The sequence below is a fragment of the Streptomyces sp. genome, assembly GCF_036524955.1.
Lineage (GTDB): Bacteria > Actinomycetota > Actinomycetes > Streptomycetales > Streptomycetaceae > Actinacidiphila.
This window is the reverse complement of record NZ_DATDBG010000329.1, coordinates 1-45,271: the sequence shown is the minus strand read 5'-3', so window position 1 is coordinate 45,271 and position 45,271 is coordinate 1. Positions and strand designations below refer to the sequence as shown.

The window sequence follows — 45,271 nt, the reverse complement described above, 5'->3', positions numbered from 1 at the left end:
ACACCGCCCCCACCCGGCGCCGGCAACTGATCGGGGGCTGCGGACCGATGCGGACCCTTCGCCGATGTTCCACGTGAAACCGAACTTCATCCGGTACCGCCCGCTCGCCGGTGTTCCACGTGGAACACCGCCCCCTCGCTCCGCCGGCTCACCCCGCCCGCTGTGTTCCACGTGAAACATTGCGCACCCGTGCCATCGCCACGGCTGTGGCCGCGTAGAGGACGGCGAGGGCGAGGATCAGTCCCGATGATCGCCCGTCGGTGGGCAGTGTAAGCGCGGCGACGGCTGCCGCGCCCACGAACGCCACGTTGAAGGCGACGTCGTAGAGCGAGAAGACCCGCCCCCGGTAGGCGTCGTCCACCTGTGTCTGCACGACGGTGTCCGTGGCGATCTTGGCGCCCTGCGTGGTGACTCCGAGCGCGAAGGCCGCCAGCATCATCGGCCCGACGGTGAAAGGCAGCGCGAGCGGCGGCAGCAGCAGCGCGGAGGCGGCCGAGCAGCCGGCGATCCAGCCCGTAGTGCCGAACCGGTTGGTGGCCCACGGGGTGACGACCGCAGCCGCGAAGAACCCGGCCGCTGACAGTCCGACTGCGAGCCCCAGCAGCGCCAGACCGTCGTCGCCCGCCGTTGGCCGGTCCGATCGGTGCGGTGCGTCGGCCCAGGCGTAGCGGCAGAGCATCAGTACGGTCACGGTCAGGGCGCCGTAGCAGAAGCGCATCGCGGTCATCGCGGTCATCGCCTGCGGGGCGGCGGGCCGCTGCCGCAGGTGACGCAGCCCCTCGTGGAGCCCCCGCGCCGTCGAGGCGATCGCCGCACCGATCCGTACCGCGCCGCTCACCGGCAGGTCAGGTCCGAGCAGGTCGCGTCCGAGGGCGAGCGCGGACAGGCCGGCGCAGAGATACAGGAGTGCGGCAAGCAGTACGGTGGCCGCCTCGGCGCCCGAGCCCTCGGCCACGACGAGGTGGACGAGGAACGCGGCGCTGCCGCCCGCGGCAGCGGCGACCGTGCCCGCGGTAGGCGAGAGGGAGTTCGCCATCACCAGGCGCTCCTCGTCCACCACCCGGGGAAGCGCGGCGGACAGCCCGGCCAGCACGAAGCGGTTGACGGCGGTCACCGACAGCGCGGACAGATAGAACAGCCAGTCCGGCGCGTGCAGCAGGATCAGCCCGGCGGTGCCGCAGGAGAGCACGCCCCGCAGCAGGTTGCAGTACAGCAGCACCTGCCGGCGCCGCCACCGGTCGAGCAGCACTCCGGTGAACGGGCCGAGCAGCGAGTACGGCAGCAACAGGACGGCCATCGCCGAGGCGATGGCCGCCGGTGACGTCTGCTTCTCCGGGGAGAAGACCACATAGGCGGCGAGCGCGACCTGGAAGACGCCGTCGGAGAGCTGGGACAGCACGCGCACCACCAACAGCCGCCGGAAGCCGGTCAGCCGCAGCAGTACGCGAAGATCGCGTACGACAGCCATGGACGCCATGCAGACAGCCTCACATGACGCACGAGGCCCCGGGTACGGGACCCGGGCCCTCGTGCGGTGTCGCGGTCAGATCAGTGCGGTCAGCTCAGGTGCGTCAGACCGGTTTGTCGGACCAGGACGGTCGGACGACATCGACGTGACCCGCCGATCGGCCGACCACGCTCAGCGTTCGACCTCGCCACGGATGAACTTCTCCACGTTCTCCCGCGCCTCGTCGTCGAAGTACTGCACCGGCGGGGACTTCATGAAGTACGAGGACGCCGACAGAATCGGGCCGCCGATGCCGCGGTCCTTGGCGATCTTCGCGGCACGCAGCGCGTCGATGATGACACCCGCGGAGTTCGGGGAGTCCCAGACCTCCAGCTTGTACTCCAGGTTCAGCGGAACGTCGCCGAAGGCGCGGCCCTCCAGACGGACGTACGCCCACTTGCGGTCGTCCAGCCAGGCCACGTAGTCCGAGGGGCCGATGTGGACGTTCTTGGCACCCAGGTCGCGGTCCGGGATCTGCGAGGTGACGGCCTGCGTCTTGGAGATCTTCTTGGACTCCAGGCGCTCGCGCTCCAGCATGTTCTTGAAGTCCATGTTGCCGCCGACGTTCAACTGCATGGTGCGCTCCAGGACGACACCGCGGTCCTCGAAGAGCTTGGCCAGCACGCGGTGCGTGATGGTCGCGCCCACCTGCGACTTGATGTCGTCGCCGACGATCGGCACACCGGCCTCAACGAACTTGTCCGCCCACTCCTTGGTGCCGGCGATGAAGACCGGGAGGGCGTTGACGAAGGCGACCTTGGCGTCGATCGCGCACTGCGCGTAGAACTTCGCCGCGTCCTCGGAGCCGACCGGCAGATAGCAGACGAGCACGTCGACCTGGCGGTCCTTGAGGATCTCGACGATGTCGACCGGGTCCTCGGCGGACTCCTCGATCGTCTCGCGGTAGTACTTGCCCAGACCGTCCAGGGTGTGGCCGCGCTCCACGGTCACCCCGGTCTGCGGCACATCGGTGATCTTGATGGTGTTGTTCTCGCTGGCGCCGATGGCGTCCGCGAGGTCGAGGCCCACCTTCTTCGCGTCGACATCGAAGGCGGCGACGAACTCGACGTCACGCACGTGGTAGTCGCCGAACTGCACGTGCATCAGACCAGGCACCTTGCTGTCCGGGTCGGCGTCCTTGTAGTACTCGACACCCTGCACCAGCGACGTGGCGCAGTTGCCTACGCCAACGATGGCTACGCGAACCGAACCCATACCGGTTGCTCCCTGTGTAATCGTCACGCGGTTCCCCGGTTCTCGGGTCGGCCGCCGTGCCCTTGGTTGTTGTCGTTGTCGTCCCGCTCGGCGGCCGGACGCTCCACGCGCCCGGCCCGTTCGGTCTCGATCAGCTCGTTGAGCCACCGGACCTCGCGCTCCACCGATTCCATGCCGTGGCGCTGCAGTTCGAGCGTGTAGTCGTCGAGCCGTTCGCGGGTGCGTGCCAGTGAGGCACGCATCTTCTCCAGGCGTTCCTCGAGGCGGCTGCGCCGCCCTTCGAGGACGCGCATCCGGACGTCCTTCGACGTCTGGCCGAAGAAGGCGAAACGGGCGGCGAAGTGCTCGTCCTCCCAGGCGTCCGGGCCGGAGTGGGCGAGCAGCTCCTCGAAGTGCTCCTTGCCCGCGGCTGTCAGCCGGTAGACGATCTTCGCCCGGCGGCCGGCGAGGGGCGTGGCCAGCGGTTCGCTGTCCGGTGCCGTCTCCTCGATCAGCCACCCCTGGGCGACCAGCGTCTTCAGGCAGGGATACAGGCTCCCGTAGCTGAAGGCGCGGAACACCCCGAGCGAGGTGTTGAGCCGCTTGCGCAGCTCGTAGCCGTGCATCGGGGCCTCACGCAGCAGACCGAGAATCGCGAACTCGAGGATTCCGGAGCGCTTGCTCAATCCCTCGTCCCCTCGTTCGCGTACTGGCCTGGCTGCCTGCTCGTCCCGGCGGCCCGGCTACCTTGTTCCGCGGTGTCGCAGTGCCTCGGCTCGATGTATCGAGTCGATACATCGTGACGATAGAACGGCGCGAGATATGGCGCAAGGCGTGGCGTGGTGACCGGCGTCACATCCCAAAATCCATGAACGCCAGCCGTCCGTTATGTGTGAGATATGCACGTAGAGCATCTTTCGACCGTGCGTACTCTGTTCGCCATGCGTAGCACCGGGAACCCTGTGACGTCGGGGTGCGTCTTGGTCCTCGGCGCAGTGCGGCCTGATCCAGCCGCACGCAGGGGGACCGACCGGAATGTCATCGATGCCTGCAGGCGATCCCGCCTGTCGAGGAGTAGCTGTTCATGAGCGAGCACCGTCGCAAGCCGCCGCAGCCACCGCAGCCGCCGTCCGGCGGCCGTGCTGCCGCCAGGCGCGGAGGGCAGCAGCCGACGACGCCCCCCGCGTCCGCCGACGAGCAGCGACCGTACGAAGGCCGCGCGGCAGCCCGCCGGGCGGCGCAGGGACGTGGCGGCCGACGCAGGATCGGCGGGAGCGGCCCCGGAGCCGGCGGAACCAGCGGACTCGGGGCGACGAACGGCACCGGCGGCCCGGTGGGACGCGGCGGGCGAGGCCCCGGCCGCCGCCCAGCCAAGAAGCACTTCATCGACTACCCGCGCTTCGGCAAGGAGGGCTGGCGCCGCTGGATGCCGTCCTGGCGCCAGGTGACCGCGGTCTTCATCGGCTTCTTCGGCACGCTCATCGGCATCGCGGGCATCGCCTACGCCATGGTCGACATCCCGGACGAGAACAAGACCGCGACCGCTCAGAACAACGTCTACTACTGGGCCGACGGCACCCAGATGGTGGCCACCGGCGGTGACGTCAACCGGCAGAACATCACGTACGACAAGATCCCGAAGGCGATGCGCTACGCCGTCATCTCGGCGGAGAACAAGACCTTCGAGACCGACAAGGGCGTCGACCCGATGGGCATCACCCGCGCCCTGTTCAACATGGCCAAGGGCGGCGAGACGCAGGGCGGCTCGACCATCACCCAGCAGTACGTGAAGAACTCCATGCTCGACCAGTCGCAGACGGTCAGCCGCAAGTTCAAGGAGCTGTTCATCTCCATAAAGGTCGGCGCGAGTGTCAGCAAGCAGGACATCATCACGGGCTACCTGAACACCTCCTACTTCGGCCGCGGCGCGTACGGTCTGCAGGCGGCGGCGCAGACCTACTACGGCACTGACGCGGAGACGCTGAACCCCAGCCAGTGCGCGTTCCTCGCCGCGCTGCTCAAGGGCCCGACGTACTACGACCCGCTCGGGGCCACCAACATCGACCCCGCCGCGACCCCCGAACACAACCGGGCGCGCTCCGAGGGCCGCTGGTCGTGGATCCTGGACCAGGAGGTCAGATACGGCCACATGACCGCGGAGGAGCGGGCCAAGTGGACGAAGTACCCGATGCCGCAGGGGCTCAAGGTCCAGGCCGGGATGAGCGGTCAGATCAGCTATCTGGTGGACACCGCCAACAAGTACGTCAGCGCCCACTCCAAACCCGAGATCACCGCCGAGCAGCTCACCCGCGGCGGCTACCAGATCTACACGACCTTCGAGAAGAACAAGGTCGAAGCGCTGAAGAAGGCCGTCCAGAAGGTACGGAAGAAGAACATCAAACCGGGCGGCGGCCACAAGTACCTCGGTGACGACGTCAACCTCAAGGGTTCGGACGCCGACACCCACGTGCAGTTCGGCGCCGCCTCGGTGGTCCCCGGTGACGGCCGGATCGTGGCGATCTACGGCGGTGAGGGCTACGAGCACCACGAGTTCAACAACAACGCCAACACCAGCGGCGTCCCGGTGGGCTCGACCTTCAAGCCGTTCGTGCTGGCCGCGGCCATGCAGTACGGCACCAACCACAGCAACGGCAAGCCCATCACGCCGGACAGCAAGTACAACTCCGACGACCTGCTGGTGATCAAGGATTACGACGGCAATGTCGTCCTCGACAAGGAGAACAAGCCTTTCAAGCAGAAGAACGAGGACGAGTACGACCGCGGCTACATCACGCTCAACGAGGCGATGCAGCACTCCATCAACACCCCGTTCGTCCAGCTCGGCGAGGACGTGGGCCTGAAGAAGGTGCGCGACACCGCCGTGAGCACCGGGCTGCTGGAGAGCACCATGGCGGGACTCGTCCCGTCGTTCTCCATCGGTACCTCGACGCCGAGCGCGATCCGGATGGCGGACGCCTACGGCACCTTCGCCAAGTCCGGCGTGCAGGTGGACCCGTACTCGGTCACCAAGGTGCTGCGCAACGGTCAGGAGCTGGCCGGTTTCGACAAGCCCAAGCCGAAGCAGGCGATGGCGGCCAACGTCGCCAACAACGTCACCAAGGTGCTGGAGAACGTGGTCAAGAAGGGCACCGGCACCAAGGCCCTGGCGCTGGGCCGGACCACGGCGGGCAAGACCGGTACCACGGACAGCCCCGGCGGTACGCGGTCGGCCTGGTTCGTCGGCTACACCCAGCAGTACTCGACGGCCGTGGTGATGTTCCGGCAGGACTCCACGGCCAGGAAACTGCTGCCCATGGCGGGTACCGGTGGCTTCCCGTCCACGCACGGTGGTGACATGCCGGCCACCATCTGGACGGACTACATGAAGGCCGCGCTCGGCGGCAAGGAGGACCCCGGGTTCCCGGAGGCCACCAAGCTCGGCCCGGCGCAGAACGAGCCCGGGGCCCCGACGCCGAAGCCGTCGCCGACCGCGACGACGCCGACGCCCACCACGGCGCCGCCCACCACCGCGCCGCCGACGATGACGGCGCCGCCCACCAAGCCGGGCAAGAAGCCTCCCACCACGTCCCCGTCGCCGTCGCCGACGCCGACCGAGGTGTGCATGCCCTGGGACCCCACCTGCACCGCGACACCGACCCCGACGCAGACCTCGCCGACGCCGACCACTGATCCGACCGGAGGCGGCGGGACCAGGAAACCGGCGGGCACCTGATCCCGGCCCCGCCGGGCTGAGTGAGGTGACCGAAGAGTCCCCGTGGCCGCCCGGCCACGGGGACTCTTCGTGTCCTGGCCGGGTACGGCAGGATGTCGCCATGACGAGCGTGCGCGACCGCGAAGAGGACGGCCGGCGGGAGCTGCCGGTGCGTCCCACCGACGAGGACCCGCTGGCTGCGGCCGGCAGCGAGCTCATCGGCGGCCCGGCCGGCCGCCGGGCCCGGAGCGGTGGCCACCGCTGGTGGAACCCGCTGCGGGTGATGGCCCTGGCCGTCATAGGGCTGTTCGCGCTCGGTATGGCGCAGAAGGCGTCCTGCTATTCCGGCGGCTGGTTCACGACCGGTAACGAGCAGTACATCCACGCCTGCTACTCCGACATCCCGCACTTGTACGCGCAGCGCGGCTTCGCCACCGACCTGGTGCCGTACTTCGACCGCATCCCGGACGCCGTCTCCGGCGCGTCCACCATCCACTACCTCGAATACCCGGTGCTCACCGGGCTGTTCATGGAGGTCGCGTCCTGGCTGACCCCGCACGGCGGCAGCGGGCAGCACCGCGCGCAGATCTACTGGATCGTGAACTCCGGGATGCTGCTGATCTGCGCCGCCGTGCTCGTGGTGTGCGTGTCGCGCACCAACGGGCGGCGTCCCTGGGACGGGCTGTTCGTCGCCCTGTCCCCCGCGCTGGCGCTGACCGCGACCATCAACTGGGACCTGTTCGCGGTCGCCCTGGCCGCCGCCGGGATGCTGCTGTGGTCGCGCAGCCGCCCGCTGGCGGCCGGTGTGGTGATCGGTCTGGCGACCGCCGCCAAGCTCTATCCGGTGCTGTTGCTGGGTGCCCTGTTCATCCTCTGTCTGCGCGCGGGCAGGCTACGGGCCTTCGCCGCCGCGCTGGGCGGCAGCGCCGGGGCGTGGCTGGCCGTCAACCTCCCGGTGATCCTGCTGGCCCGGGACGGCTGGTCGCAGTTCTACGGTTTCAGCCGCACCCGGCCCACCGACTACGGCTCGCTGTGGCTGATCATCATGGAACGCAGTGGCAACCCGCTGCACGGCGTGAACGCGTACGCCACCGCGCTGATGCTGCTGTTGTGCGCGGGCATCGCCGCCCTCGCGCTCTACGCTCCCCGCCGCCCGCGGATCGGCCAGCTCGCCTTCCTGGTGGTGGCCGCGCTGCTGCTCAGCAACAAGGTCTACTCCCCGCAGTACGTGTTGTGGCTGCTGCCGCTCGCGGTGCTGGCCCGGCCGCGCTGGCGGGACCTGCTGATCTGGCAGGGCGCGGAGGTGCTGTACTTCCTCGGCATCTGGATGCGGCTCGCCTACGTCACCGGCACCAAGCACCACGGCTTGACCCCCGACGCGTACCACCTGGCGGTCGGGGCGCACCTGCTGGGCATCCTCTACCTGTGCGCCCTGGTGGTGCGTGACATCCTGCGCCCCGAGTACGACGTGCTGCGGCAGGGCGGCGAGGACGACCCGGCGGGCGGGGTACTGGACGGCGCGCAGGACGTGTTCGTACTGGGCCCGGTTCCGCACGAGCCGAAGCACGTGGCCTGACGTCCTTGGCAGGGCGTCCTTGTGCGGCCGGCCTTGCGGGAGTGCGCGGTACGGGGGCGCGCGGCGCTACGGTCCCCGCCGGACGGTCAGGCCGACTGCCGGTCGACGACCCGGTCGAACTGGGTCGTCGTGTGCCGCAGGTGCGCCACCAGTTCGTCGCCGACCGCGGGCGGTGCCACGTCGCCCGGCAGGAACAGGATCGACACCTGCATGTGCGGCGGCTCGGCGAACCAGCGCTGCTTGCCCGCCCACACGAAAGGGGACAGGTTGCGGTTGACGGTGGCGAGCCCGGCCCGCGCGACCCCCTTGGCCCGCGGCATCAGACCGTGCAGCGCCTTGGGCGCCTCCAGGCCGACGCCGTGCGAGGTACCACCCGCCACGACCACCAGATGGCCGTCGGCGGCCGACTTCTCCTGCCGGTAGCCGTACCGCTCGCCCTTCGCGATCCGGGTGACGTCCAGGACGGCCCCGCGGTACTCGGTCGCGTCGTGGTCGCCGAGCCACAGCCGGGTGCCGATCCGCGCCCGGAACCTGGTCTGCGGGAACTGCTGCTGGAGCGCGGCCAGTTCGGTTGCCCTGAGGTGGCTGACGAACATGGTGTGCAGCGGCAGGCGGGCCGCGCGCAGCCGCTCCATCCAGGCGAAGACCTCCTCCACCGCGTCCGTGCCGTCGGTACGGTCCAGCGGCAGATGGATGGCGAAGCCCTCCAGCCGTACATCGTCGATCGCGGTGTGCAGTTTGACCAGGTCCTCCTCGGCGACGCCGTGCCGTCGCATGGAGCTCATCACCTCGACGACGACCCGCGCGCCCACCAGGCCGCGTACGCCCTCCACCGAGGACACCGAGCGGATCGCCCGGTCCGGCAGGGGCACCGGTTCCTCGCCGAGGCGGTACGGGGTCAGCACCAGCAGGTCACCGCTGAAGAAGTCCTTGATCCTCGCTGCCTCGTACGTCGTGCCGACCGCGAGCATGTCGGCGCGCAGCCGGGTCGCCTCGTCGGCGAGGCGCTCATGGCCGAAGCCGTAGCCGTTTCCCTTGCAGACGGGCACTATTCCGGGGAACTGGTCCACCACGGAGTGCTGGTGCGCACGCCAGCGCGCGGTGTCGACGTACAAGGTGAGCGCCATGGTCTGGTGAGGACCTTTCTGCTGCGAGTCGGGCGGTCAGCGGCGCGACATGTAGATGTCGAGTGCCTTGTGGAGGAGCTTGTTGAGCGGGAAGTCCCACTCGCCCAAGTATTCGGCAGCTTGGCCGCCGGTACCCACCTTGAACTGGATCAGGCCGAACAGATGGTCGTTCTCGTCCAGGGAGTCGCTGATGCCGCGCAGGTCGTAGACGCTGGCGCCCATCGCGTACGCATCGCGCAGCATCCGCCACTGCATCGCGTTGGACGGCCGGACCTCGCGCTTGTGGTTGGCGGAGGCACCGTAGGAGTACCAGACGTGCCGGCCGACGGTGAGCATGGTGGCGGCGGCCACCGCCTCGCCCTCGTGCACCGCCAGATACAGCCGCATCCGGTTGGGGTCCTCCGCGTTGAGCTTGGTCCACATGCGCTGGAAGTACGACAGCGGGCGCGGGCGGAAGTGGTCGCGCTCGGCCGTGACCTCGTACAGTGCCTGCCAGACGGGCAGGTCGTCGTAGCCGCCCTGGACCACCTGGACGCCGGCCTTCTCGGCCTTCTTGATGTTGCGGCGCCACAACTGGTTGAAGTTCTTGAGGATGTCGTCGAGCGATCGGTTCTCCAGCGGGACCTGGTACACGTACCGCGGCTGGACGTCCCCGAAGCCCGCGCCGCCGTCCTCGCCCTGCTGCCAGCCCATCCGGCGCAGGCGATCGGACACCTCGAAGGCGCGTGGCTCGATGAAGGTCGCCTCCACGTCGCGCAGTCGCTTGACGTCGGGGTCGGCGATGCCGGCCTTGACCGCGCCCGCGTCCCAGCGGCGGATGATCACCGGGGGGCCCATTTTCACGGTGAACGCGCCCTGCTGCTTGAGGTGGTCGAGCATCGGCCGCAGCCACTCGTCCAGGTTCGGCGCGTACCAGTTGATGACCGGGCCCTCGGGAAGGTACGCCAGGTAGCGCTTCACCTTGGGGATCTGCCGGTAGAGGACGAGGCCGACTCCCACCATCTGCCCGGACGTGTCGTCGAACCAGCCGAGGTTCTCCGAGCGCCATTCCGCCTTGACATCAGCCCACGCGGGGACCTGGCAGTGGCTCGCCGAGGGCAGGCTCTGGATGTAGGCCAGGTGCTGCTCTCGGCTGATGGTCCGTAGGGTCAGGCTCATGCGGGGCGCTCCCCATGCTCACGACTGCGGGCTTCACTACTGGCCCGAAGCCTACTGCGCGGGGGATGCCGCCCCGCCAGCCCTGTGGATAACCACGCCGGGGGTCTCGGCGGGCCGCGACGAGGGGTCTCGGGAGGACCGGAACCGGCTGGACGAGGCCCGCTAGGCGAGCCCTCCGTTGGCCATGCCGATGTAGAAGCCGACCGCGGCCATGCCCAGGGTGATGACCAGCGCGAAACGCTCCGCCGTCGTCGCCGAGATGAACTGGCCGTAACCGCCGGTGAGGATTCCGGCCAGGCCGGTCCACGCACTGAGCACATGAAGGTTGTCGAACGCGCAGGTGACCACCGCGACCGCGCCGAGCACGGCGGTGAGGGCGACGAAGGTGTTCTCCAGCGGATGCGGCCGGCCGTCGGTGTTGAAGGTGAAGTGGTGGGTTCGTTCCGCGTCTTGTGCCATGGGGCACCTCCGTGACGGAGTCATGGCGCGCTGTAGCGCCCTACACACCCGATGTGTACAGATTGGGGTCATAAGGGGGCGGATTTCAACCCAGGGGGCAGGGGCGGGTAGTCTTTACGGTCTGCAACGGTGCCCGCGTTGGCCCACCGCCTCCGACCAGCCCCTGCCAGGGGCTCGGGGTCATTGTCAGTGGCCCGCGCTACCGTTGCGACGCAAGACAAACCCTCCTGCCACGGAAACGCCGTGGCCGCTGAGTCCAAAGGAGGTGGGTTCCCCTATGCGTCACTACGAGCTCATGCTCATTCTCGACCCCGATCTCGAGGAGCGCGCTGTCTCCCCGCTGATCGAGTCCTTCCTGTCCGTCGTCCGCAACGGCGGCGGCAGCGTGGAGAAGGTCGACACCTGGGGCCGCCGTCGTCTCGCCTACGAGATCAACAAGAAGCCCGAGGGCATCTACTCGGTCGTCGACCTCAAGGCCACGCCTGAGGTCGTCAAGGAGCTGGACCGTCAGCTCAACCTGAACGAGTCGGTGCTCAGGACCAAGGTCCTCCGCCCGGAACTGCACTGATCCGGGTTTCCGAGTAGCAGCACATACCGCCGAGAGGTCATCCCATGGCAGGCGAGACCGTCATCACGGTTGTCGGCAATCTTGTCGACGACCCCGAGCTGCGCTTCACCCCGTCCGGTGCGGCGGTCGCGAAGTTCCGCGTCGCGTCCACTCCCCGCACCTTCGACCGGCAGACCAATGAGTGGAAGGACGGCGAGAGCCTCTTCCTGACCTGCTCGGTCTGGCGGCAGGCGGCCGAGAACGTCGCCGAGTCGCTTCAGCGCGGCATGCGCGTCATCGTGCAGGGCCGCCTCAAGCAGCGGTCGTACGAGGACCGTGAAGGCGTCAAGCGGACGGTCTACGAACTGGACGTCGACGAGGTCGGCGCCAGCCTGAAGAACGCGACGGCCAAGGTCACCAAGACCAGTGGTGGCGGCCGTGGCGGTCAGGCCGGCGGTTACGGCGGCGGTGGCGGCCAGGGCGGTGGCTGGGGCGGCCAGCAGGGTGGCGGCGGTGCTCCCGCCGACGACCCGTGGGCGACCAGCGCGCCGGCCGGCGGCGGCCAAGGCGGGAGTGGCTGGGGCGGTGGCTCCGGTTCCTCCGGTGGCGGCTACTCGGACGAGCCGCCCTTCTAAGGGCGGATCCATCCACTTCTTGATCGCATAGGAGAAACACCATGGCGAAGCCGCCCCCGCGCAAGCCGAAGAAGAAGGTCTGCGCGTTCTGCAAGGACAAGACCGTGTACGTGGACTACAAGGACACGAACATGCTGCGGAAGTTCATTTCCGACCGTGGCAAGATCCGTGCCCGCCGCGTCACCGGCAACTGCACGCAGCACCAGCGTGACGTCGCCACGGCCGTGAAGAACAGCCGTGAGATGGCGCTGCTGCCGTACACCTCGACGGCTCGATAAGGAGAGGGTGACCGAAGTATGTCCAAGATCATCCTCACCAACGAAGTCAGTGGTCTCGGTGCCGCGGGCGACATCGTCGACGTCAAGCCGGGCTACGCCCGCAACTACCTGATCCCGCGGGGCTTCGCCATCGCGTGGACCAAGGGTGGCGAGAAGGATGTCGAGCAGATCCGCCGGGCCCGCCGCATCCGCGAGATCCACTCGCTGGAGGACGCGAACAGCGTCAAGGCGCAGCTCCAGAGTGTCAAGGTCAAGCTGAGCACCCGCGCCGGTGACACCGGTCGGCTCTTCGGCTCCATCACCCCCGCCGACATCGCCGCGGCGATCAAGGCCGCGGGCGGCCCCGCGGTGGACAAGCGCCGGGTCGAGGTCGGTGCGCCGATCAAGACGCTCGGCGCGCACAAGGTCTCGGTGCGCCTGCACCCCGAGGTCGAGGCTGTGCTCGACCTGGAGGTCGTGGCCGCGTAACGGCCTGATGTTCCACGTGGAACGGCATCATGTGTTCCACGTGGAACATGGAAGGGCCGGGCATCCCGTTTCGGGTGCCCGGCCCTTTTCGTCCTACGGCTCGTCCTACGGCCACGGCGGTCCTGATCCCTCCCTCGCTCGGGGTCATGCGGCCTGTCCGTACGAGGGGCCAGGGGGGGGCTCAGCGGGCCGCCCCCGTCACCACCCAGCGGCCGGAGCGGGCCCGTAGCCACAGGGTGGCGAGCCGGGTGAGCATCATCAGGGTCATCGCCCACCACAGCGCGGCCAGGCCCGCGCCGAGGGCAGGCACCGCGAGCGCGGCGGGAACGAAGACCAGCAGCGTGACCAGCATCGACCAGGCGAGATACGGTCCGTCGCTGGCGCCCATCAGTACCCCGTCGAGGACGAAGACCACCCCGGAGACCGGTTGTCCCACCGCTACCACGAGCAGTGCGGACGTCAGGGCGTCTTGTACGGCCGGGTCGGAGCTGAACATCGGTCCGATCAGCGGCCGGGTCAGTGCCACCAACAGCCCTAGGATGATTCCGCAGGTAACGCCCCACTGCGTCATTCGGCGGCAGACAGCCCGCGCGCCCTCCGGATCGTCGGCGCCGAGGTAGCGGCCGATGATGGCCTGCCCGGCGATGGCGATGGCGTCCAGCGCGAAGGCCAGCAGCGACCACACCGTGAGGGTGATCTGGTGTGCGGCGATCTCGGTGTCGCCGAGCCGGGCGGCGACGGCGGTGGCGATCATCAGGACGGCCCGCAGGCTGACGGTGCGGATCAGCAGCGGCGCACCGGCTCGCGCACAGGCCCGGATTCCGGCGGCGTCGGGGCGCAGTACGGACCGCCAGTCGCTGTTGCCGCCGGGGATTCGCGAGCGGGCGCCGCGTACTACCACCCACAGGTAGACGGCCGCCATGCCGTTCTGCACGATGACCGTCCCCCAGGCGGAGCCCGCGATGCCGAGACCGGCGCCGTAGACCAGGGTCACGTTCAGGCCCGCGTTGGCGGTGAAGCCGGCGACGGCGACGTAGAGCGGGGTGCGGGTGTCCTGGAGGCCGCGCAGGGCGCCGGTGGACGCGAGCACCACGAGCATCGCGGGGATGCCGAGCGCGCTGATCCGCAGGTACGTGGTCGCGTACGGGGCGGCCGTGCCGGAGGCGCCGAAGAGGTCCACCAGCGCGGGTGCGGTCGGCATGGTGCCCACGATGACGAGGGCGCCCAGCAGCAGAGCGAGCCAGATGCCGTCCATGCCCTGGCGCAGTGCCGCGGGCAGGTCACCCGCGCCGACCCGGCGAGCGACGGCGGCCGTGGTGGCGTATGCCAGGAACACGAAAATGTTGACGGCGGTGGTGAGCAGGGTGGCGGCCACACCGAGCCCGGCGAGCTGCGCGGTGCCCAGGTGTCCGACGACCGCGCTGTCGGCCATCACGAACAGGGGTTCCGCGACGAGCGCGCCGAACGCGGGCAGCGCGAGGGCGATGATCTCCCTGTCGTGGCGGCGTCGTACGGGTCCGGGGAGGCGGGTGGGGCGGTGCTGTTCGGAGGGCTTGACGGCCGGATTCACAAGCACAGCTTAATCGTCCACAAGTAAGCGGTGAGATGCGGGTCTGGTCATTACGGATGACTGCGCAGAGTGATCTCCTCCGCGTTGTTTGTGGCGATCTTGAGTGGACCGGAAAAGTTTTTCTCCTGCACAGGCTATGGATGAAGAAAGACCAGGTCAGCGCCGGTCGGCCTGGCTGGTGAAGAGCTTGTCCACAGCGCTGTCCCAAGGGCTGTACACAGGTTGGGGGCAGTTCTCCACAGGTATGGCGCGGCCGTCCACACCCCCTGTGGATAACCAGGTTGGTCCGGGCCGCCCGGGGGCCTACCGTTGAGCCTCCCCGACCTACCGTGGACCGCCCCTGTGCACGCGCCGCGAGTGGAGGCCGGGTGGCTCATATGTCAGCCGCGCGCCGTGAAAGAGTGGCACGCACGGGGGCCCGGTCGGGGACCGGTGTCGAACGGGGAGGAGGTGCCGGGGATGAGCCAGCCCGAACCCTCCGGCGACCACTGGGGAGACCTCCCACCGGACGACCGCCCCGCCGTCAGCCCCTTCCGCAAGAAGAACACCCCGGACGACAACCGTTTCTCCGAGGGCGGCGGGGGCTTCGAGCGGGTCCCGCCACAGGACCTCGACGCGGAACAGTCCGTGCTCGGCGGCATGCTGCTCTCCAAGGACGCCATCGCCGACGTAGTGGAGGTGCTCAAGGGCGCGGACTTCTACCGCCCGGCGCACGAGACGATCTTCACCGCGATCCTTGACCTCTACGCCCGCGGCGAGCCCGCCGACCCGATCACCACCGCAGCCGAGCTCACCAAACGCGGCGAGATCGCCCGCGTCGGCGGCGCCCCGTACCTTCACACCCTGGTCAACGCGGTGCCCACCGCCGCGAATGCCGAGTACTACGCCGAGATCGTGCACGAACGCGCGGTCTTGCGCCGACTCGTCGAAGCGGGCACCCGTATCACCCAGATGGGTTATGCGGCCGACGGTGACGTGGACGACATCGTCAACAACGCGCAGGCCGAGATCTACGCGGTGACCGAGCAGCGCACCTCCGAGGACTACCTGCCGCTCGGCGACATCATGGAGGGCGCGCTCGACGAGATCGAGGCGATCGGCTCCCGCAGCGGCCAGATGTCCGGCGTGCCCACCGGCTTCACCGATCTGGATTCCCTCACCAACGGCCTGCACCCGGGCCAGATGATCGTCATCGCCGCCCGCCCCGCCATGGGCAAGGCCCTGGCCCTCGACACGGTGCTCGCCACTCCCACCGGGTGGACCACCATGGGCGCGGTCCGGGCCGGAGACCACTTGATCGCCGCAAACGGGACACCGACGCGCGTGGTCGCCGCCACCGATGTCATGGTCGGGCGTCCCTGCTACGAAGTCACCTTCGACGACGGGACGACGGTCGTCGCCGACGCGGACCACGAATGGCTCACCGATACCAGGGCCTCACGGCGGGCGAACGGGAGGAGCGGTCCGGAGCGGCGGGGAAAGCGTGCTTCGGTCAAGACGACCAAGGAGATCGCGGCGACCTTGCGGTGCACGAACCTGGCCGACCGGCGGCTGAACCACTCCGTGAGCGATGCGGCTCCGCTCGATCTCCCACCTGCGGAGCTGCCGGTTCCTCCGTACACACTGGGTGTGCGGCTGGGCGGAGGCAGCGGCCACAGCGAAGGTCAGGGCGACGAACCCGCGCGCCCGGGATGCACGCACATCCCGCAGGACTATCTGCGTGGTTCACTCGCCCAGCGCCGGGCACTGCTCGCCGGACTGCTCGACGCCGGAGGAGCGGTCACGGCCACCGGTTCCGTTCGGTTCACGGCCGCCGACCCGGCGCTGACCGAGGGATTCCGTGAACTGCTGGCGAGTCTGGGCCATCGCTGCCGTACGACGACCAAGCGCGTCCACGGGCGCTCCGGAGAGTCGTCCCTCGCCCACGTCGTCCATTTCGCAACCGACGACGACGTCTTCCGGCTGGCGCGCAAGCGACGGCTGCATGCGGAGCGCAGGCGCCACGGCACCCCGAAGCCGGCCCGGCGCTTCATCACCGACGTGCGCGAGATCGAGAGCGTGCCGGTTCGCTGCGTGCAGGTGGACAACCCGGATCACCTGTACCTGGCCACTCGCGCGATGGTGCCCACGCACAACAGCACCCTCGCCCTGGACTTCGCCCGCACCTGCTCCATCGCGCACAAGATGCCCAGCGTCATCTTCTCCCTGGAGATGGGCCGCAACGAGATCGCGATGCGTCTGCTGTCCGCAGAGGCCCGCGTCGCCCTGCACCACATGCGCTCCGGCACGATGACCGACGACGACTGGACCAAGGTCGCACGCCGCATGTCCGACGTCACCGAGGCCCCGCTCTACATCGACGACTCCCCGAACCTGTCAATGATGGAGATCCGCGCCAAGTGCCGCCGCCTCAAACAACGCAACGACCTGCGCCTGGTCGTCATCGACTACCTCCAGCTCATGCAGTCCGGCGGCTCCCGCCGCCCCGAGAGCCGCCAGCAGGAGGTCTCGGACATGTCCCGCAACCTCAAACTCCTCGCCAAGGAGCTCGAGGTCCCGGTCATCGCCCTCTCCCAGCTGAACCGCGGCCCCGAACAGCGCACCGACAAGAAGCCGATGGTCTCCGACCTCCGCGAATCCGGCTCCATCGAGCAGGATGCCGACATGGTGATTCTCCTCCACCGCGAGGACGCCTACGAGAAGGAGTCCCCTCGCGCCGGCGAGGCAGACCTCATCGTCGCCAAACACCGCAACGGCCCCACCGCCACGATCACTGTGGCCTTCCAGGGCCACTACTCCCGCTTCGTGGACATGGCCCAGACCTGATGTGGGTCTCGGACTTCGTGGCACAGTCTCAGCCTGAGCTGTGGCACGCGCGTTGGGACGACGCGAGCCTGTGAGGCCGCATGAAACGTGCGGACCGCGCACCGTACCGGCAGAGAGGCGTACGACGAGTGACCGCTGACCCCGCACCCTCGGCGGCGCACGACGACGAACTGCTGTCGGCCACCCGGCGTGCGCTGCTGCGTCGCGTCGCCGTAGGACAGGCGGAAGGCCGGACGCCGTCGCTGGTGGGGGCGGTGGTACGGGACGGGCGGCTGGTGTGGACCGGGTCGCGGAGCATGATCGAGAGGCACGCGCCGGACGCGGACACGCAGTACCGGATCGGGTCGATCACCAAGACGTTCGTCGCCGTGCTGGTGATGCGGCTGCGTGACGAGGGCCTGCTGGAGCTGACCGATCCGCTGGCCAGGCACCTCCCGGGGACGACCGCCGGTGAGGTGACGGTGGGTCAACTGCTCGCGCACACCTCGGGACTGGCTTCCGAGACGCCGGGGCCCTGGTGGGAGCGCACGCCCGGCGAATTGCGGCCGGAGTTGGCCGATGTGCTGGGCGCGGAGCCCGGCAAGCATCCGGCCGGGCGCCGCTACCACTACTCCAACCCCGGGTACGCACTGCTCGGCGCCCTGGTCGAGAAGGTGCGGGGCATGCCATGGGGTGCCGCGCTGAGGGCGGAGGTACTCGAACCGCTGGGCTTGACGCGGACGACGCTGCTGCAGCAGTCCCCGGCCGCCGTGGGTTTCGCCGTCCACCCGTGGGCGGACGTGATGCGGCCCGAGGCCGTACAGGAGACCGGACGGATGGCGCCCGCGGGCCAGTTGTGGTCGACGGCCGCGGACCTCGCGCGGTGGGCGGCGTTCCTGGCGATGGGGCACGAGGACGTGCTGGGCGCGGAGACGGTGGCGCACATGCGCGAGCCGGCGGCGCCGCCCGAGGCCACAGACCCGGACGGCGGTTACGGCCTGGGTGTGCAGTTGCTGCGTCGGGACGGTCGTACGCTCGCCGGTCACACCGGTTCGATGCCAGGCTTCCTCGCCGCGCTGTGGGTGAGTGTCGAGGACGGTGTCGGCGCGCTCGCACTGGCCAACTGCACCTCCGGGCCCGCCGTGAGCGCGATCGCAGCCGATCTGCTGGCGATCACCGCGGACGCTGAGCCCGGCTTCCCGGCGGCCTGGCGGCCCGCCGAGCAGCTCGACAGCGGCCTGCTGGACCTCGCCGGACCCTGGTACTGGGGAACGTCGGCCTTCCTGCTGCGAGTGCGGGCCTCCGGTGAGCTGTACGTCGCGCCGATGAACGGCCAGGGCCGCGGTTCCCGGTTCCACGTGGAACATGACGGCACCTGGACCGGTCGTGAGGGTTACTACGCGGGCGAGACGTTGCGCGCGGTGCGCCGGGAGGACGGTTCAGTGAGCCATGTGGACCTGGGGTCCTTCGTGTTCACCCGTGAGCCGTACGATCCGGAGGCTCCGGTGCCGGGTGGCTTTCCGGGCTGGCACTGAGCGTATTGCCGTTCGCCCCGAACCGTCACGCTGAGTGTTTCACGTGAAACACCGGCACACGAGCCGCTGATCCTGTGCGACAACCCCACCGCGCAACCCGTCCTTCACGCAATTCGTCCAGCCCGGTCGCACACTGTGCCACCTTCGTGGCGCACCAGGCGTGACGCAAGTGACGAACTGAGCGAATACGGGCGGTGCCGGCGGGCTGGGTGAGCTATGCCTGGTCAACCGCGCCGCACCGGGTGATGTCATCCAGCGCGGTCCGCCCGCCGGGTCGATGGTGGTGGACCACACCACGGAAGACGGCCTGCTGTGCCTGAGCGGGTGGCGGCGGGCGACTCAGGTGCGTGACGCCGGCCGTCAGCCCAGGTCCGGGCCCAGCAACCCGCGCACTCCCTCGATGTTCGCGTCCAGGTAGTGCCGGAGGGTCAGCGGGACGATGCCGACTGAGGCGATGCCCATCCGGCTGAACGGCACCCGCACCACCTCGTACTCCCCGTCCGGCTCCTCGACTTCCGGGCCGTGTCGCAGGGTGAGGTCCATCGAGGCCAGTCGGCAGGCGAAGAAGTACTGCACCTTCACGCCGTGCGAGCCGTCGTCCGCGATGTGCTCGACCGTGTCCACGAAGGCCGGCACCGCTTCGGCGACCTTCGCGCCCAGTTCCTCGTCCATCTCGCGGTGCAGCGCGGCGACCACGGTGGCGTCGTCGTCCTCGACGCCGCCACCGGGCGTCAGCCAGTACGGCGCGAGGCCGGGCTTGGTGCGCTTGATGAGGACCAGTTGGTCGCCGTCGAACAGGATGGCGCGGGCGGTGCGTTTCACCACCGGGCGGGTGGTGGGACTGGAAGGCATGTCCGGGGGCATGCCAGACATCTGCCGCACCGGAGGCTGGGGCAAACGTGGCAGTCGCGGCGAATCGGAGCGTACGCTTCCCCTCCGCGTGCGCCCGGTCAAGCCGGGTCAGGCCGCGGCGGCTGCCTCGTCCAGTGCCCCCAGCACATCGTCGAGGATGTCCTCCGGGTCCTCGACACCCACTGAGAAACGGATGAAACCGGGCGGCACCGCGTCCCCGCCCCAGCGAGCCCGGCGCTCGGCCGTGCACTGGACGCTGCCGAAGCTCGTCGCCTCCGCGGTGAGCCGCAGCGCGGTCAGAAAGCGTTCGGCGTGCGCCTGGTCGGGCAGGGCGAACGACACCACGCTGCCGAAGCGCCGCATCTGCGCCACGGCCACCGGGTGCGCGGGATCGGACGGCAACCCGGGATGACGTACGCCCGTCACCTCGGGACGCTTCAGCAACTCACCCGCGAGAGCCAGCGCGTTCGCGGCCTGCCGGTCCACCCGCAGCGCGAGTGTGGCCAGCGAGCGGTGCGCCAGCCAGGCCTCCATCGGTCCGGGGATCGCGCCCGCCGTCTTGCGCCACTGCCGTACTCCGGTGGCCAGTTCGGCGGAGCGCGTGGTGACGTACCCGAGCAGCAGGTCGCCATGGCCGCTGAGCGCCTTGGTGCCGCTGGCCACGGAGAAGTCCGCGCCGAGGTCGAGCGGTCGCTGGCCGAGCGGGGTGGCCAGGGTGTTGTCGACTGCGACCAGCGCGCCCACCGCGTGCGCGGCGTCAGCCAGCCGGCGGATGTCGCACACGTCAAGACCGGGGTTCGACGGGGTCTCCAGCCACAGCAGCCGGGCGCCGTCCAGCGCCGCGAGCTGCGCGTCCCCCACGGTCGGCGCGAGCCGCACGCCGACGCCGTACGACTCCAGGCGCTCGCGCAGCGAACGCGTCGCCTGGTAACTGTCGGACGGCAGGACGACCGTCTGCCCGGCGCGTACCTGCGACAGCAGCACCGCTGCGACCGCGCCCATGCCGGAGGCGAACGTCAGGGTGGTGGCTGCCGGGTCGCCGGGCGCCTCAAGCTCCGAGAGGGCCGCCTCCAGACGGTCCCAGGTCGGGTTCTCGTCCCGGCCGTACGTGTACGGGCCGGTGGCCTCGCCCGGGAGGTGGTAGTGCGAGACGAAGACCGGGCCCGGCAGCGACGGTTCGTACGCGGTCGCCGGGGGCCGCCCCGCGTGCACGCTGCGGGTGCTGTCGCCCTGCAGCCCCGGACCGTACCCCGGATTCCCCCCGGCCGCCGCGCTCACTCGTCGTCCGGCAGCACGACGTGCAGCGCCCACGAGACGATGCTGACGATCAGACCGCCCACCACCGCGGTCCAGAAGCCCTCGACGTGGAACTGCAGGTCGAGCTTGCCGGCCAGCCAGGAGGTGAGCAGCAGCATCAGGGCGTTCACCACCAGGGTGATCAGACCCAGGGTGAGGATGAACAGCGGGAAGGACAACACCCGCACGATCGGCTTCACGAGCCAGTTCACCAGGCCGAAGACGAGTGCGACGAGGATCAGGGTGAGGGCCTTGTGGCCGCCTGAGTCACCTGTGAGGGTGATGTCCTTGACGATCCACACGGCCACACCGAGGGCACCGGCGTTGGCCAGGGTCTTGACGACGAAGTTCTTCATGATGTGATCGTCGCAGAACCGATGACCAGGGCGACAGGCCTGGCGGGACCGTGGCACGACAGCGGCAGAGGAGTGGCGATGAAGGTGTTCCGGCTGGACGACCTGGACGCGGAACGGGAGGCGAACCAGGGGGCGTACCTCCAGTTCCTGCGCGAGCGCACCATGTCGGCGGGGCTGTACGCGCTGAAGGCCGGGGACACCGATCCGCAGAAGCCGCACGGACAGGACGAGATCTACCTCGTGGTCAGCGGGCGGGCCGCGATCACCGTGGGGGAGGAGACCACCACCGTCGCCCGCGGCAGCGTCGTGTACGTACCGGCCGGGACGCCGCACCGCTTCCACCACATCACCGAGGACCTCAGGGTCATGGTGGTCTTCTCGCCGCCGGAAACCTAGGGGACGGTTCAGGGTCGGATCGGGACCGCGGGCCGTCCGCGGCGGGCACCGGTGGCCCTACAGTCGACAGTACGGGCGGAGAACCGCCAGGAAACGCGCCTTGGGGACAGTCCGGACGCGTCACGGCGAAGGAGTGGTGGACGGAGATGGACAAGCTGCTGAAGGGCCTGCCCTGGTGGGTGAAGTGGATCGGCATCCCGGTCATCGCCCTGGTGATCTTCGGCGGACTGGTCGCGAGCCTGATCAGCATCGTGGTGGGGCTGCTGTTCAAGGTGGTGGTGTTCGTGATTTTGGTCGGTGCGCTGGTCTTCGTGGTCAAGCGCGTCACCTCGTCCTCGTCCGGCGACAGGCGCGACTGGTGAGCCGGGTCCGGACGGCGTGACCGGTGCGGGCCGCCCCCCGAGGCGGCCCCGTTACTTCGCCCGGCGCCGGTGACTTCCGCCGCCGGACGTCACGGCCCGCTCGCCACCGGCCGCCACCGCCGGCCGCCGGTCGGCGCTGACGACCAGCGCCGCCAACACCGTGGTCAGCGGCACCGACGCGACCAGGCCGATACTGCCGATCAGGGTCCGGACGATCTCCTCCGCGACCAGTTCGCTGCCGGCCACGCGCAGTACGCTGCTGCGCGCGATGGAGAAGAGCAGCAGCAGCGGGAGCGCGGCGCCCGCGTACGCCAGTACCAGCGTGTTGACCACCGAGGCGATGTGATCGCGGCCGATCCGCATGCCGGTGCCGTACAGCTTGCGCCAGTTCGCGCCCGGTTCGGCCTCCTTCAGCTCCCACACGGCGGCGACCTGCGTGACCGTGACGTCGTCCAGGACGCCCAGCGAGCCGATGATGACGCCCGCCAGCAGGACACCCTTGATCTGGATGTCCGGGTAGAGGCTGTGGATCACGCCGGTCTCGTCCGAGGTGTTGCCTGTCAGGTGGGCCCACGAGATGAACGCCGAGCCCAGCACGCCGATCAGCACGAGTGAGCACAGGGTGCCGAGGACAGCCACGGACGTACGGGCGTTGACGCCGTGGCACAGATAGAGCGCGATCAGCATGATCGCGCTGCCGCCGACCACCGCGACCAGCAGTGGATCCTCGCCGTGCAGGATCGCCGGGAGGATGAAGAGCGTCAGGATCGTGAACGAGATGACCAGTGCGATCAGCGCCATCACACCGCGCAGCCGGCCGACGACGATCACCGCGACTGCGAAGATCCCGGCCAGCAGTGCGAGCGGGAGACCGCGCTCCACGTCGGTGACCGAATAGCGCAGGCCGAGCGGGGCATGGGGGGCGTACGCCAGGATCACTTCCTGGCCCGCGCTGTAGCGGCGGGTCTGGTCCGGCCGGACGATCTCGGTGAAGGTCATGCCCTTGTCCGGGCCCGAGGTCACCACGAGCGTCGCCTTCTGACAGGCGTCGCTGCCCTTGCCGGGCTCCTTGGGGGTGGACCGCGACTGGTCCAAGGCCGCACAGGACAGGTCGACCAGCTTGGTGACCTTGCCCTGCCGGGTCTGCTGGTCGAAGCCGACGCCGGTACGGGCGTGCTCGGGCGCGCCGCCCGGCCACAGCACGATCAGGCCGACGGCCACGGCCGCGGCGAACGGTACGAGGATGGCGGCGATGACCTTGCGCAGGTGCTTGGAGACAGGCGGCACCGGGCCGTGAGCGTGCGTGTGCGCCAGGCCGGTGCCGTGCCCGTGACCGGAGCCGGCGTCCTGACCGTGACCGTGCCCCGCGTCGTGACCTGAGTCACGGCCAGGTGCGTTCGGCTGAGCTTGGGGGGAGTCCATTGCCTCGATCATCGCAAGACCCGCTGGTCTGTGCCCGCGTCCAACCGTTACGGTGGGGCCACCTTTGCACACGCGGGAGCTCGGAGCACCGGGCTGAGAGGGCGCTGACACGCATCTGCGGAAGCTGCGCCGACCGCCGAACCTGTTACCGGGTAATGCCGGCGTAGGGAGTAGGTCTCATGACCATGCAGGACGCACGTACGCGTGAAATCGGCTGGCACAAGGCGTACCTGAGTGGATCACGGCCGGACCTGCGGGTGCCGGTCCGTCAGGTCCACCTCACCAACGGCCGCGACGTCACGCTGTACGACACCTCGGGCCCGTACACCGATCCGTCGGTGGACACCGACGTCCGGCGGGGACTCGCCCCGGTCCGGGCGAACTGGATCATCGGGCGCGGCGACACCGAGGAGTACCCCGGCCGCCCCATCCGCCCCGAGGACGACGGCATCAAGCACACCGCACCGCGCGGCGGGCTGCGCAACCTCGACGCGGTCTTCCCCGGCCGCCCGCGGCTGCCCCGCCGCCGGCGGAACGCAGAGCCCGTCACCCAGCTCGCGTACGCCCGGCGCGGCGAGATCACGCCGGAGATGGAGTACGTGGCGCTGCGCGAGAACGTCGCGCCCGACGTGGTACGCGACGAGATCGCCGCGGGCCGGGCCGTCCTCCCGGCCAACGTCAACCACCCCGAGACCGAGCCGATGATCATCGGCAAGCGGTTCCTGGTCAAGGTCAACGCGAACATCGGCAACTCCGCAGTCACCTCCTCCATCGAGGAGGAGGTCGAGAAGATGACCTGGGCGACCCGCTGGGGCGCCGACACCGTCATGGACCTGTCCACAGGCCGCAACATCCACACCACCCGCGAATGGGTGCTGCGCAACTCCCCCGTCCCCATCGGCACCGTCCCCCTCTACCAGGCCCTGGAGAAGGTGGACGGCCGCGCCGAGGAGCTGACCTGGGAGATCTACAAGGACACCGTCATCGAACAGGCCGAGCAGGGCGTCGACTACATGACCGTCCACGCCGGTGTCCTGCTCCGCTACGTCCCGCTGACCGCCCGCCGCAAGACCGGCATCGTCTCCCGCGGCGGCTCGATCATGGCCGCGTGGTGCCTCGCCCACCACCGGGAGAACTTCCTCTACGACAACTTCGAGGAGCTCTGCGACATCCTCGCGGCGTACGACGTCACGTACTCGCTCGGCGACGGCCTGCGCCCCGGCTCCATTGCCGACGCCAACGACGAGGCGCAGTTCGCCGAACTGCGCACCCTCGGTGAGCTCAACAGCATCGCCAAGCGCCACCATGTGCAGACGATGATCGAGGGCCCGGGTCACGTGCCCATGCACAAGATCAAGGAGAACGTCGACCTCCAGCAGGAGATCTGCGAGGAGGCCCCCTTCTACACCCTCGGTCCGCTGACCACCGACATCGCGCCCGCCTACGACCACATCACCTCGGGTATCGGCGCGGCGATGATCGCCTGGTGGGGCACCGCGATGCTCTGCTACGTCACTCCCAAGGAGCACCTCGGGCTTCCCGACCGCGACGACGTCAAGACGGGTGTCATCACGTACAAGATCGCCGCCCACGCGGCCGACCTGGCCAAGGGGCACCCGGACGCGCAGGCGTGGGACGACGCGCTGTCCGACGCCCGGTTCGAGTTCCGCTGGGAGGACCAGTTCAACCTGGCGCTCGACCCGGACACGGCCCGCGCCTTCCACGACGAGACGCTTCCGGCGGAGCCGGCCAAGACGGCGCACTTCTGCTCGATGTGCGGGCCGAGGTTCTGCTCGATGAAGATCTCGCAGGACATCCGCCGGACCCACGGCGGCACGGAGGCGGAGATCGAGGCCGGGATGGCCGAGAAGTCCCGCGAGTTCGCCGCGGCGGGGAACCGCGTCTACCTGCCGTTGACCGACTGACGGATCGTCCGGCTGATCGACTGACGGTTCGCCGACCGGCCGACGACTGGCGCCGAGGTCCTGCGGCGACCCGGCCGGCAGAGAACGGCGGCCGACCCGGGATACCGGGCCGGCCGCCGTTTCCGCGTTCGGGGGTGGGTAAGGCGTCATGGCGATGACCGTGTGAGCCGCCGGTCCGGTCAGTCCCTTCCGGGTCAGTCCCTTTCGCGCTCCGGGCCCCCGAATTCGGGGCTGGTGAAATCCGGACTGGAAAAGCGGTGCCCGGGCGCCGGGGACTCCTCGGGGCCCGGACTGGTGAAATCGGGGCGGGTGTAGCCGAGGTGGGGCATGCGGGGGACGGTTCGGGTCGGCAGGGGCGCGGGCGGCTCGGGGGTGAAGGCGGTCGTGGCCCGGGTGGCGGCCTCGTCGAGGAAGGGGAGCAGACCGCGGTTGAGCAGCGCCTCGTGCCACACCTGGCGGGCCTGGGCCACCTCCGGCGGCATCGCGTCGAGCGTGTCGTGGATCGCCGCGGAGCCGTTGCGCAGGGCGGTCAGCAGCAGGCCGACCGCGCCGAGCAGGATGGACGCCGCGGCGACGGCGGCGAAGAACCAGCCCACCGTACGCAGCGGGGCGGCGATCCCGGGCTCCGGCGACACCGCCTGCAGCGCGTAGCCGATCAGCAGGAATATCACCGCTGCGGCTCCGGCGAGCAGTGGCGTGAGGACGGCCAGCACGGCCAGCAGACCCGCCCCGGGCCCCGCCCCCTCGGCCACACCCATCGCCGCGTAGCCGAACGCCCGGTTCTCCCGGGACCGCGCCGCCTCGCGCGCCGCCTCTCGGGTCTCCGCGCGGAGTGTGCGGTACGACTCGTACTCCTCGGCCACGGCGGCGGTGATGGCATCGGCGGACACCAGCGCCCTGGTGCGCAACTGCTCGGTGTTGAGCGGCGCCCGGTCGTTGTCCTGGTTGTCCAGGACGATGCGCAGGGCGTCGTCGAGGACGTGGTCGAAGTCAGGGCGGTCTTCGCCCAGTAGATGTGGAGCGCTGTTCATGTGCTTCCCCCGATGCTCCGACTCGCCGTACGCGGCCGGTTGTTCCCTCCAGGTACCCTCTAGGTCCTCTCGGGGAACCGGCCCGGCCGGCCGTTGTGCGCGGAGAGCGGCGTGCCTACGGATACAGCCGATGGTAGGGCGGGACGCCAGGCCGTGACAGGGTGCGACCACGAAATGTGGCGGTCGGAGGGACTGAATCCGGCGGGGCGGCCGGGAGACGCGCCTGATCCGTGAGCCCCTAGGAGACCAGCGGGAGTTGGGCGACCAGCAGCCGCCCGTCCATGGTCACGCCGCCGTCCATGGCCACCGCGAGGTTCTCCGCGTACACCATCGGGCCGTTCACCGCGTGCCCGCCCTCCTCCGTGTCCACCGGGAACTCCCCGCCGATCTCGCCGAGCAGGTACGGGATCGGGCTGTGCCCGTGCACCACCTGGTTGCCGCCGTAGGTGCTGAGCAGTTCGCGAGCGGCCTTGGCGCCGCCCTCCCCGCGGAAGGCGAACCGCTTGGTGAACTTGCGGAACAGGTCCCAGCACTCGTCGGCGTCGCCGCGTTGCAGCACGCCCGTGACGGCGTCGTTCATCTCCTCGATGCTGCTGCCGTACTCCAGGTATGCGGTGGTGTCGGAGTGCAGCAGCAGGTGGCCGTCGGTGAGGTAGGCCGCGTCCAGCCGGGAGATCCAGGTCAGATGACGGTCCTCCAGCCGTTCCATGTCGGAGGGCTGGCCGCCGTTGAGCCGCCAGGCGGCGAGGAAGGAGGCGGTGCCGGCGGTGGAGTTGACCGGCGTGTCGCCGAAGCGGTGGGCGCCGAGCAGCAGCAGTTCGTGATTGCCCATCAGTGCCCGGCAGTAGCCGCCGGCCGCCGCGGCCTCCGCGGAGAGCTGCATGACGAGTTCGATGACGCCGATGCCGTCGGGGCCGCGATCGGTGAAGTCGCCGAGGAACCACAGCCGCGCACTGCCCGCCGACCAGTGCCCGTCCTCGTCCACCAGACCGCGCTCGTGCAGCGCGGCAAGCAGTTCGTCGAGGTAGCCGTGCACGTCACCCACGACGTACAGCGGTCCCGGCCGGCCGGCCCGCTCGGTGTCCGGGGTGAGCACGGGCAGGTCGCGGGCGGTCGGTGTGTAGTCCGGCGGGACCAGCGGGGTGTCGGGCCTGGTCGGTTCGTACGGGGCGGGCGGTGGGGCGGGGGCGGCGTCGTACGGGTCGGGCGTGGTGGTCTCGTACGCGGTCTGGTACCCGTAGCCGGGCGCGGGCTTGTACCCGGAACCGGGTTCGTACCCCTGACCTGCCCCCTGAGTCATCGACCCCTCCACGATCGCGCCGCCATCCGCCCATCATAGGAATGACGCTGTCGCGTTGTGACATACCCAGGCACCTGGTTTTCGCAAGGTCCTGACAAACAATCCGTTAGGTCCCGCTTGATCCCTCGCGTTACGCGTCCGCGGAGCGCGCGCGTCGGCCTACCGGACCGGGCGTTCACGCGCGTCGGCCTACCGGACCGGGCGTTCACGCGCATCGGCCGGCCGCACCGGTGAGTTCCCGGCCTGCGCCCCGCTAGTTCTCGCGCGTCGGCCCCCGCGGCGGGCTGACCGTCGTCCGGTGCGCCCGCCGTTGCGACGACGCGCGGACGATCAGCTCGGTGGGCATCACCTGCTGCACCGGGTGTCCTGGGCCGATTCCCTCGATCGCGTCGATGAGGAGCTGCACCACCGCTGTGCCGATCCGGCGCGGTTGGAGGGACAGCGTGGTGATCGGCGGGTCGGTGCCCGCGTATCCGCCGCTCTCGCTGCAGCACACCAGCAGCAGGTCGTCGGGGACGCGTAACCCGTAGCGCCGGGCTGCCGCGAGCAGGTCGGTGCCGTTGGGGTCGAACAGTCCGTAGACGGCGTCCGGGCGGTCCGGGCGAGCCAGCAGGCGGTCGGCGGCCACCGCGCCTGCGCAGGGGTCGTGGGCGGGGTACGACTCGTAGACCGGTTCCTGGCCCACGCGTTCGCACCACTCCAGGTACGCGGTGGTGGACAGCCGGGTGTACGTGTCGGTGCTGGTGCCGGTGAGCAGGCCGATCCGGCGGGCGCCGGCCGCGGCGAGGTGGTCGAGGATGCCGAGCACGGCCTCTTCGTGGTCGTTGTCGACCCAGGCGTGCACGGGAAGGCTGCCGGCCGGGCGGCCGTCGCTGACCACCGGTACGCCCTGACGGACCAGTTCGGTGACGACGGGGTCCTGGTCGGAGGGGTCGATCACCACGGTGCCGTCCAGCGCCACGTTCCCCCACACGTCGTGCCGGGAGGAGGCGGGCAGGATGACCAGCGCGTACCCGCGGGCGAGTGCGGCGGAGGTGGCGGCCCTGGCCATCTCCGCGAAGTACGCGAACTCGGTGAAGGTGAACGGTTCTTCGCCGTATGTCGTCACCGTCAGGCCGATCAGGCCGGATCGTCCGGTGCGGAGGGTGCGGGCGGCGGCGGACGGGCGGTAGCCCAGCCGGTCGGCGACCTCGCGGACATGGCGTCGGGTGGCGTCGGGCAGTCGGCCCTTGCCGTTGAGCGCGTCGGAGACGGTCGTGATCGAGACTCCGGCGGCAGCGGCGACGTCCCTGATCCCTGCCCGCTCCAGCCGGCGTCCGACGGGCCGGCTCGCCTGGTGATTACCTGCTGCTGTCATGGCGTGCCCGATAGTAGGGCGGCGCTGGTCCTTCCGGCTTCTGCCTGCGGAACTGTCCAGAAGAACGGTTTCTGCAAGATCAAAACCTTATGCAAGGTGGAATATGCAGGCGGCAGCCCCCGGCTCAGGGGCGATACGAGTGCGTTCGCGGCGATCTCCCGGCCATTGGTCCATCGGCAGCACAGACGGCAACTCACTCCTACGGGGGATGCGCGCCACCGCGTGCGCCACCCGGGCGCGCTCAGGAGAGTGCCGTACGTACCTCCCCAGCCGATCCCGCCCCTCGTAGGGTGAGCCCATGACCACCCCCAAGCTGCGCGCGGAACTGGACGGCATCCCCACGTACAAGCCGGGGCGCCCCCCGGTGGCGGAGGAAGGCGCGCCCGCCTTCAAGCTGTCCTCGAACGAGAACCCCTACCCTCCGCTGCCCGGTGTCCTGGAGGCGGCCACCGCCGCGGCGCACAGCTTCAACCGCTACCCCGACCTGGCCTGCTCGGTCCTGACCGAGGAGCTGGCGAACCGTTTCGGCGTGCCCGCGGAGCACATCGCGACCGGCACCGGCTCGGTCGGTGTGGCACAGCAGCTGGTGCAGTCCACGGCCGGCGCCGGCGACGAGGTGATCTACGCCTGGCGGTCCTTCGAGGCGTACCCGATCATCACCCGGATCAGCGGCGCCGTGCCCGTGCAGGTGCCGCTGGACGCCGAGGAGCGGCACGACCTGGAGGCGATGGCGGACGCCGTCACCGAGCGGACACGGCTGATCTTCGTCTGCAACCCCAACAACCCGACCGGAACGGCGGTACGGCGGGCGGCGCTGGAACGGTTCCTGGACCGCGTGCCGTCCGACGTCCTGGTGGTGCTGGACGAGGCGTACCGGGAGTTCATCACCGACCCGGAGGTCCCCGACGGGATCGGCCTGTACCGGGAGCGTCCGAACGTGTGCGTCCTGCGCACCTTCTCCAAGGCCTACGGCCTGGCCGGCCTGCGGGTCGGCTTCGCGATCGGGCGCGAGCCGGTGGCGGCGGCGCTGCGGAAGACGGCGGTGCCGTTCGGGGTCAGCCAGCTCGCGCAGGACGCGGCGGTCGCCAGCCTGCGCGCCGAGCCCGCGCTGCTGGAACGGGTGGCCGGACTGGTCGCTGAGCGCCGCCGGGTGGCTGAGGCGCTGGCCGGCCAGGGCTGGACGGTGCCCGACACGCAGGCCAACTTCGTCTGGCTGCGGCTGGGGGAGCGCACGACGGACTTCGCTGCCGCGTGCGAGCGGGCCGGGGTGACGGTCCGGCCGTTCCCGGGCGAGGGAGTACGGATCACCGTCGCCGAGACGGAAGCGAACGATCTGCTGCTGCGGTCTGCGGAGCGCTTCCGTAAGGAGCTGTAGCGGCGGCGGACGGTTGACGCGGGCCGGATCGCGCGATCGCCCTCACAAATACGCTCTGATCTGCGCATTCGCCCTCTGGTCACCCCCCGGTGTCAGGGGGCGGATTGCTGTGCGCGATACTCCTTGTGAATGAGTTCACGTTCACAAGCGTGACGCAAAAGGAGTCGGATCGTGCAACTCGCCCTCGAGCCACTGGACGTCGCCCGCTGGCAGTTCGGTATCACCACCGTCTACCACTTCCTCTTCGTGCCGCTCACCATCTCGCTCTCCGCGTTCACCGCCGGGCTGCAGACGGCCTGGGTGCGGACGGGGAACGAGAAGTACCTCAAGGCCACGAGGTTCTGGGGCAAGCTCTTTCTGATCAACATCGCCATGGGCGTGGTCACCGGCATCGTCCAGGAGTTCCAGTTCGGTATGAACTGGTCGGACTACTCGCGCTTCGTCGGCGACGTTTTCGGCGCGCCGCTCGCCTTCGAGGCGCTGATCGCCTTCTTCTTCGAGTCCACCTTCATCGGGCTGTGGATCTTCGGCTGGGACAGGCTGCCGAAGAAGATCCACCTCGCCTGCATATGGATGGTCTCGATCGGCACGGTCCTGTCCGCGTACTTCATCCTGGCCGCCAACTCCTGGATGCAGCACCCGGTCGGCTACCGCTACAACCCGAAGACCAAGCGCGCCGAGCTCACCGACTTCCTCGCGGTGCTCACTCAGAACACCGCGCTCGCCCAGTTCTTCCACACCATCGCCGCCGCGTTCCTCACCGGTGCCGCGTTCATGATCGGTATCGCCGCCTACCACCTGGCCCGCAAGAAGCACATCGCCGTGATGCGTTCCTCGCTGCGCATGGCGCTGGTGGTGGCGGTGGTGGCCGGCGCGCTCACCGCGATCAGCGGCGACACGCTCGCCAAGGTCATGTTCAAGCAGCAGCCGATGAAGATGGCCGCGGCCGAGGCGCTGTGGGACGGCCAGAAGAGCGCCCCCTTCTCGCTCTTCGCGGTCGGCGACGTCGACAAGGGGCACAACCGGGTCGCCATCGAGGTGCCCCACCTGCTGTCCTTCCTCGCTGACGACTCCTTCACCAGCTACGTGCCGGGCATCAACGACGTGAACGCCGCCGAGCAGGTGACCTTCGGCCCCGGCGACTACCGGCCGAACATTCCCGTCGCCTACTGGGGCTTCCGCTGGATGATCGGCTTCGGCGTGGTCTCCATCGGGGTCGGCGCCGCGGGACTGTGGCTCACCCGACGCCGGTTCTGGGTCGCGCCGGAGCACCGTACGGGCGGGGACGAGGCGCCACACCTGATGCTCACCAGCACCTGGCGGATCGGCGACGGGCTCGCCCGCTGGTACTGGCGGATCGCCCTGTGGACCATGGCCTTCCCGCTGCTCGCCAACTCCTGGGGCTGGATCTTCACCGAGACCGGCCGCCAGCCATGGGTCGTCTACGGCGTGCTGCGCACCCGCGACGCGGTCTCCCCCAGCGTCTCCACCGCGAGCGTCGTCACATCGCTGACCGTCTTCACCCTGCTGTACGGGGTGCTCGCCGTCGTCGAAGTGCGGCTGCTGGTCAAGTACGCCAAGGCCGGCCCGCCCGAACTCACCGACGACGACCGCCGGTCCCCCACCCGTATCGGCGGCGACGACGGCGACGGCGCGGACACCGACCGGCCGATGGCCTTCTCCTACTGAGCAGCGAGCGGCTGAGGAGCGCGACATGCATCTGCACGACGTCTGGTTTGTACTCATCGCGGTCCTGTGGACCGGCTACTTCTTCCTCGAAGGCTTCGACTTCGGCATCGGCGTCCTCACCAGGCTGCTCGCGCGGGACCGCACCGAGCGGCGGGTGCTGATCAACACCATCGGGCCGGTGTGGGACGGCAACGAGGTATGGCTGCTCACCGCGGGCGGCGCCACCTTCGCGGCGTTCCCCGAGTGGTACGCCACTCTGTTCTCCGGCTTCTACCTGCCGCTGCTGCTGATCCTGGTCTGCCTGATCGTGCGCGGGGTCGCCTTCGAGTACCGCGCCAAGCGGGACGACGAGCGCTGGCAGCGTACCTGGGAGCACGCGATCTTCTGGACGTCGCTGGTGCCCGCGGTGCTGTGGGGCGTGGCCTTCGCCAATATCACGCGGGGCGTGAAGATCGACGCGAACGCGGAGTACGCGGGGGGCCTGTGGGACCTGCTCAACGGGTACGCGCTGCTCGGCGGTCTGGTCACCCTCACACTCTTCACCTTCCACGGCGCGGTGTTCGCCTCTCTGAAGACGGTGGGGCCGATCCGGGAGCGCGCCCGTGCCTTCGCCACCGTCACGGGTCTGGTCGCCGCCCTGCTCGCGGTGGTCTTCCTGATATGGACCCAGGCGCACAGTGGCAACGGGCGCAGCCTGGTCGCGCTGATCGTCGCCGTGACGGCGCTGGTGGCGGCGCTCGGCGCGAACCGGGCCGGGCGCGAAGGCTGGTCGTTCGCCTTCTCCGGGGCGACGATCGCGGCCACTGTCGCGATGCTCTTCCTCACCCTCTTCCCCGACGTCATGCCCTCCTCGCTCAACCCGGCCTGGAGTCTCACCGTCACCAACGCGTCCGCGACCCCGTACACGCTGCGGATCATGACGTGGTGCGCGGGCTTCGCCACGCCGCTGGTGCTGCTCTACCAGGGCTGGACGTACTGGGTGTTCCGCAAGCGGATCGGCACCCAGCACATCGCGGAAGGTGCTCACTGATGTTCCACGTGGAACACCGGGAGCAGGTGGAACGGGAAAGGGGATGTTCCACGTGAAACCTGTCGATCCTCGGCTGCTGCGGTACGCACGCACCACGCGGGTCTTCCTCGCCGGCTCGGTACTGCTGGGACTGGTCGGGTCGGGACTGATCGTCGCTCAGGCGGCGCTCATCGCCGACATCGTGGTCGGCGGCTTCCAGTACGGGTACGGGGCCGGCACCCTCAGCGGTGAGCTGTGGGCGCTGGCCGGGGTCTCCGCGGGGCGGGCGCTCGTCGCGTGGCTGACCGAACTGTGCGCGCACCGGACCGGGGCGGCGGTCAAGTCGGAGCTGCGGAGCCGACTGCTGGAGCGGGCCACCGCGCTCGGTCCCGGCTGGCTGACCGGACGGCGCAGCGGCGAACTCACCACGCTCGCCACCCGCGGGATCGACGCACTCGACGACTACTTCGCCCGCTATCTGCCGCAGTTGGCTCTCGCGGTCGTGGTCCCGGCCGTCGTCCTCGCCCGGATCGCCGCCGCCGACTGGATCTCGGCGCTCACCATCGCGCTCACACTGCCGCTGATTCCGCTCTTCATGGTGCTGATCGGCTGGGCCACCCGGGAGCGGATGGACCGGCAGTGGCGGCTGCTCGCCCGGCTGTCCGGCCACTTCCTCGACGTCGTCGCCGGACTGCCCACACTCAAGGTCTTCGGCCGGGCGAAGGCACAGGCGGAGAACATCCGGGCGATCACCGGGGACTACCGGCGGGCCACGCTGCGGACGTTGCGTATCGCGTTCCTCTCCTCCTTCGTGCTGGAGCTGCTTGCCACGATCTCGGTGGCACTGGTCGCGGTCGGCATTGGGATGCGGCTGGTGCACGGGGAACTCTCCCTGCGTACCGGGCTGCTGATCCTGGTCCTCGCTCCGGAAGCGTATCTGCCGCTGCGGCAGGTGGGTGCGCAGTACCACGCGGCGGCGGAGGGGCTGGCAGCGGCGGAACAGGTCTTCGAGGTACTGGAGGCGGTGCCCGGGCGTGCGGGTGGGGCCGGTGTCTTTCAGGGGCCGGAGGCCGACGCGAAGGCGGGGGTTCCCGCGCCCGACCTGCGCACGGCGACGATCTCCGTCGAGGATCTGGTCGTACGGCGGGACGGCCGACTGGCGGCGACCACGTTCACGCTCGCACCCGGCGAGACGGTCGCCGTCACCGGGCCCAGCGGCGTCGGCAAGTCCACGCTGCTCCACGCGATTCTGGGGTTCGCCGCACCCGCGTCCGGACGCGTCCTGGTGGACGGGACCGACCTCTCCAAGATCGATCCGGCTTCCTGGCACCGGCAGATCGCCTGGGTCCCGCAGCGCCCGCACCTGTTCGCCGGCACGGTCGCGGAGAACGTCCGCCTGGCCCGGCCGGACGCGAGCGACGCCGAGGTACGGTCCGCCCTCGGCGCGGTCGGCGCACTGGACTTCGTCTCCCCGGCCGACCGTATCGGCGAAGACGGCTCGGGCCTGTCCGCCGGTCAGCGCCAGCGCCTCGCCCTCGCCCGCGCCTTCCTCGCCGACCGTCCCCTCCTTCTCCTCGACGAGCCCACGGCGAACCTCGACGCCGAGACGGAGGGCAACGTCGTCGACGCCCTCCACCGACTGGCCGCCACCCGCACGATCCTCCTCACGGCCCACCGCCCCGCCCTCCTCCCCCTGGCGCACCGCGTCCTCCGCCTCACGCCGGGCCACCCGCACCAGACTCCGCCGGGTGAGACAGCCGTGCTCGCGCCGACCGCCGCCACCGCGCCGGCCCATGTGACGTCGGAGAGCTGTGCCGAAGACCCGGTGACGGAACCCGCGGACAGTGGCTCGGCGCTTCCCGGCCGGGCATCCCTCGGACTCGGGCGGGCGTTCTGGGTGCGATTCGCGGGCGCCTGCGGGCTGGGGGCGCTGGCGTTGCTGAGCGCGGTGGGGCTCATGGGCACCTCCGGGTGGCTGATCAGCCGGGCTTCGCAGCAGCCGCCCGTGCTGTATCTGATGGTGGCGGTGACCGCGACCCGGGCGTTCGGGATCGGGCGGGCCGTGTTCCGGTACGGGGAACGGCTGGCGGGGCACGATGCGGTGTTCCGGGCGCTCGGCGGCGTACGGGTGGCGGTGTTCCGGCGGCTGGAGAAGCTGGCGCCCGCCGGGCTGGGCGGGACACGGCGCGGGGATCTGCTGTCCCGGCTGGTCGCGGACGTGGACAGCGTGCAGGACCACTACCTGCGGTGGGTGCTGCCCGCAGTGGGGGCCGGTGTGACCGCGGTGGCGGCCGCAGCGTTCACAGGGTGGCTGCTACCCGTGGCCGGTGTGCTGCTCGGCGCCGGTCTGATCGCCGCGGGCGTGGGGGTGCCCGCACTGTCCCTGGCGGTCGCGCGGCGCGCGGAGGAGCGCCTGGCGCCGGCCAGGGGAGAGCTGTCCGCACGGGTGCTCGGCCTGTTCACCGGAACCGCCGAGCTGACCGTGGCGGGCGCACTGGCAGGGCGCCGAGCAGAGGCCGCGCGGGCGGACCGCACGCTACGACGGATCGCTGCGCGTTCGGCGGCCGCCACCGCGCTGGGGGGCGGCCTGACCGCCCTGATCAGCGGTCTTACGGTGACCGCGTGTGCGTACGCGGGTGTGAGCGAGGTGCACGGCGTCACCCTGGCCGTTCTCGTGCTGTCACCGCTCGCCGCGTTCGAGGCGGTCGCCGGAATGCCGGTCGCCGCGCAGCAGCGGCAGCGCAGCCGGCGTGCGGCCGAGCGCGTACAGGAGGTGCTGGACGCGCCCGTGCCGGTCAGGGAGCCGGATGTCCCCGAAGAGGCGCCCACGACGCCGTACCCGCTGATCGTGCGCGGGCTGACCGCTCGCCACCCCGGGCAGCGGGTGAACGCCCTGGACGGCGTGGACCTCACGCTCACACCGGGCCGCCGCGTCGCCGTCGTCGGCCCGTCGGGTGCGGGCAAGACCACCCTCGCCCATGTGCTGCTGCGGTTCCTGGACCCGGACGCGGGCTCGTACACGCTCGCCGGGCAGGCCGTCTCGGAGCTCGACGGCGACGACGTACGCCGCCTGGTCGGCCTGTGCGCACAGGACGCACATGTCTTCGACAGCACGGTCAGGGAGAACCTGCGGCTCGCCCGCCCGGGCGCCTTCGACGAGGAGCTGGCCGAGGCCCTCGCCGCCGCCCGGCTCGACGTCGACCTCGACCTGGCGGTCGGCGAGCACGGCGCCCGGCTGTCCGGCGGCATGCGCCAGCGCCTCGCCCTGGCCCGCGCGCTGCTCGCCGACTTCCCCGTACTGATCCTTGACGAGCCCGCCGAGCACCTCGACCTTCCCACCGCGGACGCCCTGACCGCCGACCTGCTCGCGGCGACCCGCGGCCGTACCACGCTGATCATCACGCACCGCCTGGCCGGCCTCGCGGACGGCGCGGTGGACGAGGTCGTCGTGCTGGAGTCGGGGCAGGTCGTCCAGCGCGGGACGTACGCGGAGCTGGCCGCGGCGGACGGTCCCTTCCGCCGCACCCTGGAGCGGGAGCGCGCGGCGGACGCGGAACCGGCGGTCGTCTGACCGGGCCCGCCGGGCGTACCGGGCGACGATCAGGTCCAGGTCAGCCGCAGCGGGCGGCGAGGATGCGCTCGATGACGCGCGCCACGCCGTCGTCCTCGTTGGACTCCGTGCGGTGCGTGGTGGCGGCCAGCACGTCGGGGTGGGCGTTGGCGACGGCGTACGACGTACCCGCCCAGTCCAGCATCGCGAGGTCGTTGGGCATGTCGCCGAAGGCCACCACCTCCGCGGCGGTGACACCGCGCTCGGCGCAGCACTTCGCCAGCGTCGTCGCCTTGCTCACGCCGACGCCGCTGATCTCCAGCAGCGCGGACTCGCTGGAGCGGGTGATCTCGCCGTGCCGTCCCGCCACGGTCAGGGCGGCGGCCAGGAAGTCGTCCGGGTCGAGGGAAGGGTGCTTGGCCAGCAGTTTCAGCAGCGGCTGGTCGCGGTTCCGGTCGAGCAACTCCTCGATGGGCGCGGGCGGTGCGGCGCCGTCGGGCTCGAACGCGTCGTAACCGGGCTCACGCCGGAACACCCGGGAGCGCTCGACGGAGAAGACCGTTCCGGGTATCGCCTCGCGCAGTGCGTACGCCGCCGCGAGCGCGTCGGCCTCGGGCAGCGGGAACGCCTCGATGAGTTCGTCCGCGCGCAGGTCGTACACCGCGGCGCCGTTGGCGAGGATCGCGATGCCGTGCCCGGCGAGGTGTCCGGTGACCACGCCCATCCAGCGGGACGGGCGTCCGGTGACGAAGAAGACCTCGATACCGGCGGATTCCGCGGCGGCCAGTGCTTCGGTGGTGCGCCGCGAGACTGTCTTGTCGTCGCGCAGCAACGTGCCGTCGAGATCGGTGGCGATCAGCCGCGGCTCGGGGGCGGCGCAGGACTTCGCGGCGGATGCGGGATGCCCGGCGGGCTCGGTGGCGGAGGTCACGACCCCCATCCTCCCGTATCGCGGTCTCCGCCCCTAAAAGCTCGGGGACGACCGGTCGGGTGAGGCGGGGGCGCGGTGCACGGAGGGGGCGTTTGCGGCTAGCCGCAGGAGGCCGCGTGCGCGCGGCGGCGGGGTGCCGGGATGTGGGCGAGGCGGGCCGGTGCGGTGGCGCGTACGTCGGTGCGGCCGACCGTGGGTGCGACGGCCACCGGTACCCCGGTGGGTCCGAGGGCCGCTGCGTCGGCGGCCGTGTCGGCGGTGAGCACGCTACGGGCGGCGGGCGAGGCGCCGTGGGCCTCCGCGCGGATGCGCTGCTTCATCGTCGGCGGGAGCGTACGGCCCCGGCGGGCGCGGCGGGGCGGCAAGGTGTAGGCGCAGCGGCGGCCGGGGACGGTGCGGGCGGCCTCCCGGTGGAGCGGGGACCGGGCGGCGGCTACGGTTCCGGAGGACGTGGTTCCGTAGACTGTGGTCGTGCCGGACACATTGCTGTCGGCCGACGTGGCAGTCGGCGTCGCGGCCTGCGTCGGCGTCCCCGTCCCCGCCGTGCCGACCGTCGCCGTGACCCGCGTACGGCTACGGGTGGCGCATCCGAGTGCGGCGACGCACACGAGCAGCACGCGGACGAACGCGCTCCAGAATGTCCTGACGTCAGCAGTGGCCATGACCTTCTCGCCTTCCCATGATGCGGTGAGCTGTTAGTCCGATCATGGGGAAGTGAGCACAGAATCCGTGGAGCCGCACCTCGAATCCGGCGATATTCACATCAATGCCACTCGATCGGGTCAATCCGGGATGGATTCCTTCCAGCGAACCGGCCGTACGAGGCCGGCGCTACGAGGCGAGCGCGACGATCGCGAAGACCGCGCTCCGCGGGTCCGCCACGACGGCCATCCTGCCCACCTTCTCCATGTCGAACGCGGGCGCCACCACCGAGCCGCCGCCCCGTACCAGCACGTCGACCGTGCGGTCGGTGTCGTCCACGGCGAAGTTCACCAGCCAGTGCGGCGGAGTCCCGGGCGGCAGGTTGTCCATGCCCTGCACTCCGCCGACGGTCCGCCCCATGACCTGGAACGCGGTGAACTCGGGCATCTCCGGTATCGGTGTGGCCTCCAGCCCCAGCGCCGTCCGGTAGAACCTCGCGGCTGCCTCGGGGTCGGCGGTGTTGAGCTGGTTCCACACCAGTGCGCCTGGCTCGTTCACGATCTCCGCTCCGCGGAAGTCCAGCGGCTCCCACACCCCGAACACCGCCCCCTGCGGGTCCGCCGCGACCAGCATCCGGCCCAGAGCGGCAACCTCCGAGGTCGGGACGATCACCGTGCCCCCGTTCTCCCGGATCGCGGCCTCGGTGGCGGCGGCGTCCGCGCTGGAGAAGTACGACGTCCAGTTGGGCGGCGGCGGAGGCTGGTCCCCGATCGACATCGCCTTCATGATTCCGGCGACCGGCTTCCCCTTCAGCGTGCACACCGAGTACCCGCCGAACTCCTCGGGCCCGATCTCGCCCTGCCAGCCGAACAGATCCCGGTAGAAGTCCAGCGCGGCCCGCTGGTCGGGAACCATCAGGTCGATCCAGCACGGTGTGCCGGGCTCATACGGAGTAGTGACTTCGGGCATCTCGTCTCACTCCAAGCACTCATCCGCCCAACCGGCGGATACGCGGCCCCTTCCCACCCTCCCCGCCCCCACCCCGTCCCGCCAGCCAGCCCGTATCGACATGGCCCCGACCTTGGGCGCCACCACGTGCAGGAATGCGGCGCAGTGACCGGCCCCGTGCACCGGAGTTCGTGGGGTGCCCGGTCACAGGCGCATGCGCTGCTCGATGTCCTCCCAGAAGTCGGTGAGTACCTGCTCGGAGAGCGCGGGCCGGGTGTCGGCTCTTGGGGCGGGCAGGGGCGGGGGGTGTGGCGGCGGGCTGAGGAGTTGGGGTTCGAGGCCGGGTATACGTATGACCATCTGTCGTGGCGGGTGCCGTTTCGGGACGGGCGGTGGTTCGGGGCGGTGCCGACGCTGACGGCCGCGGCGGGGGTCACGGAGCGGATGTGGCTGGGGACGATGGTGGCGTCAGTCAAGCCGCGGTGGACCGGGCGGGGTGGCCTGTGGGGCTGCGGGGGGAACTGCCTACGATGAATGGCGCGTTGTTTCCGATAGAGCGTTTGACCTCCGGGGGGAGGGACATGGGGCGGCCGGAGGACTGGCATGTGCTCGACATGGACGGTGATCCGACGCCGGGCGATCCTTCGCGCGTGAAGGCGTTGTCCATACAACTGCATGAGTTCGCCGACGACGTGGAGTCGGCGTTGCGGTTGGTGCGGGGGATGCAGTCGGAGCAGGCGATCCTGTCGTGGGCGGGGTTGTCGGCGGACGCCTTCCGCGACGAGTTCGGGTCGACGCCGAAGAATCTGGACAAGCTGCACACGTCGTACCGGATGGCGGCGGACGCGTGGAGTCGTACTGGCCTGACCTGGAGCACGCGCAGTACCAGGCGGACCGCGCGCTCGTGGACGGCCGTACCGCCCACAGCCGACTGGCCGGGGCCACGACGCATCTGAGCGGGGTCACTGACTGGGTCCACACGGCGACGAGCACCGCCGACTCCTACGACCCGGCGAAGAATCCCGGGAAGACGATCCCGCCGCCGGACTCGGACCAGGTCCGTCAGGCCACTCGCGATCTGGCCGCGGCCAAGGCCCAGCAGGCGCACGCTCAGCAGGCGGTCACGTCCGCCCAGGCTGCCCTGGATGCAGCCAAGCGGCTGGCGGAGCAGGCACGGGGGATGCGGGAACAGGCTGCCCGGCGGACCGTCGCCAAGCTCCACGAGGCGTCGGACGCCGGGATCCACAACCGGCACTGGTGGGAGAAGGCGGTCCACTGGGTCGCGGACCACTGGGACGAGATCGTCACGGTGTGCAAGTGGATCGTGGCGATCCTCGGCATCGTCGTGATGATCATCGGCGGCCCGCTGGCCTGGCTGGTGGTCGCCGCGGCGCTGGTCGTCCTCGCCGACACGGTCATGAAGTACATCCAGGGCAAGGCCAGTTTGTGGGACGTCCTGTTCGCGGCGCTGGACTGCATCCCGACGACCAAGGGCCTCACGTCCCTCGGCAAGCTCGCCGAGCTGTACAAGGCCGGCGGCCTGCTGAAGATCGGCGTCGAAGGCGTCCGCGGTGCCGTCACCGGCCTCAGGAACACCGCCGCCGCCATCCGCGCCCTCGGGGAAATGCCTTCCGCCCTGCGCGCCGGCCTCCAGGGGATCACGGAGATCGATCGCGTCCTGCAAACCGGCGGAGAACTGCGACGCGTGCGCGGAGACGCGGACTTCTTCACGGAGTGGGCAGACGACGCATATGACTCCATCCGGGCGAGTGATGATATCGGGTCGGTGGCGGCGACGGCCGCGGAGCACGGGTTTTCACCTGCTGACATTCAGCAGATCAAGGATCATGTTTTCAACGAGGAACATCTGCTGGACAGTTACGGCCACGCGACCGTGGCGCGTTTTGATGCCAATCCCCGAATAGCCGAGGCGTGGGTCCGCCTCAGGAACGGAACTCCGCATCCTGCCGATATCGATCTGCTCCGTCACGAACTCTATGAGTCCAACCACATGAGAGAGATGGGCAGCCAGAGCTACAAGGCGGCTCACCAGGCTACACTCGACGCCGGACACACCTGGGACCCTGCGGCCGCGGCACGCGAAGGTTTCGGGCGACGCCCCAGCGCGGAGGAATGACGCATGCCATATTCGTTTCAGCTGCTTCTCGTGAAGAGCACCGAGGGGATACACGTCTATCGGGCCACGTACGGCGAGGACGTGCAGTCCTTCCTGTGCCTCGACGAAACCGCTGGAGAAGTGCGCGTCTGCGACGAGCAGGGTGTTCCGGTGGGCGACATGGTGTTGCGCGCTGGGATTGGGAATGTGGAGAATCCGGTCGCGGATCCGATTCTGTCGGAGAATTTCACCATGTCTGCCGCACATCTGCTCAGCCGGTGGCGCAAAAATGGTGCAGCCCCCGCCGAGGTGGTCAAGTTCTTTTCGTGACCTGTGACCTGGCCGATCTGAACTGCGACAAAGGGGTGGGAAATCATGACGGATGACCGGCTGGCGATCCCCATCGACCTGCTGGAGGACTTCGCGCAGCGGCTGGGGTCGATCGTGTCGCGATTGGACGGCACGAAGGCGACGTTCCGGGCGTTCGAGGAGGACATGGGCGACGGGTCGGTGGTGGACGCGCTCGACCACTTCGAGCACAACTGGAAGGACGGTCGGGGGGACATCCAGAAGCAGTTGGACGGGCTGGAGAAGATGGCGAACACCGTGGTCCGGGAGATGCGCAAGGTCGACACCGACCTGGCGCGGGAGCTGGCGAAGTCCACGGAGCCGCAGGGCGGGAAGCAGTGACGGCCGCCGTTCCGGTCGGGGTGGCCCTCGCGGTGCCCGAGTCGTGGTGGGAGTTCGACATCCGTCCGGAGGGGCGGGAGACGACGGTACGGCGGCTGATCGATGAGCGGGTACGGGCGGTGCCCGAACTTGCCCCCTACCGAGGGGAGCTGAGCACGCTGCTGCGGCAGATGGCGCGGGACGCCCATGACTCGGGCGCCCTGTACCTCGGCTGCATGGCCGAGAACTTCGGCGGGGTGCCGCTGACCGCGACGGTGACCGTCACGGTGCTGAGCGCCGAGAACGCGCAGGGCGTGGCCCTGCCGACGGATCCGCAGGCCATCGCGCAGAGCCTGAAGACGATCACGCCCAGGCGGGACGGCGACGCGTGGCGCAAGGTGAGCACCGTCGAGATCCCCGAGGTCGGGGTGTGCGCACGAACGCACGGCATCGAGGACGTGGCCGTCGAGCAGGGCGATCCCCGTACGATCCGCATGGCGCTGACCCAGACGTACGTCCCGATCCCGGGCCGGCCGGAGGAGATCGTGCTGGTCTCCGGGGCCAGCCCCGTGCTCGATCTCGCCGACGCTTTCCATGACATCTTCGACGCGGTGACCTCCACCTTCCGATTCGTCCCCGCCGCGGCGTCGTAGCGGGTGATCGTAGGCTCGGGGTCATGAGTCTGCGTCTGAGCACGGTGATTCTGCCGATCTACCGCTGGGCCGGGCAGGGGCGGGAGGTGTGGCGGCGGGCCGAGGAGTTGGGGTTCCACGCCGGCTACACGTATGACCACTTGTCGTGGCGGGTGCCGTTTCGGGACGGGCCGTGGTTCGGGGCGGTGCCGACGCTGACGGCCGCGGCGGGGGTCACGGAGCGGATGCGGTTGGGGACGATGGTGGCGTCAGTCAAGCCTTTTTCACGCATCTCGACCTGACCTGCGAAGATTCCCTTCGGTCGGAGAGCGCGGCTGCCCGCTCAGATACGATGAGCCGGACGCGGCCGCCGCACAACCGGGCCATGTCGTCGACGTCGGACGTCAGCATGGCCACCGGACCCGGCTGGCGCAGCGCCACCTCGGCGACAGTCGCGTCGATTCCGTACTTGTGGCCATGCAGGCCCGCCGCCTTGAGCAGTTGCGCAGACGCCTTCGCCGCACTCTCGGTCACCGGCTCGACCTTGACGCGGGAGAGTACCCACTGCCGTCGAGGCACGTTCACCTGTGCATGGCTGATGCTCACGGACGCGGTCCGGGGCTGCGGCGATCCCCTCCGCCCGGCATGTCCAGCGCCTGCGGCAGGCGTCCTGTTCCCACCGGTGAAGGCATGGCCCGAGCTTGCCGGTGGGTGACAGTACGTGGTGAAGTCCGGTGATGGCGGGGCTGTGAGGACCACCCGGTTGGTGATGGAGCGGAAAAGAGTGGCACGGATCGTCGTACGAGAACCACGCACGGGCACGATGAGCGCACGGCCGCTGGCCGCCCCCGAGGCAGCCACTTGGGCACGGGAGCTGCTCGACGGGGGCTGGGCGGCGGTGTTCCTGCCCGGAGAGCCGGCCCGTCTCGGGCGGCTCCTGCTCTGGCAGCCCTCCGGGGCGGTCGCCGGGGGCGGTGTCCTGCCGACGGGTGTGGAGACCGACTCGGTGGAACTGGTGCTGCCGCATGGCCGCTCGGTGAGACGACGCAGGGTGGAGGGCTACGTGCTGCCCGTCGCGGTCGCCGTGTCCGCCCTGGCCGGGGCGCAGCCACCGCACCCGTCCGCCGCTGCCTGGCAGGCGGCCACCCGGTTCGCACTGCGGGTGCTCGCCGATGGCCGCCTCCACCCGGCCCTCACCCCCGCCGGTTACGACACCTGGCTGGCGGGCCCATTCACCGCCGCCCAGCGGCAGACGCTGGACGCTTTCGCCGGCGCCTTCCCACCCCACGCCCACTGCTTGCCGGAGCCGGGGCCGCCGCCCGTGCGCATTGCCGAACCGGCAGCTCTGGTACGCCAGTTCTGCGACGCGGTCGCCGACGACCTGGTCCGTACTCCCGCCGCGCCGCTCGCCATGGGAGCGCTGCCGTACGCCTGGCGCGAGACGCGTGCCGTGCCCGCGCTGCGCGAGTGGGCCGAGGAGACCGCCGCCGCGTTCACCGCCGAGGTGGGCGTCTCGCTGCGCGTCGACGTGCCCGAGGGACGGCGTCGGCAGTTCCGGGCCGTCCTGCAACTGCACACCGCGGCGGATCCGGCGCTCGTGGTGGAGGCCGCACGGCTGTGGAGCGAGCCGGCCGAGACTGAGCGGCTACTCGGCCCGCGTGCCGAGACCGAGACGCTGCTCGCCCTGCGCCGCGGCGCCCGTCTCTGGCCACCGCTCGACCGGCTGCTGAAGGACGCCGCTCCGGACCAGCTGCGGCTGACCGACGACGAGGCGTTCGACCTGCTGGGCGACGCCACCGACGCGCTGCGCGCGGCCGGCATCGACGTGCACTGGCCGCGCGAGCTGGTCAAGGCACTCACCGCGACCGCGGAGATCGGGCAGCGCACCGCGCCCGGCTCCACTGCGGGCGGCCTCCTCGACGCCGACGCCCTCCTCGACTTCCGCTGGCAGGTCTCGCTCGGCGGCGAGCCGCTCACCGAGGCCGAGATGGACGCCCTCGCAGAGGCGCGCCGTCCTCTGATCCGGCTGCGCGACCAGTGGGTGGTCGCCGACCCGAAGCTGGTGGCCCGCGCAAAGCGCCGCCGGATGGAACCGCTCACCCCCATGGAGGCGCTGAGCGCCGCGCTGACCGGCGAGGCGGAGAGGGACGGGGAGACGTTCGCCTGCGAGGCGGTCGGCGCGCTCGGCGATCTGGTCGCCCGTATCCGCGATCCCGAGTCCCGCACCCCCGCCGCCCAGCCCCCCGCTCTCAAGGCCACGCTGCGCGACTACCAGAAGCGGGGCCTCGCGTGGCTGGCCGAAATGTGCGAGCTCGGCCTCGGCGGCTGCCTCGCCGACGACATGGGCCTGGGCAAGACCATCACGCTGCTCGCCCTGCATCTGCACCGCCAGACCGACCCCGCCACCGCGGGCCCCACCCTCGTCGTCTGCCCCACATCCCTGCTCGGCAACTGGCAGCGCGAGGCAGCCAAGTTCGCTCCGACCGTCCCCGTGCGCCGCTACCACGGCGGCGACCGCCACCTCAAAGACCTGACCGGCGACGACATCGTCCTGGTCACCTACGGGGTGCTGCGGCGCGACCGTGACGTCCTCGCCGAGACCGCCTGGTCACTGATCACCGCCGACGAGGCCCAGCACGTCAAGAACCCCTACGCCGTCACCGCCCGCGAGCTGCGCGCCCTTCCCGCCCGCGCCCGCGTCGCGTTGACCGGTACCCCTGTGGAGAACAACCTGTCCGAACTGTGGGCGCTCCTCGACTGGACCACCCCCGGCCTCCTCGGCTCCCTGTCCGCCTTCCGCGACCGGCACGCCCGCGCCATCGAGGCGGGAGAGGACCCCGAG

General features: G+C 70.1%; 39 protein-coding genes and 4 pseudogenes. 24 read left to right on the top strand and 19 right to left on the bottom strand.

Annotation, left to right across the window (positions count from 1 at the left end; genetic code table 11):
- Window positions 1-148: 148 nt before the first annotated feature.
- From VIW71_RS26025 to VIW71_RS26015, 3 genes are all read right to left on the bottom strand, one after another.
- Window positions 149-1,468, bottom strand: coding sequence for an MFS transporter (locus VIW71_RS26025; protein ID WP_331625081.1), 1,320 nt, complete (start codon window positions 1,466-1,468; stop codon window positions 149-151).
- 171 nt (window positions 1,469-1,639) lie between these two features.
- Window positions 1,640-2,722 (bottom strand): inositol-3-phosphate synthase, encoded by a 1,083-nt coding sequence (locus VIW71_RS26020; RefSeq protein WP_331625075.1) that lies wholly within the window; start codon window positions 2,720-2,722, stop codon window positions 1,640-1,642.
- 23 nt (window positions 2,723-2,745) lie between these two features.
- A complete protein-coding gene (locus tag VIW71_RS26015) occupies window positions 2,746-3,387 on the bottom strand; it encodes a PadR family transcriptional regulator (protein WP_331625074.1) in 642 nt (213 codons plus the stop codon).
- 740 nt (window positions 3,388-4,127) lie between these two features.
- On the opposite strand from VIW71_RS26015, the gene VIW71_RS26010 reads away from it, so the two are divergent.
- Both VIW71_RS26010 and VIW71_RS26005 read left to right on the top strand, forming a co-directional pair.
- Window positions 4,128-6,434, top strand: coding sequence for a transglycosylase domain-containing protein (locus VIW71_RS26010; RefSeq protein WP_331625080.1), 2,307 nt, complete (start codon window positions 4,128-4,130; stop codon window positions 6,432-6,434).
- Window positions 6,435-6,534: 100 nt separating this feature from the next.
- The gene (locus tag VIW71_RS26005) at window positions 6,535-7,989 is read left to right on the top strand and encodes a glycosyltransferase family 87 protein (RefSeq protein WP_331625073.1); all 1,455 of its coding nucleotides are present in this window, start codon (window positions 6,535-6,537) and stop codon (window positions 7,987-7,989) included.
- An 86-nt stretch (window positions 7,990-8,075) separates the two neighbouring features.
- On the opposite strand, the gene VIW71_RS26000 is transcribed toward VIW71_RS26005, so the two are convergent.
- The 3 genes from VIW71_RS26000 to VIW71_RS25990 form a co-directional block, all read right to left on the bottom strand.
- Window positions 8,076-9,116, bottom strand: a complete 1,041-nt coding sequence (locus tag VIW71_RS26000; protein ID WP_331625072.1) for an alanine racemase — start codon at window positions 9,114-9,116, stop codon at window positions 8,076-8,078.
- Between the two features lie 36 nt (window positions 9,117-9,152).
- A complete protein-coding gene (locus VIW71_RS25995) occupies window positions 9,153-10,274 on the bottom strand; it encodes a lipid II:glycine glycyltransferase FemX (protein ID WP_331625071.1) in 1,122 nt (373 codons plus the stop codon).
- Window positions 10,275-10,436: 162 nt separating this feature from the next.
- On the bottom strand, window positions 10,437-10,733 hold the full coding sequence (locus VIW71_RS25990) for a hypothetical protein (protein ID WP_331625070.1): 297 nt from the start codon (window positions 10,731-10,733) through the stop codon (window positions 10,437-10,439).
- Window positions 10,734-11,010: 277 nt separating this feature from the next.
- Between VIW71_RS25990 and rpsF the strand changes: the two genes are divergently transcribed.
- Genes rpsF through rplI form a run of 4 tightly spaced genes read left to right on the top strand, consistent with a single transcriptional unit; the run spans window position 11,011 to window position 12,661 of the window.
- Window positions 11,011-11,301, top strand: a complete 291-nt coding sequence (rpsF, locus tag VIW71_RS25985; protein ID WP_205045254.1) for a 30S ribosomal protein S6 — start codon at window positions 11,011-11,013, stop codon at window positions 11,299-11,301.
- Window positions 11,302-11,345: 44 nt separating this feature from the next.
- Entirely contained in the window at window positions 11,346-11,915 is a 570-nt protein-coding gene (locus VIW71_RS25980) for a single-stranded DNA-binding protein (protein ID WP_331625069.1), read from the top strand.
- A gap of 41 nt (window positions 11,916-11,956) precedes the next feature.
- Window positions 11,957-12,193 (top strand): 30S ribosomal protein S18, encoded by a 237-nt coding sequence (gene rpsR / locus VIW71_RS25975; protein ID WP_031512678.1) that lies wholly within the window; start codon window positions 11,957-11,959, stop codon window positions 12,191-12,193.
- Between the two features lie 18 nt (window positions 12,194-12,211).
- Window positions 12,212-12,661 (top strand): 50S ribosomal protein L9, encoded by a 450-nt coding sequence (rplI, locus tag VIW71_RS25970; RefSeq protein WP_331625068.1) that lies wholly within the window; start codon window positions 12,212-12,214, stop codon window positions 12,659-12,661.
- A 181-nt stretch (window positions 12,662-12,842) separates the two neighbouring features.
- On the opposite strand, the gene VIW71_RS25965 is transcribed toward rplI, so the two are convergent.
- Window positions 12,843-14,231: an MATE family efflux transporter gene (locus tag VIW71_RS25965; protein WP_414720851.1), complete on the bottom strand. Its 1,389-nt coding sequence runs from the start codon at window positions 14,229-14,231 to the stop codon at window positions 12,843-12,845.
- A 459-nt stretch (window positions 14,232-14,690) separates the two neighbouring features.
- Between VIW71_RS25965 and dnaB the strand changes: the two genes are divergently transcribed.
- The 3 genes and pseudogenes from dnaB to VIW71_RS25950 form a co-directional block, all read left to right on the top strand.
- The gene (dnaB, locus tag VIW71_RS25960; RefSeq protein ID WP_331625067.1) at window positions 14,691-17,057 is read left to right on the top strand and encodes a replicative DNA helicase; all 2,367 of its coding nucleotides are present in this window, start codon (window positions 14,691-14,693) and stop codon (window positions 17,055-17,057) included.
- Between the two features lie 128 nt (window positions 17,058-17,185).
- Window positions 17,186-18,571: a serine hydrolase domain-containing protein gene (locus VIW71_RS25955; RefSeq protein WP_331625066.1), complete on the top strand. Its 1,386-nt coding sequence runs from the start codon at window positions 17,186-17,188 to the stop codon at window positions 18,569-18,571.
- 185 nt (window positions 18,572-18,756) lie between these two features.
- Window positions 18,757-18,896 (top strand): annotated as a pseudogene (locus VIW71_RS25950) (flavohemoprotein); the annotation flags it as partial.
- Between the two features lie 35 nt (window positions 18,897-18,931).
- On the opposite strand, the gene VIW71_RS25945 reads toward VIW71_RS25950, so the two are convergent.
- The 3 genes from VIW71_RS25945 to VIW71_RS25935 form a co-directional block, all read right to left on the bottom strand.
- Window positions 18,932-19,423: an NUDIX hydrolase gene (locus VIW71_RS25945; RefSeq protein ID WP_331625065.1), complete on the bottom strand. Its 492-nt coding sequence runs from the start codon at window positions 19,421-19,423 to the stop codon at window positions 18,932-18,934.
- Between the two features lie 108 nt (window positions 19,424-19,531).
- Window positions 19,532-20,659: a cystathionine gamma-lyase gene (locus tag VIW71_RS25940; protein ID WP_331625078.1), complete on the bottom strand. Its 1,128-nt coding sequence runs from the start codon at window positions 20,657-20,659 to the stop codon at window positions 19,532-19,534.
- Between the two features lie 38 nt (window positions 20,660-20,697).
- The gene (locus VIW71_RS25935) at window positions 20,698-21,075 is read right to left on the bottom strand and encodes a phage holin family protein (RefSeq protein ID WP_331625064.1); all 378 of its coding nucleotides are present in this window, start codon (window positions 21,073-21,075) and stop codon (window positions 20,698-20,700) included.
- Between the two features lie 78 nt (window positions 21,076-21,153).
- Here VIW71_RS25935 and VIW71_RS25930 point away from each other — a divergent pair, with 78 nt between their 5' ends.
- Window positions 21,154-21,471: a cupin domain-containing protein gene (locus tag VIW71_RS25930; RefSeq protein ID WP_331625077.1), complete on the top strand. Its 318-nt coding sequence runs from the start codon at window positions 21,154-21,156 to the stop codon at window positions 21,469-21,471.
- 146 nt (window positions 21,472-21,617) lie between these two features.
- On the top strand, window positions 21,618-21,833 hold the full coding sequence (locus tag VIW71_RS25925; protein WP_331625063.1) for a DUF5326 family protein: 216 nt from the start codon (window positions 21,618-21,620) through the stop codon (window positions 21,831-21,833).
- Between the two features lie 51 nt (window positions 21,834-21,884).
- Here the strand turns inward: VIW71_RS25925 and VIW71_RS25920 are convergent, their stop codons facing one another.
- Window positions 21,885-23,267 (bottom strand): YibE/F family protein, encoded by a 1,383-nt coding sequence (locus tag VIW71_RS25920; protein ID WP_414720850.1) that lies wholly within the window; start codon window positions 23,265-23,267, stop codon window positions 21,885-21,887.
- Window positions 23,268-23,434: 167 nt separating this feature from the next.
- Between VIW71_RS25920 and thiC the strand changes: the two genes are divergently transcribed.
- Entirely contained in the window at window positions 23,435-25,180 is a 1,746-nt protein-coding gene (thiC, locus tag VIW71_RS25915) for a phosphomethylpyrimidine synthase ThiC (RefSeq protein ID WP_331625061.1), read from the top strand.
- 194 nt (window positions 25,181-25,374) lie between these two features.
- On the opposite strand, the gene VIW71_RS25910 is transcribed toward thiC, so the two are convergent.
- From VIW71_RS25910 to VIW71_RS25900, 3 genes are all read right to left on the bottom strand, one after another.
- Window positions 25,375-26,211 (bottom strand): hypothetical protein, encoded by an 837-nt coding sequence (locus VIW71_RS25910; RefSeq protein WP_331625060.1) that lies wholly within the window; start codon window positions 26,209-26,211, stop codon window positions 25,375-25,377.
- A 238-nt stretch (window positions 26,212-26,449) separates the two neighbouring features.
- Window positions 26,450-27,511 (bottom strand): metallophosphoesterase, encoded by a 1,062-nt coding sequence (locus VIW71_RS25905; RefSeq protein ID WP_414720849.1) that lies wholly within the window; start codon window positions 27,509-27,511, stop codon window positions 26,450-26,452.
- 253 nt (window positions 27,512-27,764) lie between these two features.
- Entirely contained in the window at window positions 27,765-28,868 is a 1,104-nt protein-coding gene (locus tag VIW71_RS25900) for a LacI family DNA-binding transcriptional regulator (protein ID WP_331625059.1), read from the bottom strand.
- A gap of 298 nt (window positions 28,869-29,166) precedes the next feature.
- Here VIW71_RS25900 and hisC point away from each other — a divergent pair, with 298 nt between their 5' ends.
- The 4 genes from hisC to cydD all read left to right on the top strand — a co-directional run bounded on the left by hisC (window position 29,167) and on the right by cydD (window position 36,512).
- Window positions 29,167-30,243, top strand: coding sequence for a histidinol-phosphate transaminase (gene hisC / locus VIW71_RS25895; RefSeq protein ID WP_331625058.1), 1,077 nt, complete (start codon window positions 29,167-29,169; stop codon window positions 30,241-30,243).
- A 171-nt stretch (window positions 30,244-30,414) separates the two neighbouring features.
- Window positions 30,415-31,932 (top strand): cytochrome ubiquinol oxidase subunit I, encoded by a 1,518-nt coding sequence (locus VIW71_RS25890; protein ID WP_331625057.1) that lies wholly within the window; start codon window positions 30,415-30,417, stop codon window positions 31,930-31,932.
- Between the two features lie 25 nt (window positions 31,933-31,957).
- Entirely contained in the window at window positions 31,958-32,962 is a 1,005-nt protein-coding gene (gene cydB, locus VIW71_RS25885) for a cytochrome d ubiquinol oxidase subunit II (RefSeq protein WP_331625056.1), read from the top strand.
- 52 nt (window positions 32,963-33,014) lie between these two features.
- Window positions 33,015-36,512: a thiol reductant ABC exporter subunit CydD gene (cydD, locus tag VIW71_RS25880; protein WP_331625055.1), complete on the top strand. Its 3,498-nt coding sequence runs from the start codon at window positions 33,015-33,017 to the stop codon at window positions 36,510-36,512.
- A gap of 40 nt (window positions 36,513-36,552) precedes the next feature.
- Here cydD and VIW71_RS25875 read toward each other — a convergent pair whose 3' ends face one another.
- The 4 genes from VIW71_RS25875 to VIW71_RS25860 form a co-directional block, all read right to left on the bottom strand.
- On the bottom strand, window positions 36,553-37,431 hold the full coding sequence (locus tag VIW71_RS25875) for an HAD family hydrolase (RefSeq protein ID WP_331625054.1): 879 nt from the start codon (window positions 37,429-37,431) through the stop codon (window positions 36,553-36,555).
- A gap of 89 nt (window positions 37,432-37,520) precedes the next feature.
- Entirely contained in the window at window positions 37,521-38,084 is a 564-nt protein-coding gene (locus VIW71_RS25870) for a DUF6344 domain-containing protein (protein WP_331625053.1), read from the bottom strand.
- Between the two features lie 169 nt (window positions 38,085-38,253).
- A complete protein-coding gene (locus VIW71_RS25865; RefSeq protein ID WP_331625052.1) occupies window positions 38,254-39,033 on the bottom strand; it encodes a VOC family protein in 780 nt (259 codons plus the stop codon).
- 183 nt (window positions 39,034-39,216) lie between these two features.
- On the bottom strand, window positions 39,217-39,372 hold the full coding sequence (locus VIW71_RS25860) for a hypothetical protein (protein ID WP_331625082.1): 156 nt from the start codon (window positions 39,370-39,372) through the stop codon (window positions 39,217-39,219).
- Here VIW71_RS25860 and VIW71_RS25855 point away from each other — a divergent pair.
- The 7 genes and pseudogenes from VIW71_RS25855 to VIW71_RS25825 form a co-directional block, all read left to right on the top strand.
- Window positions 39,319-39,483, top strand: a pseudogene (locus tag VIW71_RS25855) (LLM class flavin-dependent oxidoreductase); the annotation flags it as partial. The gene VIW71_RS25860 and the pseudogene VIW71_RS25855 sit on opposite strands and share 54 nt — an antisense overlap.
- Before the next feature lie 134 nt (window positions 39,484-39,617).
- Window positions 39,618-39,968: a hypothetical protein gene (locus VIW71_RS25850; RefSeq protein WP_331625051.1), complete on the top strand. Its 351-nt coding sequence runs from the start codon at window positions 39,618-39,620 to the stop codon at window positions 39,966-39,968.
- Window positions 39,917-41,149 carry a hypothetical protein gene (locus VIW71_RS25845; protein ID WP_331625050.1) on the top strand — a complete coding sequence of 411 codons (1,233 nt, stop codon included), beginning with the start codon at window positions 39,917-39,919 and terminating at the stop codon, window positions 41,147-41,149. Before VIW71_RS25850 ends, VIW71_RS25845 begins: the two co-directional genes overlap by 52 nt.
- 30 nt (window positions 41,150-41,179) lie before the next feature.
- Window positions 41,180-41,458, top strand: a complete 279-nt coding sequence (locus VIW71_RS25840; RefSeq protein ID WP_331625049.1) for a hypothetical protein — start codon at window positions 41,180-41,182, stop codon at window positions 41,456-41,458.
- 45 nt (window positions 41,459-41,503) lie between these two features.
- The gene (locus VIW71_RS25835) at window positions 41,504-41,818 is read left to right on the top strand and encodes a hypothetical protein (protein ID WP_331625048.1); all 315 of its coding nucleotides are present in this window, start codon (window positions 41,504-41,506) and stop codon (window positions 41,816-41,818) included.
- Window positions 41,815-42,450 (top strand): hypothetical protein, encoded by a 636-nt coding sequence (locus VIW71_RS25830; protein ID WP_331625047.1) that lies wholly within the window; start codon window positions 41,815-41,817, stop codon window positions 42,448-42,450. The genes VIW71_RS25835 and VIW71_RS25830 overlap by 4 nt, the downstream gene beginning before the upstream one ends.
- A 23-nt stretch (window positions 42,451-42,473) precedes the next feature.
- Window positions 42,474-42,701 (top strand): annotated as a pseudogene (locus VIW71_RS25825) (LLM class flavin-dependent oxidoreductase); the annotation flags it as partial.
- 1 nt (window position 42,702) lies between these two features.
- On the opposite strand, the pseudogene VIW71_RS25820 reads toward VIW71_RS25825, so the two are convergent.
- Window positions 42,703-43,035: pseudogene (locus VIW71_RS25820) on the bottom strand (hypothetical protein); the annotation flags it as partial.
- 217 nt (window positions 43,036-43,252) lie between these two features.
- Here VIW71_RS25820 and VIW71_RS25815 point away from each other — a divergent pair.
- Window positions 43,253-45,271, top strand: a 2,019-nt coding sequence (locus VIW71_RS25815; RefSeq protein ID WP_331625046.1) for a DEAD/DEAH box helicase, incomplete at its 3' end; no start/stop codon positions are given.

Coding starts and splice junctions, on each gene's coding strand:
- VIW71_RS26025 (WP_331625081.1), bottom strand. CDS start 1,468: ATGGCTGTCGTACGCGATCTTCGCGTACTGCTGCGGCTGACCGGCTTC.
- VIW71_RS26020 (WP_331625075.1), bottom strand. CDS start 2,722: ATGGGTTCGGTTCGCGTAGCCATCGTTGGCGTAGGCAACTGCGCCACG.
- VIW71_RS26010 (WP_331625080.1), top strand. CDS start 4,128: ATGCCGTCCTGGCGCCAGGTGACCGCGGTCTTCATCGGCTTCTTCGGC.
- VIW71_RS26005 (WP_331625073.1), top strand. CDS start 6,535: ATGACGAGCGTGCGCGACCGCGAAGAGGACGGCCGGCGGGAGCTGCCG.
- VIW71_RS26000 (WP_331625072.1), bottom strand. CDS start 9,116: ATGGCGCTCACCTTGTACGTCGACACCGCGCGCTGGCGTGCGCACCAG.
- VIW71_RS25995 (WP_331625071.1), bottom strand. CDS start 10,274: ATGAGCCTGACCCTACGGACCATCAGCCGAGAGCAGCACCTGGCCTAC.
- VIW71_RS25990 (WP_331625070.1), bottom strand. CDS start 10,733: ATGGCACAAGACGCGGAACGAACCCACCACTTCACCTTCAACACCGAC.
- rpsF (WP_205045254.1), top strand. CDS start 11,011: ATGCGTCACTACGAGCTCATGCTCATTCTCGACCCCGATCTCGAGGAG.
- VIW71_RS25980 (WP_331625069.1), top strand. CDS start 11,346: ATGGCAGGCGAGACCGTCATCACGGTTGTCGGCAATCTTGTCGACGAC.
- rpsR (WP_031512678.1), top strand. CDS start 11,957: ATGGCGAAGCCGCCCCCGCGCAAGCCGAAGAAGAAGGTCTGCGCGTTC.
- rplI (WP_331625068.1), top strand. CDS start 12,212: ATGTCCAAGATCATCCTCACCAACGAAGTCAGTGGTCTCGGTGCCGCG.
- dnaB (WP_331625067.1), top strand. CDS start 14,691: ATGAGCCAGCCCGAACCCTCCGGCGACCACTGGGGAGACCTCCCACCG.
- VIW71_RS25945 (WP_331625065.1), bottom strand. CDS start 19,423: ATGCCTTCCAGTCCCACCACCCGCCCGGTGGTGAAACGCACCGCCCGC.
- VIW71_RS25935 (WP_331625064.1), bottom strand. CDS start 21,075: ATGAAGAACTTCGTCGTCAAGACCCTGGCCAACGCCGGTGCCCTCGGT.
- VIW71_RS25930 (WP_331625077.1), top strand. CDS start 21,154: ATGAAGGTGTTCCGGCTGGACGACCTGGACGCGGAACGGGAGGCGAAC.
- VIW71_RS25925 (WP_331625063.1), top strand. CDS start 21,618: ATGGACAAGCTGCTGAAGGGCCTGCCCTGGTGGGTGAAGTGGATCGGC.
- VIW71_RS25920 (WP_414720850.1), bottom strand. CDS start 23,267: ATGATCGAGGCAATGGACTCCCCCCAAGCTCAGCCGAACGCACCTGGC.
- thiC (WP_331625061.1), top strand. CDS start 23,435: ATGACCATGCAGGACGCACGTACGCGTGAAATCGGCTGGCACAAGGCG.
- VIW71_RS25910 (WP_331625060.1), bottom strand. CDS start 26,211: ATGAACAGCGCTCCACATCTACTGGGCGAAGACCGCCCTGACTTCGAC.
- VIW71_RS25905 (WP_414720849.1), bottom strand. CDS start 27,511: ATGACTCAGGGGGCAGGTCAGGGGTACGAACCCGGTTCCGGGTACAAG.
- VIW71_RS25900 (WP_331625059.1), bottom strand. CDS start 28,868: ATGACAGCAGCAGGTAATCACCAGGCGAGCCGGCCCGTCGGACGCCGG.
- hisC (WP_331625058.1), top strand. CDS start 29,167: ATGACCACCCCCAAGCTGCGCGCGGAACTGGACGGCATCCCCACGTAC.
- cydB (WP_331625056.1), top strand. CDS start 31,958: ATGCATCTGCACGACGTCTGGTTTGTACTCATCGCGGTCCTGTGGACC.
- VIW71_RS25875 (WP_331625054.1), bottom strand. CDS start 37,431: ATGGGGGTCGTGACCTCCGCCACCGAGCCCGCCGGGCATCCCGCATCC.
- VIW71_RS25870 (WP_331625053.1), bottom strand. CDS start 38,084: ATGGCCACTGCTGACGTCAGGACATTCTGGAGCGCGTTCGTCCGCGTG.
- VIW71_RS25865 (WP_331625052.1), bottom strand. CDS start 39,033: ATGCCCGAAGTCACTACTCCGTATGAGCCCGGCACACCGTGCTGGATC.
- VIW71_RS25860 (WP_331625082.1), bottom strand. CDS start 39,372: ATGGTCATACGTATACCCGGCCTCGAACCCCAACTCCTCAGCCCGCCG.
- VIW71_RS25835 (WP_331625048.1), top strand. CDS start 41,504: ATGACGGATGACCGGCTGGCGATCCCCATCGACCTGCTGGAGGACTTC.